At 51.7% G+C, this 42,407-nt stretch carries 36 protein-coding genes, 1 tRNA gene and 1 rRNA gene (1 of these 38 only partly in view); 22 read left to right on the top strand and 16 right to left on the bottom strand.

What is annotated here, in order from left to right; translation table 11 throughout:
- A protein-coding gene (gene yhcN / locus AC791_RS17195; protein ID WP_049841717.1) for a peroxide/acid stress response protein YhcN crosses the window boundary here: on the top strand, positions 1-43 show its final stretch. Its footprint begins 221 nt before the window's first position; the window shows 43 of its 264 coding nt (coding positions 222-264); its start codon lies beyond the left edge, outside the window; its stop codon occupies positions 41-43.
- A 53-nt stretch (positions 44-96) separates the two neighbouring features.
- Here yhcN and AC791_RS17200 read toward each other — a convergent pair whose 3' ends face one another.
- The 5 genes from AC791_RS17200 to aaeX form a co-directional block, all read right to left on the bottom strand.
- A complete protein-coding gene (locus tag AC791_RS17200; protein ID WP_049841718.1) occupies positions 97-369 on the bottom strand; it encodes a hypothetical protein in 273 nt (90 codons plus the stop codon).
- 43 nt (positions 370-412) lie between these two features.
- Positions 413-1,867, bottom strand: a complete 1,455-nt coding sequence (locus AC791_RS17205) for an NAD-dependent succinate-semialdehyde dehydrogenase (RefSeq protein WP_049841719.1) — start codon at positions 1,865-1,867, stop codon at positions 413-415.
- 93 nt (positions 1,868-1,960) lie between these two features.
- Positions 1,961-3,928, bottom strand: a complete 1,968-nt coding sequence (aaeB, locus tag AC791_RS17210) for a p-hydroxybenzoic acid efflux pump subunit AaeB (protein ID WP_049841720.1) — start codon at positions 3,926-3,928, stop codon at positions 1,961-1,963.
- A 4-nt stretch (positions 3,929-3,932) separates the two neighbouring features.
- Complete coding sequence (gene aaeA, locus AC791_RS17215) at positions 3,933-4,865, bottom strand: p-hydroxybenzoic acid efflux pump subunit AaeA (protein WP_049841750.1); 933 nt, start codon at positions 4,863-4,865, stop codon at positions 3,933-3,935.
- A gap of 7 nt (positions 4,866-4,872) precedes the next feature.
- A complete protein-coding gene (gene aaeX / locus AC791_RS17220) occupies positions 4,873-5,076 on the bottom strand; it encodes a p-hydroxybenzoic acid efflux pump operon protein AaeX (protein WP_049841721.1) in 204 nt (67 codons plus the stop codon).
- Between the two features lie 129 nt (positions 5,077-5,205).
- On the opposite strand from aaeX, the gene aaeR reads away from it, so the two are divergent.
- The gene (gene aaeR / locus AC791_RS17225) at positions 5,206-6,132 is read left to right on the top strand and encodes an HTH-type transcriptional activator AaeR (RefSeq protein ID WP_049841722.1); all 927 of its coding nucleotides are present in this window, start codon (positions 5,206-5,208) and stop codon (positions 6,130-6,132) included.
- A gap of 105 nt (positions 6,133-6,237) precedes the next feature.
- Here aaeR and tldD read toward each other — a convergent pair whose 3' ends face one another.
- The 8 genes from tldD to csrD form a co-directional block, all read right to left on the bottom strand.
- Positions 6,238-7,683, bottom strand: coding sequence for a metalloprotease TldD (tldD, locus tag AC791_RS17230; RefSeq protein WP_049841723.1), 1,446 nt, complete (start codon positions 7,681-7,683; stop codon positions 6,238-6,240).
- Positions 7,684-7,768: 85 nt separating this feature from the next.
- A complete protein-coding gene (gene yhdP, locus AC791_RS17235; RefSeq protein WP_049841724.1) occupies positions 7,769-11,572 on the bottom strand; it encodes an AsmA2 domain-containing protein YhdP in 3,804 nt (1,267 codons plus the stop codon).
- A gap of 39 nt (positions 11,573-11,611) precedes the next feature.
- On the bottom strand, positions 11,612-13,081 hold the full coding sequence (gene rng, locus AC791_RS17240) for a ribonuclease G (RefSeq protein WP_049841725.1): 1,470 nt from the start codon (positions 13,079-13,081) through the stop codon (positions 11,612-11,614).
- The gene (locus tag AC791_RS17245) at positions 13,071-13,664 is read right to left on the bottom strand and encodes a Maf family protein (protein ID WP_049841726.1); all 594 of its coding nucleotides are present in this window, start codon (positions 13,662-13,664) and stop codon (positions 13,071-13,073) included. Before AC791_RS17245 ends, rng begins: the two co-directional genes overlap by 11 nt.
- Positions 13,665-13,671: 7 nt before the next feature.
- Positions 13,672-14,160, bottom strand: coding sequence for a rod shape-determining protein MreD (mreD, locus tag AC791_RS17250; protein ID WP_049841727.1), 489 nt, complete (start codon positions 14,158-14,160; stop codon positions 13,672-13,674).
- Complete coding sequence (mreC, locus tag AC791_RS17255) at positions 14,160-15,158, bottom strand: rod shape-determining protein MreC (RefSeq protein WP_049841728.1); 999 nt, start codon at positions 15,156-15,158, stop codon at positions 14,160-14,162. The genes mreD and mreC overlap by 1 nt, the downstream gene beginning before the upstream one ends.
- A 67-nt stretch (positions 15,159-15,225) precedes the next feature.
- Positions 15,226-16,269, bottom strand: coding sequence for a rod shape-determining protein MreB (mreB, locus tag AC791_RS17260; RefSeq protein ID WP_000913396.1), 1,044 nt, complete (start codon positions 16,267-16,269; stop codon positions 15,226-15,228).
- Positions 16,270-16,581: 312 nt separating this feature from the next.
- Positions 16,582-18,522 (bottom strand): RNase E specificity factor CsrD, encoded by a 1,941-nt coding sequence (gene csrD / locus AC791_RS17265; RefSeq protein WP_049841729.1) that lies wholly within the window; start codon positions 18,520-18,522, stop codon positions 16,582-16,584.
- Positions 18,523-18,743: 221 nt separating this feature from the next.
- Here csrD and AC791_RS17270 point away from each other — a divergent pair, with 221 nt between their 5' ends.
- The 13 genes from AC791_RS17270 to AC791_RS17325 all read left to right on the top strand — a co-directional run bounded on the left by AC791_RS17270 (position 18,744) and on the right by AC791_RS17325 (position 31,592).
- Entirely contained in the window at positions 18,744-19,718 is a 975-nt protein-coding gene (locus AC791_RS17270; protein ID WP_049841730.1) for an MDR family oxidoreductase, read from the top strand.
- A 122-nt stretch (positions 19,719-19,840) separates the two neighbouring features.
- The gene (gene msrP / locus AC791_RS17275) at positions 19,841-20,845 is read left to right on the top strand and encodes a protein-methionine-sulfoxide reductase catalytic subunit MsrP (protein WP_049841731.1); all 1,005 of its coding nucleotides are present in this window, start codon (positions 19,841-19,843) and stop codon (positions 20,843-20,845) included.
- A gap of 1 nt (position 20,846) precedes the next feature.
- Positions 20,847-21,446 (top strand): protein-methionine-sulfoxide reductase heme-binding subunit MsrQ, encoded by a 600-nt coding sequence (msrQ, locus tag AC791_RS17280; protein ID WP_049841732.1) that lies wholly within the window; start codon positions 20,847-20,849, stop codon positions 21,444-21,446.
- 411 nt (positions 21,447-21,857) lie between these two features.
- Positions 21,858-22,328, top strand: coding sequence for an acetyl-CoA carboxylase biotin carboxyl carrier protein (gene accB, locus AC791_RS17285; RefSeq protein WP_049841733.1), 471 nt, complete (start codon positions 21,858-21,860; stop codon positions 22,326-22,328).
- A 10-nt stretch (positions 22,329-22,338) separates the two neighbouring features.
- A complete protein-coding gene (gene accC, locus AC791_RS17290) occupies positions 22,339-23,682 on the top strand; it encodes an acetyl-CoA carboxylase biotin carboxylase subunit (RefSeq protein WP_049841734.1) in 1,344 nt (447 codons plus the stop codon).
- Between the two features lie 214 nt (positions 23,683-23,896).
- Positions 23,897-24,139, top strand: a complete 243-nt coding sequence (locus AC791_RS17295; RefSeq protein WP_049841735.1) for a YhdT family protein — start codon at positions 23,897-23,899, stop codon at positions 24,137-24,139.
- Complete coding sequence (panF, locus tag AC791_RS17300; protein WP_049841736.1) at positions 24,129-25,580, top strand: sodium/pantothenate symporter; 1,452 nt, start codon at positions 24,129-24,131, stop codon at positions 25,578-25,580. The genes AC791_RS17295 and panF overlap by 11 nt, the downstream gene beginning before the upstream one ends.
- Before the next feature lie 11 nt (positions 25,581-25,591).
- Positions 25,592-26,473 carry a 50S ribosomal protein L11 methyltransferase gene (prmA, locus tag AC791_RS17305; protein WP_049841737.1) on the top strand — a complete coding sequence of 294 codons (882 nt, stop codon included), beginning with the start codon at positions 25,592-25,594 and terminating at the stop codon, positions 26,471-26,473.
- A gap of 163 nt (positions 26,474-26,636) precedes the next feature.
- Positions 26,637-27,377 (top strand): carbonic anhydrase, encoded by a 741-nt coding sequence (locus AC791_RS17310; protein WP_049841738.1) that lies wholly within the window; start codon positions 26,637-26,639, stop codon positions 27,375-27,377.
- Positions 27,378-27,743: 366 nt separating this feature from the next.
- The gene (gene dusB / locus AC791_RS17315; protein WP_049841739.1) at positions 27,744-28,709 is read left to right on the top strand and encodes a tRNA dihydrouridine synthase DusB; all 966 of its coding nucleotides are present in this window, start codon (positions 27,744-27,746) and stop codon (positions 28,707-28,709) included.
- A gap of 25 nt (positions 28,710-28,734) precedes the next feature.
- On the top strand, positions 28,735-29,031 hold the full coding sequence (fis, locus tag AC791_RS17320) for a DNA-binding transcriptional regulator Fis (RefSeq protein WP_000462905.1): 297 nt from the start codon (positions 28,735-28,737) through the stop codon (positions 29,029-29,031).
- A 185-nt stretch (positions 29,032-29,216) separates the two neighbouring features.
- Positions 29,217-29,378 carry a DUF2556 family protein gene (locus tag AC791_RS20030; RefSeq protein ID WP_072094400.1) on the top strand — a complete coding sequence of 54 codons (162 nt, stop codon included), beginning with the start codon at positions 29,217-29,219 and terminating at the stop codon, positions 29,376-29,378.
- Between the two features lie 147 nt (positions 29,379-29,525).
- Positions 29,526-31,592: a putative bifunctional diguanylate cyclase/phosphodiesterase gene (locus AC791_RS17325; protein WP_049841751.1), complete on the top strand. Its 2,067-nt coding sequence runs from the start codon at positions 29,526-29,528 to the stop codon at positions 31,590-31,592.
- 40 nt (positions 31,593-31,632) lie between these two features.
- On the opposite strand, the gene envR is transcribed toward AC791_RS17325, so the two are convergent.
- Positions 31,633-32,283 carry an acrEF/envCD operon transcriptional regulator gene (envR, locus tag AC791_RS17330; RefSeq protein WP_049841740.1) on the bottom strand — a complete coding sequence of 217 codons (651 nt, stop codon included), beginning with the start codon at positions 32,281-32,283 and terminating at the stop codon, positions 31,633-31,635.
- Between the two features lie 361 nt (positions 32,284-32,644).
- Here envR and AC791_RS17335 point away from each other — a divergent pair, with 361 nt between their 5' ends.
- From AC791_RS17335 to AC791_RS17365, 7 genes are all read left to right on the top strand, one after another.
- On the top strand, positions 32,645-33,787 hold the full coding sequence (locus AC791_RS17335) for an efflux RND transporter periplasmic adaptor subunit (protein WP_049841741.1): 1,143 nt from the start codon (positions 32,645-32,647) through the stop codon (positions 33,785-33,787).
- Between the two features lie 11 nt (positions 33,788-33,798).
- Complete coding sequence (locus tag AC791_RS17340) at positions 33,799-36,912, top strand: efflux RND transporter permease subunit (protein WP_049841742.1); 3,114 nt, start codon at positions 33,799-33,801, stop codon at positions 36,910-36,912.
- A gap of 234 nt (positions 36,913-37,146) precedes the next feature.
- The gene (locus AC791_RS17345; RefSeq protein WP_049841743.1) at positions 37,147-37,368 is read left to right on the top strand and encodes a lipoprotein; all 222 of its coding nucleotides are present in this window, start codon (positions 37,147-37,149) and stop codon (positions 37,366-37,368) included.
- Between the two features lie 355 nt (positions 37,369-37,723).
- Positions 37,724-38,749, top strand: coding sequence for an amino acid ABC transporter substrate-binding protein (locus tag AC791_RS17350; RefSeq protein WP_049841744.1), 1,026 nt, complete (start codon positions 37,724-37,726; stop codon positions 38,747-38,749).
- Between the two features lie 69 nt (positions 38,750-38,818).
- Positions 38,819-40,000, top strand: a complete 1,182-nt coding sequence (locus AC791_RS17355) for an amino acid ABC transporter permease (RefSeq protein ID WP_049841745.1) — start codon at positions 38,819-38,821, stop codon at positions 39,998-40,000.
- A gap of 9 nt (positions 40,001-40,009) precedes the next feature.
- Positions 40,010-41,113: an amino acid ABC transporter permease gene (locus tag AC791_RS17360; RefSeq protein ID WP_049841746.1), complete on the top strand. Its 1,104-nt coding sequence runs from the start codon at positions 40,010-40,012 to the stop codon at positions 41,111-41,113.
- A 7-nt stretch (positions 41,114-41,120) separates the two neighbouring features.
- Positions 41,121-41,879 carry an amino acid ABC transporter ATP-binding protein gene (locus AC791_RS17365; protein ID WP_049841747.1) on the top strand — a complete coding sequence of 253 codons (759 nt, stop codon included), beginning with the start codon at positions 41,121-41,123 and terminating at the stop codon, positions 41,877-41,879.
- A gap of 133 nt (positions 41,880-42,012) precedes the next feature.
- Here the strand turns inward: AC791_RS17365 and rrf are convergent.
- Together rrf and AC791_RS17375 are read right to left on the bottom strand one after the other, a co-directional pair.
- Positions 42,013-42,128, bottom strand: a 5S ribosomal RNA gene (gene rrf / locus AC791_RS17370).
- Between the two features lie 38 nt (positions 42,129-42,166).
- Positions 42,167-42,242, bottom strand: a tRNA-Thr gene (locus AC791_RS17375).
- Positions 42,243-42,407 lie beyond the last annotated feature (165 nt).

Raw genomic sequence — 42,407 nt, forward strand, 5'->3', positions numbered from 1 at the left:
TACCGGTGACCACTGGCACGCCACCGCAGAACTTTATAAGTAAACCCTCGTCGTCGAGACTGACGACTTGCCCCCGCTCGCCGGGGGCTTTTTTATTTACTGGCGTACATTAAAGCGTAACTGTCCTTCCAGCTCCTCTTCTGCCTCATCAAATAACAAAATCAGCGCGCCGTAACGTCGACGTCTTGCCTCATTAAGGTGGATGAAATTGATTTCCAGCGGTAGCGGCAATACATTGCCCATAACCCATTCCCACAGTGAATCCAGATCGTCCACTTGTCCCTCATTGAGAGCAAATACGCGCGTAAATTCACGGTAGAAGTCGTTTTGATTTTTTATTGTCGTAAAGTCAAAAGTATACGTTTTCATTGCCCGGTCCAGACCTGATGGGCGGTGTCACCCGCCCGGCTGCTTACAATCCGCCAATATGCAGAGTTTTTACTTCCAGAAACTCGTCCAGCCCCAGTACCGATCCTTCGCGCCCCAGTCCGGACTCTTTTACGCCGCCAAAAGGCGCGACTTCAGTCGAAACAGCACATTCGTTGATGCCAATCATGCCGCTCTCCAGCGCCTGGGAAACCCGGAAGACGCGCTGCAAATTTTGCGTATAAAAGTAGGCAGCAAGACCAAACGGCGTATTGTTGGCTCGCTGAATCACTTCTTCTTCGGAGGTAAAGCGAAAACAGGCAGCCAGCGGCCCAAACGTTTCTTCCTGTGCCAGTTTCATCCCATCGTTGCAGTCGCCAAGTACAGTAGGCTGCCAGAAGTTTCCTCCTGATGCGTGTGCCTGACCGCCGGTGAGCACTTTTGCGCCTTTATTAACGGCATCGTCAATATGCTCACGTACCTTCTCAACAGCAGAGGGTTCAATCAGGGGGCCGACAATAACGCCCTCTTCCATCCCGTTTCCGACTTTCAGCGCGCTAACAGCATCGCTAAGCTTGTGTACAAAGCTGTCGTAGATATTTTCCTGCACATAAAAACGGTTAACGCTGACGCACACCTGCCCGGCGTTACGGAACTTATTGGCCACCGCCCCCTGCACCGCCGCATCAATGTCTGCATCGTCGAAAACGATGTAAGGCGCATTGCCACCCAGTTCCATAGAGATTTTTTTCATCGTATCAGCGGAGTTACGTACCAGCGTTTTCCCGACTGCAGTCGAGCCGGTAAAGGTGATTTTACGTACCTCAGGGCTGGCCATAATGGCGTCGCTGATTTCAGACGTACTCCCGGCAACCGCATTCAGAACGCCATCCGGCACGCCGGCTTTTTTCGCCAGTTGCAGCAGTGCAAAAGCGCTCAGCGGCGTATTATTTGCAGGCTTAATGACGCCGGTACAACCTGCGGCCAGCGCCGGACCAAGTTTGCGGGTGAGCATGGCCATCGGGAAGTTCCACGGCGTGATCGCGGCAATCACGCCTACCGGTTCACGCGTTGCCAGAATACGTGAGCCAGGCTTCGCGGGCGGAATGATCTCTCCGTTAGCGCGTTTGGCCTGCTCAGCAAACCACTGAATGAAGCTGGCGGCATACTCTACTTCGCCTTCAGCTTCTTTGAGCGGTTTTCCCTGTTCGGTGGTCATCAGTTGTGCCAGCCAGCGTTTATTCTCAATAATCAGCTGGTACCAGCGATAGAGGATTTCTGAACGTTGTTTAGCCGTTTGTGCACGCCAGCCAGGGAAAGCTCTGCTGGCCGCAGCAATAGCATCTTCGGTCTCTTTTTTACCGGCTTTTGCCACACGGGCAATGGTTTCTCCGGTGGCCGGGTTGACGACATCAAAAGTGGCGTCAAGCGTTTTCCAGACTCCATCTACCAGATACCCTGTTTGAAAGAGTTCGTGTTCCTGAAGTGTCTGTGCTGCCATGGTCCCTCCCGATGTATTTCTTATAGAGCGTTAAGTATAGCCATAAAAAAACCGACGCTTCTGGCGTCGGTTTTTCCATTTTGTGCCACAAACTTAACGGCTGGTCAGGGCGTGTTGGTATTTATGCAGCATGGTAACCAGTCGATATACCGGTTCAGTGACCTGCGGCGACGCCTGCCAGTAGCGGAGTTTTTCCTGATAAACGTCAAGCTCCTGCAAAAGCTCAGCAAAGCGGGCGCAGCGTTTATCATCATTGCCGGCAGAAATTACCCGATCGGCAGTCTGTCTTAACTGGCGGTGAAAGGCTGAGAGATCGTCGTTAACCGGCACTGGCGCATCGCGCAGGCGCTGATGCGCGATAATCAACGTGAGCGCCAGACGAAACTTTGCCACGTCGCCAGGAAATTTGTTCAGCAGCAGAAAAAGTTGTTGGTACAGGGCTGGCAGATGGTTTTCTTTGCGCCGGGCCATATTGGTTGTCATCGCCGAAACAGCAGCAGACACAAACTGATTTAAAAGCACGCGCCCGGTTCGGGCCCGGGAGTTGTCCCGAACCAGCAGGATCACCATTAATGCCAGCGAGCAACCCACTATCTGTCCCAGCGCGTTATCAAGAAACTGGTTGAAGTGAAAGGTCATTGGGTTATCCAGCACAATAACGTTGATGGTACTTGCCAGCGCTCCCAGCGATCCGATCTGCCTTTTTTGTACTTCAATCCCGGCAAAAAACGCCAGTACCGCCAGACTGATGCACAGCAGTAACATACTTTGCTGAGTGGAAGGGATGATGACCAGAAAAAACAGTGCCCCCAGCGGGAGTGCCACCAGCGTGCCATAGAAAAAATCGATTGCCACCATGCGCGGGTTCGGCATTCTCATGGCCAGCGAGGTCACAACCGCAATCATCACCATCGCGCCGCTGCCGGATGTCCAGCCGGTCCACAGCCAGAATAGCGTGCCGAGAATACAGGATAGCGTGGTGCGCCAGAAGTTGACCATCGCATGATGACGCTCGGCAGAATCTGCCCGGACCACCACTTCCCCCTGCAGGATCTCCTCTTCTACCGCGCTAATTTTAGTATTGCTCACCACGCCTCGTTTCAGCAGCTGATAGCGCGTGGCGGCGGCAACCCAGCTATAAACGGTCACCGGCGTTTCGCGCTCGCCGGTCCAGACCAGCAAACGGCGAATACGCTTCAGTTGCCGGCGCACATCCTGCGCATCCGCGACCGGGGTGGAAAAGATGTCACGCCAGGTATCCGTGACCATTTCAGGCCGGGTACTTTGCATAATATAGCTTTCACACGCCTGCGTAATAAGGGTGAGCGAAACGGTATTCAGCGCTTTCAGGCGACGACTTGCGCGCGACCAGCGGGAAGACTCCATCTGCAGATTACTGCGCATCCCGTCCAGCGCTGCCGTACGGCGCAGCAGTGCACCCCATGCCCGGTCTACCTCTTCGCCATCACCGTACTGAATGCAAAGCTGCATCAGGCGATATTGCTCAACCAGCAGGTTATCCAGTTCAATGTCGATCACCTGCTTGATCGAGCGGGGTGAGAACAGGAGATCGGCAACAATCGCGCAGACAATACCAATAACAATTTCGCTACAGCGTTCGACGGCAAATTGAGGGGTGAGTAGCGGTGCCGTCTGGATCGTAATCACAATGATCAGCGCCGTATAGCCAGCCAGTCCCAGCGCATAGGAGTTTTCAACCCGCACCAGCGATGAAAGCCAGGTACAAAATCCGGCCCACACGCAGCACACCAGAACCATCAGTAGCGGTGCGCGGATCATCAGGATAATAATGGTCAGGGCAGCAATACAGCCGATAAAGGTGCCAATAATACGCAGCATCCCGCGATAGCGGATGGCTCCCGACCACGGTTCGCCGCCCGCAGCGAATGCCGGACCTGCCGCCACTATCGCCGCCGTCAAAACAGCCCAGCGCGGCGTTTCAAGCTGAAAATGAAAGCCGACAAACAGCGCCAGTACAATGGCGCAGGCCAGCTTAACGGCAAAGCGCAGATGTTGAGTGGCAATGGAAAAAATACCCATCTGGTTAGCCAAACTCGCGCAGACGCAGCGCCAGTTTCTGGAAGAATGTCATCTGCCCGACATCGCGATCCTGTTCGCCGGTGATGACCACGGTTGCGGTTGTTCCGGCCGGCCACAGGTTTTTACTCTGGCTATCGAGGCGAATGCGTACCGGCACGCGCTGTGCCAGGCGAACCCATTCCAGATTTGAGTCAATCGTCGCCATGCCTTTGGCATCGTTACTGCTGCTGGCATTGGTCACGCCAGCTGCGATGCTGTCGACAGTACCCTTGATCACGCGATTGCTGCCGAGCGGGGTAATTTCTGCCCGGTAGCCCGGGCGAACACCTTCCAGCTTGGTCTCTTCCATATAGGCCTGAATATAGAAGCTGTTTTTCTTCACCAGCGCCACGGCCGTAGAGCCGCGGGTAATAAATTCACCGCTGTAGACGTTCAGGTTAGTCACCCAACCGTCGGCAGGGGCACGAATAACGGTACGCTCCAGATCCAGTTTTGCCAGATCGCGCGTCGCCTCTGCCTTCGCCAACTGATGCAGCACGGTTTGCAGAATGTTATTGGCCTGGTCAATTTCTTCCCGCGACATGGCCTGGACACCTAACTGATTGCGTCGTCCGGCCTCGCGCCGTTTTTCAGCCGCCAGAGCGTTATAATAGGCAACGTCGGCTTCAGCTTCTTCGACCGCTTTTTGATAGCGAGGACGATCGATAGTGAACAATACCTGATCCTTGTTGACCAGTTGGTTATCTTTTACCTCGACCTGGGTGATAAGCCCGGCGACGTCCGGGGCAATCGCAACGACATCAGCGCTGAAACGCGCATCACGCGTCCACGGCGATTCCGTATAGTAGCGCCATGCGTGGAAGATGGCAGTAAAGGCCAGCAGAACCAGTATTACGGTAATCGCAATACGGGAAAATTTTCTTATTTGTGTTTTCACATCCACCTCAGACGAACAAACGCGATATCAAATACACCAGGCAGCAATACAACGCGGTATTAAAGAGTGCGGGATGCCAGACAAAATCGTAAATCCCGGTGGGGACCAGCACGCGATGTACCAGCCAAAAAAGGGGCAGAGACAATAGCAATTCAAAGAAGATCGGCGGAAAGGACAAGCCGAAAATCACAATGACAGGAAACAGACTCATGTTGACCTTGATTAGCGAGAATGCAGGAGAGTGCGATAAAATAGTTATGTGGCTAACAATATATTAGCGTAATCGTTCTGTGGTGATCTATATTATGTGATCTAAATCACTTTTAAGCCAGAGTGAACAATGGAACGTCTCAAACGCATGTCAGTTTTTGCCAAAGTCGTCGAACACGGCTCATTTACTGCTGCCGCACGCCAGCTGCAAATGAGCGTATCATCGCTCAGCCAGACGGTATCAAAGCTTGAGGATGAATTGCAGGTCAAACTGCTAAACCGCAGTACACGAAGTCTTGCGCTTACCGAAGCGGGTAAAATTTACTATCAGGGCTGCCGTCGAATGATGCATGAAGTGCAGGATGTTCATGAGCATCTATATGCGTTTAATAACACGCCCATTGGTACGTTACGCATTGGCTGTTCTTCAACTATGGCACAAAATGTCCTCGCTAAAATCACCGCAGAGATGCTGAAAAAGTATCCCGGACTGGCGGTAAACCTGGTGACCGGCATTCCGGCCCCGGATTTGATCGCCGACGGTCTGGATGTGGCTATTCGCGTTGGCGCATTGCAGGATTCGAGTCTGTTTTCCCGTCGACTGGGGGCGATGCCAATGGTGGTCTGTGCGGCACAATGTTATCTCCGGCAGGCCGGAATACCGGAAAAGCCCGCCGAGCTTGCCAGTCACTCATGGCTCCAGTACAGCGTGCGTCCGGATAATGAATTCGAGCTGATTGCCCCGGAGGGGATCTCAACGCGTCTGATCCCGGAGGGAAGATTCGTGACCAACGATCCAATGACTCTTACCCGATGGCTGGTCGCCGGAGCCGGGATCGCTTATGTCCCGTTAATGTGGGTGATCGATGAGATTAACCGTGGCGAACTGGAGATTGTGCTGCCGCGTTATCAGGCCGATCCGCGCCCGGTTTATGCGCTATATACGGAAAAAGATAAGCTGCCGCTGAAGGTGCAGGTCTGTATTAATGCGCTTACCGAGTATTTCGTAGAGGTCGCCCGCGTATATCAGGAAATGCGCGAACGCGGCAAAAAATAGCCTTAGCGATGTGCGACCTGCCCGTTGTCGCTGCGCTTACCGGGCAGGCTTAGCTAATAGATGCAGATAAGACCAGGCTAATACCCGGTAAATCATGTCAGAACGTTATGCGGTTCCGCCAACGGTCAGATTGTCAACTTTCAGCGTCGGCTGACCTACTCCGACAGGCAGACTTTGTCCCTCTTTACCACATACGCCGACGCCTTTATCCAGTTTCAGATCGTTGCCGACCATTGAAATCTGCTGCATGGCCTCAATTCCGGAGCCGATCAACGTGGCACCTTTCACCGGCGTGGTCACTTTACCGTTTTCGATGAGATAGGCTTCGGAGGTGGAGAAAACAAACTTACCGGAGGTGATATCGACCTGACCGCCGCCAAAGTTCGGGGCATAAATCCCGTATTCGACTGATTCAATGATTTCCTGCGGCGTGGATTTCCCCGCCAGCATATAGGTATTGGTCATACGCGGCATCGGCAGGTGAGCATAGGATTCACGACGACCGTTGCCGGTGGGGGCAACCCCCATCAGACGCGCATTGAGCTTGTCCTGCATATACCCTTTCAGCACGCCGTTTTCGATAAGTACATTGTACTGGCCCGGAACGCCTTCATCATCAATGGCGAGTGAACCACGGCGGTCGGCTATGGTGCCGTCATCCACTACGGTACACAGTTCAGATGCGACCAGCTCCCCGAGATGGCCGCTGAATACCGAGGTACCCCGACGGTTAAAGTCGCCTTCAAGACCATGACCGACCGCTTCATGAAGCAGCACGCCAGGCCAGCCCGCGCCTAATACCACCGGCATCGTCCCTGCGGGTGCTGCCACTGCTGAAAGGTTGACCAATGCCATTCGCACGGCTTCTTTCGCCCACGCGTCAGCCCGCACGTCACCGTCTTCATCGGCAAGAAAATAGTCATAGCCAAAACGACCGCCGCCACCGCTGGCACCGCGCTCGCGCTTGCCATCCTCTTCCACCTGAACGCTGACGGATAAGCGCACCAGCGGACGAACGTCGGCGGCCAGCGTCCCGTCAGTGGCGGCCACGAGGATCAGTTCATATACGCCGGTCAGGCTGGCAGAAACCTCCTGCACCCGTTTGTCGGCCGCGCGGGCTATATTGTCTACACGGCGCAGAATATCGAGTTTGTCTTCACGGCTCATGCTTTGCAGCGGATCAATACTGGTATACAGGGCACGATGTTCCACCGCGCCCAGCGTCTGCACGCGGCCATCACCTGCATCACGCACGATAGTGCGTGCCGCCAGTGCGCTCTGCTCCAGCGCCACTTTGCTTATTTGATCGGCGTAGGCAAAACCCGTTTTTTCGCCGCTGACTGCTCGTACACCGACGCCCTGGTCGATGTTATATGAGCCATCTTTAATAATGCGGTCTTCCAGGATCCAGGATTCGTGGTAGCTCGACTGAAAATAGAGATCGCCATAATCAAGGCGACGTTCGGTCAACTGGCCGAGAATGGCAAACAGATCCTGATGATTCAGGCCGTTTGCAGAAAGCAGGTGTTCACTTACCAGATTCAGACTCATTATTTGCTACTCTTTGGTTGCCAGCGTCGCTGGCGATAAAAAAACGTATCTATTGAGATTGAGGCAATTCATAGCTGTCGTCAAATCATTGCTTTTTGCCATCGCGCGTTTGACGCAGTACCTCGTTAATTTGCGGCTTATCGATTGGGCCGGTGATGCGATAGCGCAGGATAGAAACTTTATTCCACAATGGTCCCAGCACTTTGCTGGCCGCGAAAACGGCTGCACCGACAATCGGGTTGACGGCAAATGCCGCGGCAACGCCGACGGTTGCGGAAATTTCCGGAGCCACTACGGCTTCCATATTCAATTCACGGCGTACCAGATTAATAGAGCCCTGCATCGCGATGTCGGCCTCCAGCCCGTCGACCAGGGTATCGTCGGTATGCAGCGTGCCGTCTTTGATCCAGGCGGTACTGCGAATAGAGTCAAACCAGAAACCTTCGCTGAAGGTATCGCTGAAATCGAAACGCAGCTTGCGCAGCAGCGCATCCACACTGACCAGTCGCAATAACTGCCCTGCATGTCCGGTGCTGATATCGGTAAATTCGCCCTTGCCCAGACGGGCATGTAGAACGCCGTTCAATGACGACACATCAGGCTGCCACGGGGCATTACGCCAGTGAAGATCGTAATCAAGGTTGAAAGAGGAATCGCGGATTGGCGAGACCACGCCAAAGAATCCCAGTGCGGAGTCCAGTTTGCGGCCGTTAATTTTGCCTTTCAATGACGTTCGCTGTTGGCCCGGAGTATTTACCCATACGCCATTGGTGGTCAGACGACCAAAAGCGGTATCGACCAGTCCGTTAGCCAGCGTCAGCGTATCGCCCTTAATCTTCACATCTGCGTCAATGCGCCCATATTTTTGCCCCCAGAACCAGCACTCTGCGCAGCGCAACTGGGCGTCAGGCCAGCCGCGGAAATCAACACTACGGGACGTAAACGGTGCGTCAGAGCCAGCACCGCTGCCATTGCCACTCAGGGCTTTGGTATTCGGATTAAAGTAGAGATAGCGGATCGCCGCCAGCCACGGTGCGTCATCGCGCATCGTGAGCGAGGCATTAATTTCACGGCCCTGCGCGTCGACGCGCGTACCGCCCGCCACCGGCTGCGAGACAATACTCAGGTTATTCCACTGCTGGCCGCCGAGCGCCAGCGCAGGCGTTCGCAGCGTGATATTTTGCGGGAAACTCGCGGCGCTGCTGACGTTGCTTGCCGCGCCTTTCTGGAACAGCGCCAGCCATTGCGCGCCGTCCATAGGGGGTAAATTCAGTTCTATGCCTGACTGCGAGGGTAAGCGCGGCATCGTCCGGCTGTCGGTGGTCACGATTGCGCGATCGAGCGTGAGTTTTTTATCCAGTAACCAGCGGCTATTAAAATGGCTCTCTTTACCAACATTCCCCGTCAGATCGAAGTGATTCAGATCGCCTTTAGCCCTGACGTTCACCGACAGAGGCACGCCCGCAGATTTGCTGACAGGCTCAGGTAAGTGACTACTTACATTCTTCAGGTCGCCGGTCAGGTTTACGTTGTAATTGGTGCCGCCGCCGTAAGGCAGGTCGATATTAACTTTACCCTGCCACGGAACCGTGCCAGCGAGCGCATCGTTAACCTGTTTTGGCAGAATGCCCATACGCGCAGGCTGCCAGTTAGCATTCATATTGACAGCAACCTGAAAGGCTTTCTTGCCTTCGGTCGTGGAAAAATCCACTTTAAGCGGTTGATTAAACCAGTTTGCCTGCATCGGCCCACTTTGCAGATTACCATTTTCAAAATGAAACGCGCCGCTCAGATTTTTGAGCGTCGAGTCCAGCGGTTTTATGTACAGGCTGTTGTTTTTTAACGTGACATCACCCAGAGCAGTCACATTCTCGCCCTCCAGCGGGATATCAAGATGTAAGCGAGCATTCACATCGCCATCAAGCTGCAGCTGCTGTAACGTGGCACCCAGTGAATCATTCAGCGGCGTCTGTTCAAAATAAGGACCAACGTCTTTACCTGGCCCGTGCAGGTCAGCATCAATAAGCAGTTTGAGTTTGACGTAATCCGGAATAGCAACCCGAAGATTGCGCGCTTCCACCCCTCCGAGTCGGGCGCTGTCAGCGTTGATCCACATTCCGTCATTAATAAAGTCGAGGACCAGATCCTGTTTCGTGAGCGCAGGCCAGTCTGGCTGAAAAGCATAAGTAGCATTGCGAACCGCCGCCAGCACTTCAAACTGCCCTTCATTATGCTTATAGGGGAAAAGGTGCGGGTTCCCGCCAAAGACGATGGTTGCATTATCCGCTTGCCCGCCCTGAATGGCGCCGCTGAGATAATCCACCAGCTTTTTGCCCATCAGGTTTTCGGGAAAATAGCGCCATGCCTGCGAGGCATCGCTGGCATCGGCTCCGGCCAGAATACCCAGCCATGGCTCACCCTCTTTGGGCTGCAGATAACGGAAGTTACCTCCGGCGTGAACGCCTGTCGCCTTAACGTCAATATGCCGACCGTCGAGCATGAAACCGTGTTCGTTCTTGATCCAGTTTAGTGTGGCAACGCCCTTTTCGATTTCCAGCGGCGCACGGAAGACCAGGTCGTAAGGCATTTTGGCCCGATCCATATTAACCGTCATCGACGCATTTTCTACGCTGCCCACAATGTTCCCGGAAAAGTGCTCGGCACCGGGTAGCATCTTCCACTGTTTCCAGGCCAGATCCTGCCAGGTCGCATTAAAGCGGGTTTTATCCGTTGCTTTCAGCGGAATATCAAGCGCCAGCGAGTTAATGTTCCCGGAAGGCTCCGTGGCGCGCCAGATTTCACCCAGTTTCGGCGATATTTTATCGGCAATCGGGAGTAACCCTTCCAGGCCGCTTAGTTCAAGATGGCTGGCACGAATGCGAAACTCATCGCTCTGCACGCGATCTTGACCGCCAACGTCCTGTTCGGGGATCCATGCCAGCGCCAGCGCCCCACGCGGCCACGGCTTATTGTCGATAGTGATACGCGTATCAGGAATACGAAATTCCCAGCCGTCCTGGCCGCCTGAGATATGTGCTGTCAGGTTATCAACGGAGAGCCGATGCGTTTCATCATTGCCTTTCCAGCTCGCTCCCCCCTTTTTCAGCCAGATATCGCCGCCTGAAACATCGCCTTTGGTCAGATCGACCCAGCCTTCCAGACTGAATTGCGCCGTCTCAAGCGCCACGTTGTCCTGCATCCAGCGGCCCAGCCACGGCTTGACGTCAATATCATCAGCCTGTACCCAGATTTTACCGTCGTTCAGCAGGCCGTTATCGTCGCGCAGATCCATACGCACTTTCATGACGCCGTGCTGCCCGGTCAGGCTGGAGAGACTGACTTCACCTTCAGCGCGATGGCGGTTGCGGCCGTTAAGCCACGTCAACTGGGGAATAGTCAGTTCCGCACGCTGTCCGGAAGGCGTCAGAAAGCTGATATGACTGTCACGGAGATCGAAATGGTCGAACTGGCGCAGGAAAAGGTCGCTGATGCGGTCTGATTTAATGCCGTCATCACTGCTTTGCATTAGCGGCGTGTTGGTGCTGAAATTAAGCTGCCAGAAGGTGAGATCGCGAAACTGCCAGCGCAGGTGGAGCAGACTCTGCCAGACGTCGAGAGCCAGAGTAACGCGCTTTATCGACACCTTGTCGCCATCGTTAAGCCGGGCGCTGATATCACGCACGTCCACTACAGGGCCAAAATTTTCCCAGCTGGCATTAATCTTACTGGCGTCAACAGCAACGCCAGTAGAAGATTCAATTTTCGCCAGCAGTGTCGGACGCCATTTGTCGAGCTGTGGCAGAACGAGGCGCAAGCCGCTCACTGCCAGGGCAACGATGACAACCAGCATTGCACCTGTAAACAGTAAAATCCCCGGCAATCGCCTCACGCCTTTCTCCTTGTCAGCCGGCCACGGCAGACTGTTGTATTACATCATCACCACATCAAACTGCTCCTGATTATAGAGCGGTTCAATCTGGACTTTGACCTGCTTACCGACGAAGATTTCGACTTCAGCCAGCGCGTGAGACTCTTCACCTTTGAGGGTTTCCGCCACCGCAGGAGAAGCGTAGACCAGAAAACGGTCGGAGTCGTAGGCATGATGCACACGGACGATTTCACGCATGATTTCGTAACATACGCTTTCCACGGTTTTTACCGTGCCGCGACCGTGGCAGGTGGGGCATTCGTGACATAACACGTGTTCAACGCTTTCCCGCGTACGTTTGCGGGTCATTTCAACCAGGCCAAGCTGCGAAAAACCGTTAATGCTGGTTTTTACCCGATCCTTGCTTAGTGCCTGTTCAAGTGAATGTAGCACGCGACGGCGATGTTCATCGTTATTCATGTCGATAAAGTCGATGATAATAATGCCGCCGAGATTACGTAACCGAAGCTGCCGGGCAATGGCCTGCGTGGCTTCGGTATTAGTATTAAAAATGGTTTCGTCCAGATTACGGTGGCCGACAAATGCGCCGGTATTAATATCGACCGTCGTCATGGCTTCGGTCTGATCGATAATCAAATAACCGCCGGACTTCAGTTCAACCTTACGCTCCAGCGCACGCTGGATTTCATTCTCAACGTCGAACAGGTCAAATATCGGCTGACGTCCACTGTAATGTTCCAGCTTGCTGGTCATTTCAGGAATATATTCCGCGGTAAATTCCAGCAGCGCTTCAAACGTGAGCCGGGAATCCACACGGATACGGTCGAGATGGGCATCGGCAAAATCGCGCAGGACACGTTGTGCCAGCGCCAGTTCGCCGTATAGCTGATAGCGGGTCTGATGGCGCTTTTTACGCTCCATTACTTTGGTCCAGACGCGCTTAAGATAGGCAGCATCCGCCGCCAGATCGTTATCACAGACGCCTTCGGCGGCGGTACGGATGATAAATCCGCCCTGCTCGTCACAATATTCCGCGACGATTGTTTTCAGACGTTCGCGTTCTGCTTCGCTCTCAATACGCTGGGAAACGCCCACATGAGAGGCACCCGGCATAAAGACCAGGTAGCGTGAAGGCAGCGTAATATCGGTGGTAAGACGTGCGCCTTTAGTACCCAGCGGATCTTTAACCACCTGCACCATCAGATCCTGGCCCTGACGGACCAGCTCAGAAATGTCGCGAACGATAAACTGTTTTTGTTCTTCACCCGCCACGCATTCGGTATGCGGCATAATGTCGGAGGCATGAAGAAAAGCGGCTTTGTCGAGACCAATATCTACAAATGCTGCCTGCATACCGGGAAGAACACGGCTCACCCGGCCTTTGTAGATATTGCCTACGATCCCACGTCGGGCTTCGCGCTCTATGTGGATTTCCTGCAGAATACCGCCGTCAATATACGCCACCCGGGTTTCCGAGGGCGTTACGTTCACCAACAATTCAGCCGTCATGTTTATCTCTTTGCTCACGCAGTGAGTTAAAGTTACTCAGCAACTCATACGTTTCCACCAGCGGTAAGCCGACTACGGCGTGATAGCTGCCATTAATCTTCCTGACGAAGCAACCACCCAGCCCCTGAATACCGTATGCACCTGCTTTATCCTGAGGTTCACCGCTGGCCACATAGCCGGCGATGTCCTGTTCTGAGAGTACCCTGAAGGTCACCTCTGTCGCCACCAGACTTTCAAGAGCCAAATGCCGGTCAGCCAGTGCGACGGCGGTGAATACCTGATGGGTTTGCCCGGAAAGTTTGCGCAGCATTGCCGCAGCATCCGCGTCATCGCGTGGTTTTTCCAGCACTTCACCGTGCAGGACGACAATGGTGTCTGCTCCCAGTACTGGTCGATCGGCATCGGCCATCGCCACGCCAGCCTGAGCCTTTTCTTTCGCCAGACGCACAACATAATGTGTCGGGCTTTCATCTGGCTGACGCTGTTCTTCAATGCCAGGGACAAGGCGCTCAAACGATACGCCCAACTGATTCAATAGCTCCTGACGGCGAGGGGAACCTGAAGCGAGATAAAGCGCTATCATAAAAACCTTATTGCACCGCAAATTGCTGGCGGATCTTCCGCATCATTAGAAAGAGCCAGGGCCAGAGAATGCCGTTTACGACACTACTCCAGAATACCTCTGGCCGGAAAGAAACGTTGATCACTAAAAACTCGGCCCAGAACACAATGATATCCGTGGCAAGGGACAGCAGCATCACTACCAGCGCCTGTTGCCAGAGTGCCAGGTTGCGAAATAGCTGATATTTCAACGCCACCAGATAGGCAATAATGCTCAGCGCCAGCGCACGCACGCCAAGCGTCGAGCCCGTCACCAGATCCAGGATAGCACCGGTGAATAAACCGGTGCCCACATTGACCCGATGAGGCAGTGCCAGCGTCCAGTACAGCAGGATCAGTAATACCCAGTTAGGCCGGAAAACCAGAATGTTATCCGGCCAGGGCATGATCTGTAACAGAAGTGCGACCAGGAACGAGAGCCAGATAACCCATCGCCCCTGACTACGGTAGCTCGCCACTACTGCCCTCCCGAAGCGCGCGGTTGCGCTGCAGGCGCAATGCCGGTTGCTGGTGCAGGGATCGGTGCGGGCGGCCCCATGGCGTCAGGTGACGGAAGCACTTGTGGCATCATTTGCATCAGGCGTTCATTGGCGACACGATGGACATCTTCCGGCGTCATCGGGTTAGCCCCATTACGATCCGCCCCCCACAGCAGCAGCAAATAGCGAAGACGCTGTAAGCCGGCCGTCGGACGTGCCTGGATAACCGTATAGGCCCGCTGAGTGTCAAGCTTAACGGAGGAAACTACGCCTACCGGATAACCTTCCGGGAATCGTCCGCCAAGACCAGAGGTAACCAGCACATCGCCGACGCGAATATCGGTGTTGGCCGGCAGATGTTCAAGCTGTAGATCGTCAGTACAGCCATTACCTGCGGCAATTATCCGAATATCGTTGCGCAGTACCTGGATTGGCAGCGCATGGGTGGCATCGCAGATCAGCAGGACGCGGCTGGTCAGTTTTGCCACCGCAATGACCTGTCCGACGACGCCCTTATCGCTAATAATCGGCTGGCCTTCATAAACGCCGTTGTCGCTGCCTTTATCGATAACAACCTGATCGCTATACGGATCGTTAACCGTTGAGATCACCTGAGTGACCATTTTTTGTTCATCCTGACGCAGTGGGGAACCCAGCAGTTCGCGCAGACGCGCGTTTTCCTGCTTGTACTGCCCCAACATCAGCAGATCGCTGTTTTTTAACAGCAGCTCCTGCCGCAGCGCCCGGTTTTCAAGTTCGAGTTGTTCGCGCGAGGCCAGCGTCTGTGAAACGCTATCGAGCAATTCGCGAGGACCATTTGAGACAAAGTAGAAAGGACTGACGGCAGTGTCCATGTACGTTCGGATCTGGCTGAACGTACCAAGGCGGCTGTCGGCAATAATGATGCCAAGCGCCACCAGCACCGCCAGGATGAGGCGAATCTGTAGCGACGGGCCACGGCTAAAAATGGGCTTCATAGGCTATGCGTATTCTCGCGTCAGTTCAGGCCGGGACAACGCAACGCCGCCCCGGACCCGAAGCCGACTACTCTTCGCTAAACAAGTCGCCGCCGTGCATGTCGATCATTTCCAGTGCCTTGCCGCCGCCACGCGCTACACAGGTCAGCGGATCTTCAGCAACCACGACGGGAATACCGGTTTCTTCCATTAACAGACGGTCAAGATTACGCAGCAGCGCACCGCCGCCGGTCAGGACCATACCGCGCTCGGAGATATCAGACGCCAGTTCTGGCGGACACTGTTCCAGGGCAACCATCACCGCACTGACGATGCCGGTCAGCGGTTCCTGTAGTGCTTCGAGGATTTCGTTAGAATTAAGCGTAAAGCCACGTGGCACGCCTTCGGCAAGGTTACGACCGCGAACTTCGATTTCGCGGACTTCGTCACCCGGATAAGCCGAACCGATTTCATGCTTGATACGCTCTGCGGTCGCTTCACCAATCAGCGACCCGTAGTTACGGCGCACATAATTAATGATAGCTTCATCAAAACGGTCGCCGCCAATACGCACAGAAGAAGAATAGACCACGCCATTGAGAGAAATAACCGCAACTTCTGTTGTACCGCCGCCGATATCTACAACCATCGATCCGGTTGCCTCAGAAACCGGCAGGCCAGCACCGATGGCTGCCGCCATTGGCTCTTCAATCAGGAAGACTTCACGGGCACCAGCGCCCTGCGCGGATTCACGGATAGCACGGCGTTCAACCTGGGTAGCACCAACCGGAACACATACCAGAACACGCGGGCTTGGACGCATAAAACTGTTGCTGTGCACCTGCTTAATAAAGTGCTGAAGCATTTTTTCGGTCACGAAAAAGTCGGCGATGACACCGTCTTTCATCGGGCGGATCGCCGCGATGTTGCCTGGCGTACGGCCCAGCATCTGTTTCGCATCATGACCGACAGCGGCGACGCTTTTCGGTGAACCGGCACGATCCTGACGAATGGCGACTACAGAAGGCTCATTCAATACGATGCCTTGTCCTTTAACATAAATGAGGGTATTCGCAGTACCCAGGTCAATGGACAGGTCATTGGAAAACATGCCACGAAATTTTTTCAACATACTAAGGGATAATCCTGAAAGCTGGGGCGGAGTACAAAATCCGCTTACTTTACCAACCACACGCAGCAGCGACAAGGCGCAAAAATCATCTGCTACGGTGAAAATTAGTGCAGTTCGTCACCTTTGTTACAAACTGATGCCTGACTCCTTCAGATTTAAAATCATCAGCAGCGCTCCCTGCTTTCATTTGCACCTGTAAAAGGTCGTTAACGTGCGTTGTATATCGATGCTACAAAAGTCTGGCGGGCAGACAGGCACACCCCCAAAGATATAGCGCCCGTTATTCTACGTGAAAACATAGTAAACGGCAGGTCAAACCGAATATCTTTGCGAATATTTTTTAAGATTGGAGTCCAGCGGCTGGGAGGCGGCAAAAAAATCGCCCTGCCCGCCCGTTACACCACATTGAGCCAGAATTAGCCATTCGCTTTTTGTCCTAATTCCGGCGGCAAAAACTTGCGCTGATGTTCCTTTGCAAGCTTCGACCAGACTCTGCACCAGCAGCTGATTCTCACTGCGTTTTTCAAAGTTACGTACCAGACCAGGATGCAATTTAATTAATGCAACATCTAACTGCTTGATCCAGCTGGTACTCACCATTGTCAAACCCGCCTGCGTTACCGCAACCCTGACACCAAGGGCGTTAATCAATCGCACCACCGGTTGTAAACGACTGATGTGTAGACAAACATCCGCCTCAGCAAGTTCAAAAATAATGCGATTTCGTTGTGATTTTTCACATTGCATTAATGTATCGCGAAGCCAGCGCTGGAATCGTGGACGGATAAGCGCCTCAATTGAGACCTGTATCGCCAGGTTTTCCTGCGGCCAAAAGCCGAGAAAAGGCAGCACGCGGGCAATTTGCATCCGCTCATATTCTTCAGCCAGGCCAAATTGCAGAACAAATGGCATATACTCTGCCGCCAGAAGCTCTTCACTGCCGTCAAAGATGCGACACATTAATTCCCGATGGTGTACGCGGCCATCCGCCAGTACCGCCGGTTTTTGATAAAAACGCGGGCCACCGCGGCTTAACACCTGTTCAATGAGCGTGCGCCAGCGAACATTACCGCGTCCTTTTTCAGGAAGGGAATCATCATAAACCAGCCAGCTGTTCCCCCCCTGCAATACCGCATTGCGCGTAGCAATTTCCGCATGTTCCATAACTTGTTCGGTGGTTTGCCCGCTTCGCCAGGCGCAAATACCAATATGCATCATGTCTTCACGGTCGAGAATTTTGGTGGCGGGCAGCGCATCGACCGCTTTTAAAAGCTGCGAAGCAATGCCATCAGCCTCTTTGAGCGTGCGATGCGGCAGCAGTACCGCAAAATCACTGCGGTGATAGCGGGCCAGCAGGGCACCGGGGTAGCGCATAATAAAGGTGGAGATAAGATTGATTAGTGTAAAGGAGTGTTCTTGCGCGGCGCTGCGCCCCCAGTTATCACAAAGCAAATCAAAGTCCGGGAGGCGAATGACCATGACGATGCCATGCGTTCCGACTCTCTCCTGATCCTCCAGCAATGTTGCCAGTTGACTATCAAAGAACAGACGGTTATTCAGCCCTGTTTTGGTATCCTGTGCGGCATAGGATCGGATCAGCGTATCCATTCGACTGCGCTGTTCACTGGCAAAATGTATTTCTGAAAGCAGCATGTCCAGCGCACTGCTGGCGCGAGCTGGCCATTCATAGACCGTACCCCGTACGCCATGGCCACGCTCACCGTTAAGAATTCGCGTCGCGCGCATTTCCAGCAGTTCGCCTCCGGCCAGCTGACGCCGCATCCAGCGTACCGCGAGGAAAATAACGAACACCATAAAACCGATGCCCACGGTTAAGGGGGCGGTCGTGAGCAGTGAGTGAACGTAATTCGCCATCGGATCCTGATAGGTCAGTCGAATGGTCATACCGGGATGCTTAATCGATGGAACGTTGAGTTCACGGTACAAATCACTGCTGCCTAAAAGACGATAGCTCCCCTTCCTGACATGGCTATAAAGCGACTGTTTTCCCTGCAAAAAATCAACGCGCACAATATCAACGGGCACCATGATTTCATCCATCTGCAATTCCATCTGCGTGAAAGAACGGCTGACCAGGCGGGTATCCAGAATCGCGGCCACAGCGCGTACGCGACCATCAATTTTGTTTTGGATAGCCGTATAAAAACTGAGCGAGCATCCTATCAGCGTGACCAGAATGGTCAAACCAATAAGTAAGGTAATAAAAGCGGAAAACTTCGTCGTTAAACGCATCCCTGGGTTAACTCCGTCTTGTTATGAACAGCCCGGTTAATATAAGGCCTCACAGCCAACTGTACTTACTCAAAGTAAGTACTAACTTGCAGGCGAAGGGTGAATACTATCAAACCTGGCAGATCTGGCAATTTATTGCGTTAAGTCGGCATCGTTTTTCGATTAACGCGTATAGTCTTGCTCAGTAGTATTTCTAATCATTAGGCAAGTGAGGGCGAATAATGCAGGCTTTACTCTTAGAACAGCAGGAAGGAAAAACGCTCGCATCGGTGCAACGCATTGATGACAACCAGCTACCCGAGGGCAATGTCACCGTAGACATTCAGTGGTCCAGCCTGAACTATAAAGATGCGCTGGCCATCACCGGTAAAGGCAAAATCATCCGCAACTTTCCTATGGTACCCGGTATTGATTTTGCCGGAGTCGTTCATGCGAGCGACGATCCGCGTTTTCATCCTGGCCAGCAGGTCGTGCTGACCGGCTGGGGCGTGGGGGAAAATCACTGGGGCGGGCTTGCCGGGCGCGCGCGCGTAAACGGCGACTGGCTGGTTGCGCTTCCGGAAGGACTCGACGACCGGAAAGCAATGATCATTGGTACGGCAGGCTTTACCGCCATGCTGTGCGTCATGGCACTGGAAGACGCCGGTATTCGTCCTCACAGCGGCGAGATCCTGGTTACCGGCGCCAGCGGCGGCGTTGGCAGCACCGCCGTAGCACTGCTGCATAAACTGGGCTATCAGGTTGTCGCGGTTTCTGGTCGCGAAAGTACGCATGATTACCTGCGCGATTTAGGTGCCAGCCGTATTCTGGGACGCGATGAGTTTGCCGAAACGCGTCCGCTGGAAAAACAGCTTTGGGCGGGGGCTATTGATACGGTCGGCAACCACGTGCTGGCGAAAGTGCTGGCGCAGATGAACTATGGCGGCTGCGTGGCCGCCTGCGGCCTGGCGGGTGGTTTTGCCCTGCCGACGACGGTGATGCCGTTTATTCTGCGTAATGTGCGCTTACAGGGTGTGGACTCGGTGATGGCGCCTGCGGCACGTCGTATAGAAGCCTGGCGTCGTCTGGCCCAGGATCTGCCAGAAACGTTTTACACTCAGGCTACAACGCAAATCACTCTTGATGAAGCGCCGAAAGTGGCTGAAGCTATCATTAATAATCAGGTGCAAGGTCGTACCCTGGTTAAAGTGAATTAGGATTCTTCGCGCAGGAATTTACATTTAATTAAGTGATTTTCTCGCGCACTGACAGACTCCCTGCCATTATTGGATCAACGCCACTGCCGTTCTGCTGGTGGCGTTCTCGCCGGGAGTCCATCATGAAGAAATTACGTCGCTTAACCGAAGCCGATGTCACCGCCGAATCGGCTTTTTTTATGCAGCGCCGCCAGGTTCTGCAAGCGCTGGGGATCAGCGCCGCCACGCTCAGTGTACCAACCTTAGCCCGGGCGGATTTACTCGACTGGTTTAAAGGCCACGATCGCCCTCCGGCCCCTTCCGGCAAGCCGCTGGATTTTATCCGCCCTGCCGAGTGGCAAAGTACACTTCCTCTTACCCCGGAAGATAAAGTCACTGGCTATAACAACTTTTATGAATTTGGTCTGGATAAAGCCGATCCTGCCGCCAATGCGGGCACTCTGAAAACCGATCCGTGGACGTTAAAGATTGATGGTGAAGTGAATAAACCGCTCACGCTCGATCATGACGATTTGACCCGACGTTTCCCGCTCGAAGAGCGTATTTATCGGATGCGCTGTGTTGAGGCGTGGTCAATGGTGGTCCCCTGGATCGGCTTCCCGCTGCATAAGCTGCTGGCGCTGGTGGAACCTAACAGTCATGCAAAATATGTCGCTTTTAAGACCATTTATGCGCCAGAACAAATGCCAGGGCAGAAAGATCGCTTTATCGGTGGCGGCCTGAAATACCCGTATGTTGAAGGGTTGAGACTGGACGAGGCGATGAATCCTCTGACATTGCTTACAACCGGCGTATACGGCAAAGCGCTGCCGCCGCAAAACGGCGCGCCGGTGCGTCTGACGGTACCGTGGAAGTATGGCTTTAAGGGAATTAAATCGATTGTCAGTATTACTCTCACTCGTGAACGGCCCCCCACAACCTGGAATCTGTCTGCGCCGGGCGAGTACGGATTTTATGCCAATGTCAATCCGCATGTAGATCATCCGCGCTGGTCGCAGGCAACGGAGCGTTTTATCGGCTCCGGCGGCGTACTTGATGTAAAACGCCAACCAACGCTGCTGTTCAACGGCTATGCCGACCAGGTGGCGTCGCTGTATAAAGGTCTTAATTTACGGGAGAGTTTTTAAAGTGCGATTAACGGCAAAACAGATAACTGGGCTGAAAGTCGTTCTGCATCTTGCGGCTTTTCTGCCGCTGGTGTGGCTATTCTGGGCCGCCTCACAGGGCTATTTTAGCGCCGATCCGGCGAAAGATATTCAGCATTTTACCGGTAGGATGGCTCTGAAATTATTGCTGGCAACCTTGCTGGTGACGCCGTTAACACGTTACGCTAAGCAACCGCTCCTGATCCGTACTCGCCGTCTTTTAGGGCTCTGGTGTTTTGCCTGGGCGACCCTGCATTTAACCAGTTATACGCTACTGGAACTGGGTATTAACAATTTGTCATTGCTGGGTCAGGAGCTGGTAACGCGTCCCTATCTTACCTTAGGCGGCATTAGCTGGCTGATCCTGCTGGCGCTGGCAGTGACATCTCCCCAGGTTATGCAACGAAAGCTGGGGCGGCTCTGGCAAAAATTGCATAACTGCATCTATCTTGTCGCCATCTTCGTACCCATACACTATTTGTGGTCAGTGAAGATATTGTCACCGCAGCCTGTCATTTATGCCGTGCTGGCATTGCTGCTTTTGGCATGGCGTCATAAGAAGTTCCGTCAGTGGCTGCGTTAATGTTGATAATGTGCGGTTTACCGCAGTTCTTCCTTCTGACAACGGGCCAGAAACAATTGCAGTTGATAATCTTCCCTGATAAGGCCAGTATTTAGCTGCGAAATGCTACGAAATCGTTATAATGTGCGACTTCAATTTTCCTGACGAGGGATTTATCACTTCGGAAGGTGACAATCGTGCATTGAAGGTATATTTTGTTTTTTGCCGGACAATAGCCGAAGATGACGACACAATTGATGGCTGCTCAGGTATTTCGCTTTTGAAAGGTGAATAGCTGAAATGCCCGGTAGCCGGGCGGTGAAGCGGTTTTTAAACCCTGCTAACCGTTTAAAACCGGTTATTTTTATGCTTTACAGACGGCGATAACAAGCTTGTCACAATCACACTAAACAAAGAGTACGGAACCCACTCATGGATATTCGTAAGATTAAAAAACTGATCGAGCTGGTTGAAGAATCAGGCATCTCCGAACTGGAAATTTCTGAAGGCGAAGAGTCTGTACGCATCAGTCGTGCAGCGCCAAATGCAGGTTTTCCGATGATGCAACAGGCTTATGCTGCACCCGTTATGCAGCAGCCGGCTTTATCTAACGCTGTAGCTACAGCGGCAACGCCAGCGATGGAAGCGCCAGCAGCGGCAGAAATCAGTGGCCACATCGTACGTTCCCCGATGGTCGGTACATTCTACCGTACCCCGAGCCCGGACGCTAAAGCGTTCATTGAAGTGGGCCAAAAAGTCAATGTAGGCGACACCCTGTGCATCGTTGAAGCAATGAAAATGATGAACCAGATCGAAGCCGACAAATCGGGCGTGGTGAAAGCCATTCTGCTCGAAACAGGTCAACCGGTAGAATTTGACGAGCCGCTGGTCGTCATCGAGTAACGAGGCGAACATGCTGGATAAAATTGTCATTGCTAACCGTGGCGAGATCGCACTGCGTATCCTTCGTGCCTGTAAAGAGCTGGGCATTAAGACTGTCGCTGTACACTCCACTGCGGATCGCGATTTAAAACACGTATTGCTGGCGGATGAGACCGTGTGTATCGGTCCTGCTCCGTCTGTAAAAAGCTATCTGAACATCCCGGCAATCATCAGCGCCGCTGAAATCACCGGCGCGGTGGCAATCCATCCGGGTTATGGCTTCCTGTCTGAGAACGCCAACTTTGCTGAGCAGGTTGAACGCTCCGGCTTTATTTTCATCGGCCCGAAAGCCGACACCATTCGCCTGATGGGCGATAAAGTGTCCGCGATCACCGCCATGAAGAAAGCTGGCGTACCAACTGTACCTGGCTCCGACGGCCCTCTGGGCGACGATATGGATGCTAACCGCGCTCATGCTAAACGCATTGGCTATCCGGTTATCATTAAGGCGTCAGGCGGCGGCGGCGGTCGTGGTATGCGCGTAGTGCGCAGCGATGCCGAACTGGAGCAGTCCATTTCCATGACGAAGGCTGAAGCGAAAGCTGCTTTCAGCAACGACATGGTTTACATGGAAAAATACCTGGAAAACCCACGTCACATCGAAATTCAGGTGCTGGCTGACGGTCAGGGTAATGCAATCTATCTGGCTGAACGCGACTGCTCAATGCAGCGTCGTCACCAGAAAGTTGTTGAAGAAGCCCCTGCGCCAGGCATCACGCCGGAACTGCGTCGCTACATCGGTGAGCGCTGCTCAAAAGCGTGTGTTGATATCGGTTATCGCGGGGCGGGTACGTTTGAGTTCCTGTTTGAAAACGGCGAGTTCTATTTCATCGAAATGAATACCCGTATTCAGGTTGAGCATCCGGTTACCGAAATGATCACCGGCGTTGATCTGATCAAAGAGCAACTGCGCATCGCGGCGGGTCAACCGTTGTCCATCAAGCAGGATGAAGTTGTGGTGAGAGGCCATGCGGTAGAGTGCCGTATCAACGCTGAAGACCCGAACACCTTCCTGCCAAGCCCGGGTAAAATCACGCGTTTTCACGCGCCGGGCGGTTTTGGTGTACGTTGGGAGTCTCATATCTACGCAGGCTACACTGTGCCTCCGCACTATGATTCTATGATCGGCAAACTGATTTGCTACGGTGAAAACCGTGATGTGGCCATTTCTCGCATGAAAAATGCCCTGCAGGAATTAATCATCGACGGGATTAAAACCAACGTTGAGCTGCAAATGCGCATTATGAATGACGAGCATTTCCAGAATGGTGGAACCAACATCCACTATCTGGAGAAAAAACTCGGCCTGCAATAGACCTAAACCCGATAGCGCGTCTGATCAGCAGGCGCGCTCTTTTTCTACATCCCCCCCGCATACACATTTCAATTACCGACCTCGCTTTCGTATTCGCCCGAATAAAAATAAGTTGCTTCAGTTAAACTCAACGCATTGCGGAAAATCTTTGGGTAATGCCCTCTGTATCCGTACAATCACAGCCGTATAAAGTCATTTCTGATACTGGAAAACTATGAACACACGTTTTGCTCAGGCTCATAAAGAAGCGCGCTGGGCGCTGGGATTGACGCTTCTTTATCTCGCCGCATGGTTAGTGGCCGCTTACTTACCTGATTCAGCGCAGGGTATCACGGGTCTGCCGCACTGGTTCGAAATGGCCTGTCTGCTCGTTCCTCTGGTATTTACGTTGCTATGTTGGCTCATGGTGCGCTTTATCTTCCGCGATATCTCTCTGGAGAATAACGATGCAGTTTGAAGTTATTGCCGCGCTGGTGATTTATCTGCTGGCGGTGTTTGCGCTTTCTATTTATGCCATGCGCCAGCGGCAGACGGGCACTTTTCTAAGTGAATATTTTCTTGGTAGTCGTTCTATGGGCGGCTTTGTGCTGGCAATGACTCTGACAACGACCTATATCAGCGCCAGCTCGTTTATTGGCGGCCCGGGGGCGGCATACAAATATGGCCTTGGTTGGGTGCTACTGGCGATGATCCAGGTACCAACTATCTGGCTGTCGCTGGGCATATTGGGCAAGAAGTTCGCTATTCTCGCCCGCCGCTATAACGCCATTACCCTCAACGACATGCTGATGGCCCGCTACCAGAGTCGAACCGTGGTGTGGATTGCCAGTATCAGTTTACTGGTGGCCTTTGTCGGCGCGATCGCCGTCCAGTTTATTGGCGGTGCCCGGCTGCTCGAAACGGCTGTGGGAATCAACTATGAATCGGGCCTGCTAATTTTTGGCATTACGATTGCGTTATATACCGCATTCGGTGGCTTTCGGGCCAGCGTACTCAATGACACCATGCAGGGAATGGTTATGCTGGTTGGTACGCTGGTGCTACTGATTGGCGTTATTCACTCGGCAGGCGGACTGGATGTCGCCGTTGGTAAGCTGCAACATATCGATCCTCAACTTGTTTCGCCCGACGGCGCCGATCATATTTTAACGCCGACTTTTATGACATCCTTTTGGGTGCTGGTCTGCTTTGGCGTGATTGGTTTACCTCATACGGCGGTACGCTGTATCTCTTATAAAGACAGCAGGGCCGTGCATCGCGGGATCATCATTGGCACCATCGTGGTATCACTATTAATGCTGGGAATGCATCTGGCGGGCGCGCTCGGTCGTGCCATACTGCCGGACTTAACGGTGCCCGATCTGGTGATCCCAACGCTGATGTTACAGGTCCTGCCACCATGGGCGGCCGGGATTTTTCTGGCGGCACCTATGGCCGCGATCATGTCTAACGTTAACGCACATCTGCTCCAGGCCTCGGCAACCATTGTGAAAGATCTGTGGCTTAGCGCGCAGCCAACAAAAGTTCGTCATGAAAAGCAACTGAAGCGGATATCAATGGCCACGACCTTGATCCTCGGCGTGCTTATGATGCTGGCTGCCTGGCGTCCACCGGAAATGATCATCTGGCTGAATCTGCTGGCGTTTGGTGGGCTGGAAGCCGTCTTCTTGTGGCCGCTGGTGCTGGGTCTGTACTGGGAGAGAGCGAATGCTGCTGGCGCGCTGAGTGCGATGATCGTTGGTGGGGTGCTGTATACTGTCCTCGCGAGCTGGAATATTCAGTGGCTGGGCTTTCATCCCATCGTCCCTTCACTTTTGATAAGTTTGTTGGCTTTTCTGGTAGGCAACCGATTTGGTTCTGCCCCACCACAAGCTGCCGTTATTTCTACTGATAAATAAAGAGTTTTGCTATGCCATGGATCCAACTGAAACTGAATACAACCGGTGCCAATGCAGAAGAACTGAGTGATGCGCTGATGGAGACCGGTGCGGTTTCTATCACCTTCCAGGACACGCACGACACGCCGGTGTTTGAACCGTTGCCAGGTGAGACGCGCCTGTGGGGCGACACTGATGTCATCGCGCTGTTCGATGCTGAAACCGATATGAAAGAGATCGTGGCGATCCTTGAACAGCACCCGTTGCTCGGCGCGGGCTTTGTGCATAAGATCGAGCAGATCGAGGATAAAGACTGGGAACGTGAATGGATGGATAACTTCCATCCAATGCGTTTCGGTGAGCGTCTGTGGATCTGCCCAAGCTGGCGTGATGTCCCGGATGCTAATGCTGTAAATGTGATGCTCGATCCGGGCCTGGCTTTTGGTACCGGCACGCATCCTACAACGTCACTCTGTTTACAGTGGCTGGACGGTCTTGATCTTGCGGGCAAAACGGTTATCGATTTTGGCTGTGGTTCCGGCATTCTGGCTATCGCAGCGCTTAAATTAGGTGCAACAAAGGCTATCGGTATTGATATTGATCCGCAGGCTATTCAGGCCAGTCGGGCAAATGCTGAGCGAAATGGCGTTTCTGAACGTCTCGAACTGTATCTGCCACAGGATCAGCCGGATGTTATGAAGGCTGACGTCGTGGTCGCAAATATTCTTGCAGGCCCTTTACGCGAGCTGGCACCGCTTATTAGCGTTTTACCCGTTCAGGATGGTCTGCTGGGGCTGTCAGGCATTCTGGCAAGCCAGGCCGAGGGAGTATGTGAAGCCTATGCCGATCTCTTTACGCTCGACCCTGTGATGGAAAAAGAAGAATGGTGTCGGATCACCGGGTATAAACACTAAAGGCAGTCATTATTACGTGGTCCTCTGGCCACGTAATCTCATCATATTTTCTCACCGATATAAAAATTCTTATAATTCCCCCGATAAAAACAAGGTTTATACTGTATTAATAAATCGTTGATTTTATAAATGAATTAGATATTCATCAGGGAAATAATTAAACATGAAACGTTCACTCTGTTTTACCGCTATTTTATTGGCAAACCTGCTCCCGGGCATCGCCTCAGCATCCCAGTGGGGTTATGAAGGCGAAGGCTCACCCGAGCACTGGAGCGAAGTGAGTCCGGAAAATCAGCTCTGTCAGAAAGGGATGAACCAGTCTCCAATTAACATCGACAAAACGCTTAAAGCCCATATTAACCCGCTCAAAAATACCTACTCTCAAGGCCCGGTCAGTATTATCAATAACGGGCACACTGTTCAGGCCAACTTCGCTGAAAACAGCAAAAATAGCGTGGCCATTGATGGCGTGCCGTTTATGCTCCAGCAACTGCACTTCCATGCGCCGAGCGAAAATACGCTGCACGGTAAGCAATATCCTCTGGAAATGCATCTGGTACACAAGAATGCTGACGGTGAGGTGGCCGTCGTCGCGGTAATGTTTAATATCGGCGCGGCGAATAGCACACTCACCAAACTCTGGGCGGCAATGCCTGCTCAAACAGATAACGCACAGCCTTTAGCACCGGGAATAGATATCAACGGGCTGTTGCCGAAAGATAAGACCCACTACCGCTTTACTGGCTCTTTAACCACGCCACCATGTTCTGAAGGGGTCAGCTGGCTGGTGCTCAAGCATCCTGTTACGCTCTCCGAAGCTCAATTGAAGCAATTCACCGACGCCATGCATCATCACAATAATCGTCCAACGCAGCCGCTGCATGGCCGGGTTGTTGTTGAGTAATACTATGCCAGACGAAGGCCCGAGCCTCTGTCTGGCAGCACCTGCAATCTTTCAATTATGTTACTCAAAAATGAGAGGCAGCTCGCAGAAAAGTACTGAAATAGATTATTAATCCAGCATTTAATACGCTATTTTGCATATTAAAACGAATAAATGTTACTGAGCTTACGGAAAATACAAAAGAGCACCAATCAGCCAAACTCTCACAATCAACTGATTAATAAAGATTATTTTTATTTTTTTAATCTGGCGATCGAAATTCATTGATCCAGGACAGAGGATTGGTCAAAGTTTGGCCTTTCATCTCGTGCAAAAAATGCGTAATATACGCCGCCTTGCAGTCACAGAATGGTCATTTCTTAACTCATGCGTATCGGACACCACCAGCTCAGAAATCGTCTGATTGCAGCACCAATGGCTGGCATTACTGACAGACCATTCAGGACGCTGTGTTACGAGATGGGAGCAGGGCTAACCGTTTCCGAGATGATGTCCTCTAACCCACAGGTGTGGGAGAGCGATAAGTCCCGTTTACGGATGGTGCACGTTGATGAGCCAGGTATTCGCACCGTGCAAATCGCCGGAAGCGATCCTGAAGAGATGGCTGGAGCCGCACGTATTAATGTGGAAAGCGGTGCCCAAATTATTGATATCAATATGGGTTGCCCGGCTAAGAAGGTGAATCGTAAGCTTGCAGGTTCAGCCCTGCTGCAATATCCGGAGCTGGTGAAGTCTATCCTGCTCGGTGTTGTGAAAGCAGTGGATGTTCCGGTCACGCTGAAGATTCGTACCGGATGGGCTCCAGAGCACCGTAACTGCGTAGAAATTGCCCAACTGGCTGAAGACTGTGGCATTCAGGCTCTGACTATTCACGGACGCACACGCGCCTGTTTGTTTAACGGAGACGCTGAGTACGACAGTATTCGGGCAGTTAAGCAGAAAGTTTCCATTCCGATCATCGCGAATGGCGACATTACTGACCCGCTTAAGGCCAGAGCTGTTCTCGACTATACAGGGGCGGATGCCCTGATGATAGGCCGGGCGGCTCAGGGAAGACCCTGGATCTTTCGGGAAATCCAGTACTATCTGGACACTGGGAAGCTGCTGCCCCCTTTGCCTCTGGCAGAGATTAAGCGCTTACTTTGCACGCACGTTCGGGAACTGCATGACTTTTATGGCCAGGCAAAAGGGTACCGAATAGCACGCAAACACGTCTCCTGGTACCTTCAGGAGCACGCGCCAGATGACCAGTTTCGGCGCACATTCAACGCTATAGATGATGCCAGCGTACAGCTGGAGGCGTTGGAGGCATACTTCGAAAATCTTGCGTAAACAGAAATAAAGAGCTAACAGAACTATGTTCGAACAACGCGTAAATTCTGACGTACTGACCGTTTCTACCGTTAACTCCCAGGACCAGGTGACTCAAAAGCCCCTGCGTGACTCGGTTAAACAGGCACTGAAGAACTATTTTGCTCAACTGAATGGTCAGGATGTGAATGATCTCTATGAGCTGGTACTGGCTGAAGTAGAACAGCCCCTGTTGGACATGGTGATGCAATACACCCGTGGCAACCAGACCCGTGCTGCCCTGATGATGGGTATCAACCGTGGTACGCTGCGCAAAAAATTGAAAAAATACGGCATGAACTGATACTAATCAGTTAAGTGTTTGTTTTAAAAGGCGCTCTTCGGCATGGGGAAGCGCCTTTTTTATTGTTTGTATTCTACTTCGTCCCCTGTAATTTTAAGCCTACGTAAAGACCTGTTGTTCTTCTTTCTCTGCATTTTTTTTCGTGTATATTGCCTGCAACTCACTGATACCTGCAGGATAACGCAATGATCCGTAAATACGGATGGCTGGTTTTATTTGCCATTTTTGTCTTCATTTTCGATGCACTTCTTATCCAGTGGATTGAATGGTTTATCACCGAAAATGAGAAATGCCGGAACATGGATTCCATCAACCCATTGAAACTGGTGAACTGCAGCGATATTTAGTGCCAAACATGCCAAATGCCATCACGTTTTCCGTAGTAACAGCACGGTTTTAAATCCCTTTGCGCGATGTCCAGACAGTGGTAATGTCTTTGCCCCCTCGAAACAGGTATTGCCTGAACGTTCCACTGCGAATGAGTTTAAGACATGATGCCGGTTAACCATTACGACCAAATCCTCATTGTTGTCTCCTTTATCGTTGCCATTCTGGCCTCCTATACTGCGCTAAATATGGCAGGAAGAGTTGCCGTGACTACCGGTAAAACTGCCTGGATCTGGCTTGTTGGCGGCGGTTTCGCACTGGGCACCGGGATCTGGGCAATGCATTTCATCGGGATGCTGGCAATGGAGCTTGCCATGAGCCTGCACTATGACCCGGTACTGACTGCGCTATCGCTAGGTATTGCTATTGGCTCGTCTCTTTTCGCCCTCTGGTTAGTCAGCGTGGAGCGTTTGCGCTTACGCCGCCTGCTGCCAGGTGCGATGATTATGGGTACGGGTATTGTTACCATGCATTACACCGGCATGGCCGCCATTCAGGTTTCCGAACCTATTGTCTGGGATCTTTTCTGGATTGGCATATCGATACTGATTGCGCTGCTGGCCTCACTGGTTGCATTGTGGCTGACCTTTCGGCTACGCCGTGAAGCTGCGCAGGTCGCTGTTCTGCGTGCCGGGGCAGCGTTACTGATGGGTGTAGCAATTGCCGGAATGCATTATACCGGCATGATGGCAGCGAATTTTTCTACCCATATGCACGCCCTACACGAGGGTATGAATGGCAACTGGCTCGCCGTACTGGTCAGCGCCATGGCACTGGCTATTCTCGCCATTACGCTGATTGTTTCCATGCTGGATGCGCGTTTGCAGGCCCGCACCTCGTTGTTAGCAACCTCACTGGCACAAGCCAATCGTGAACTGGCAGAAATGGCGCTTCACGATACCCTGACCCGCCTGCCTAATCGGATTCTGTTACAGGATCGCCTGGAGCAGGCAATCAGTAAGGCCGATCGTGAAGGTTCCTCCTTTGCCTTGATGTTTATGGATCTTGATGGTTTTAAGAATGTTAATGATGGCTACGGACACGACATTGGCGACAAGTTGTTAATCGATGTCACTGCCCGCTTACATGCCATTCTGCAAGGGCAATATACCCTGGCGCGGATTGGTGGTGACGAATTTGTACTGTTGGCTGAGAGTAAAACCCCGGAAGAGGCCGCGTCTCTCGCCAGTGCGCTTGTCAGCGTTGTTGATCGCCCCTTTAATCTGGAACCTTACGAGATTATGGTCACGCTCAGTGTTGGGATTACGCTTTATCCTTACGATGGTAAAGACGAGCGTGAACTCATGTTCAATGCTGATGCAGCCATGTATCACACAAAGCATATGGGGCGTAACGGCTATCATTTTTTCCAGCCGTCGATGAATCAACTGGCACAGACCCAGCTTCAACTGATGAATGATTTGTGGCAGGCGATGGAGCGTAAGGAGCTACGGCTCTACTACCAACCTAAATTTCAGGCTCCTGCAGGACCCGTTATTGGCTTTGAAGCCCTGCTGCGATGGCAGCATCCTCATCAGGGTCTGTTAACGCCGGATATTTTTCTGCCCCTGGCAGAGAAAACGGGCCTTATTGTGCCGATTGGAAACTGGGTTATTGATGAAGCCTGTCGACAGCTACGTGAATGGCATTTACAAGGAAACACAGCCTGGTCAATTGCGGTCAATCTCTCGACATTACAGTTTGAGCAATCAACGCTGGTGGAAACGGTGATGGCGAGTCTCGAACGTCATGCCATACCGCCTGAGATGCTGATCCTGGAAGTCACCGAAACAACGGCTATGAGCCATCCGGACGAAAGTGTGCGCATACTAACCGCGCTCACAGCACGTGGCGTTAAAGCGTCAATAGATGACTTTGGAACAGGGTACTCCAGTTTGCTTTATCTTAAGCGGCTACCTGCCTGCGAGCTGAAAATTGATAAAGCATTTATTAACGATCTTAGCGGTGACGGTGAAGATGTCACCATCGTCTCCGCAATTGTTGCTCTGGCTAAAACGCTAAACCTTAAGGTCGTCGCGGAAGGCGTAGAGACTGAAATGCAACAGCAGTTTTTGACCGAGCTGGGATGTAATACGCTGCAAGGCTATTTACTGGGTAAGCCGGTAGCGGCTGATGCCGTCATGACATCCGTACGTGGATTACAACATACGTGACGGCTGCGAGCCGTCACCCATTTCTATTACATCTGCTCTTTTAAACAACAGGGCTTTCATCCTTAATAGTGCAGTCGGATATGGCGGTAACGGCCAGCATAATATTATCCACCAGCTGTGGCGCATGCTGATAAAGATTAAACTTACCCGGATCCATTAGCCAATTTTTTATTACACCACTCAAGAAACCATGCAACATAATTAACAGTAAATTAATATCTACGTTTTTTGAAAGTACGCCGGCGATGATGGCCTCGTTTAACACCTTTCGTACATGTTCATGGCTAAAGCCAATTTTGGTGCGAATATCCTCTTCCGGCATCATGTCATCAATAAATTCGCATCTATGATATAAAATTTGCATAAGTGCGCGTAACCGTGGGTCTACAGCAATAAATTGCAAGGCGATAACAAATTGATTACGTAAATGCATGAGTGGATTAGCATCAGCGTTTTCTTTTGTTTGATAATAAATAATATCCCGCAGCGGGGCCTGCTGTTCCCAAATCGCATTAAAGATGTCTGTTTTGCTGGTAAAGTGCCAGTAGACTGCACCACGCGTGACACCCGCCGCATCTGCAATATCCGTCAGCGTTGTGTTTCCCACCCCATTTAGTGCGAACTGCTCGATAGCAGAATCAATCAGCATTTGCCGGGTCTTAAGTGCTTCTGCTTTTGTTTTTTTTGCCATAGGATGACGCCCTCAGCACAACGAATACAATGCCTGCTGTAATAATATTATTATTTACGTATCAATACGTATTATTAACGATAACGGAAATAATTTTTACATAAAAACCAGCAGAGTAAAAATAATTACAGAGAATATATTTTAGGCTTATATTCATGTCGTGAATTAATCCTGCATTGCATTCTTTAACAGTAAAAAATCACCCCGCGTTTTTTGCCTTTACGTGCCGTGGGGACGCTCAACAAATAAGTATCACTTACATCCAGTGATGATTATTTGTAGGATAACCACCAGCTTTTATTAAATCTTTTCTTTCACCGATTTTCGGCGAATTCTGTTTTTCGGTTTTTAAGGAACAGTAATGACGATTCACGCCAGGACTACACTTCTTTCCAGCTTATTCATCTCTGCTGCTTTAATGGCGGGTTGTGATGATAAAGGCAACCAACAGCCGACACTGCCGGCTCCGCAGGTCACCGTTCATGTTGTGAAAAGTGCCCCCCTGACGGTGACGACTGAATTACCGGGCCGCACCTCCGCATTTCGTATTGCTGAAGTTCGCCCACAGGTAAACGGTATTATTTTGTCGCGTAATTTCACTGAAGGCAGCGATGTCAACGCTGGCCAGTCGCTGTATCAAATCGATCCGGCCACCTACCAGGCTGCGTGGGATAGTGCTAAAAGTGATTTGGCTAAAAGCGAAGCCGCCGCGAGCATCGCCCACCTGACGGTAAAACGCTACGTTCCGTTACTGGGAACTAAATATATCAGCCAGCAGGATTACGATCAGGCCGTTGCGAATGCACGTCAGGCCGATGCCACGGTACTGGCGGCGAAAGCAGCTGTGGAAACCGCACGCATTAATCTGGCTTACACCAAAGTGACCTCGCCGATTAGCGGACGCATCGGTAAATCCTTTGTCACTGAAGGAGCGCTGGTGACCAATGGTCAGGCAAATGCGATGGCAACCGTGCAGCAACTGGACCCTATTTATGTCGATGTCACACAATCCAGTAACGACTTTATGCGTCTTAAACAAGCCAGCCTGCAAAAAGGCAGCGCAGCCAGCAGCGTTCAGCTGTTGATGGAAAATGGCCAACCTTACGCTATGAAAGGTAGCCTGCAATTTTCGGACGTGACGGTCGATGAGAATACCGGCTCCATTATCCTGCGAGCAATTTTTCCGAATCCCCGGCATCAGCTTTTGCCCGGCATGTTTGTTCGCGCACGCATCGATGAAGGCATTCAGCCCAACGCTATTCTGGTTCCACAGCAGGGCATCACTCGTACTCCACGCGGTGACGCTACGGCACTGGTAGTCAACAACGAAAGTAAAGTTGAGCTACGCAACGTCATGGCTTCACAGGCGATTGGCGATAAATGGCTCATTACCGACGGTCTAAAAAATGGCGATAAGGTCATTATCAGCGGCTTACAAAAAGCAGCGCCTGGTGCCACCGTCAAAGCCGTAACCGATGTAACTGCGGCTACACTAGCACAATAAGGCGACCGCACATGGCTAACTTTTTTATCAGACGACCTATTTTTGCATGGGTACTGGCTATCATTTTGATGATGGCTGGCGTAATGGCAATCATGCAAATGCCTGTCGCACAATACCCAAGTATTGCGCCGCCTGCGGTTTCCGTTTCGGCAACCTATCCTGGCGCAGATGCACAAACGGTGCAGGACACCGTCACGCAGATTATCGAACAGAATATGAACGGTATTGATAATCTGATGTATATGTCCTCCACCAGCGACTCAGCCGGAGGCGTTACCATTACGCTGACCTTTAAATCCGGTACCGATCCCGATATCGCGCAAGTTCAGGTGCAGAACAAGCTTCAGCTGGCAATGCCTTTACTGCCACAGGAAGTTCAGCAGCAGGGAATTTCCGTTAAGAAATCCACCAGCAGCTTTCTGATGGTCGCGGGTTTCGTTTCTGACGATCCTAACGTTACGCAGGATGATATTGCCGACTACGTCGCATCAAATGTGAAAGATCCGCTCAGCCGTCTTAACGGCATCGGGGATGTTCAACTGTTCGGTGCGCAATATGCAATGCGTATCTGGCTGGACGCCAATCTGCTCAATAAGTATCAGTTAACGCCGGTCGATGTCATTAATCAGCTTAAAGTGCAGAACAATCAGATTGCTGCAGGCCAGCTTGGTGGCGCACCTTCGGTAAAAGGCCAGCAGTTGAATGCCTCAATCATTGCACAAACGCGACTTAAGGATCCTGATGAGTTCGGCAACGTCACTCTGCGGGTAAATGCCGACGGTTCCATTGTTCACCTGAAAAATGTGGCGCGAATTGAGCTTGGCGGTGAGAACTACAATACCATCGCCCGTATTAACGGCCGTCCGGCAACCGGTCTTGGTATTAAGCTTGCGACGGGTGCTAACGCTCTGGACGCAGCGGAAGCAGTTAAACGTAAGCTGGTTGAGCTGGAGCCTTTCTTCCCGCACGGCGTGAAGACGGTTTATCCCTATGACACCACGCCTTTCGTGCAAATCTCTATTCGTGAAGTTGTTAAAACGCTGTTTGAAGCGATCGTTTTAGTCTTCCTCGTTATGTATCTGTTCTTACAGAACATCCGGGCAACATTGATTCCGACAATTGCAGTTCCGGTGGTATTACTGGGCACATTTGCCATTCTTGATGCCTTTGGCTTCTCAATAAACACCCTGACCATGTTTGGTATGGTGCTGGCAATAGGGTTATTGGTCGATGATGCTATTGTGGTTGTGGAAAACGTCGAGCGCGTGATGCAAGAGGAGCATCTGCCGCCCAGAGAAGCGACCGAGAAATCCATGTCGCAAATTCAGGGTGCACTGGTGGGTATTGCCATGGTGCTGTCCGCCGTATTTGTGCCGATGGCATTTTCTGGCGGCTCAACTGGCGCTATCTATCGTCAGTTTTCGATTACGATCGTCTCGGCGATGGCGCTCTCCGTACTGGTGGCGATGATCCTCACGCCGGCCCTTTGTGCGACGCTCCTTAAGCCTGTATCAGCCGAAAAACACAGTAATAAAGGCGGTTTTTTTGGCTGGTTTAACCGGATGTTTGATGGCAGCGTAGAACACTATACCCATAGCGTTAGCGGTATTGTGCGTAAAACCGGTCGTTATTTGGTTATCTATCTGCTGATTGTTATTGGTCTGGCCGCGCTGTTTTTACGTTTGCCCACCTCTTTCCTGCCGAACGAAGATCAGGGTGTATTCCTGACAATGGTTCAGCTTCCGGCTGGCGCAACGCAAGAACGTACCCAGCAGGTGATGGACAAGGTCACGAATTATTTTCTGAATGATGAAAAAGCCAACGTTAATAGCGTATTTACCGTTAACGGCTTTAGCTTCAGCGGTCAGGGTCAAAATGCCGGCATGGCCTTTGTCAGTCTCAAACCGTGGGAGGAGCGCAACGGTAAAGAGAACAGTGCGCAGGCGGTTATTGGTCGCGCAATGAGAGCGCTCAGCAAGATAAGCGACGCCCGAGTGATTCCATTCAACATGCCGGCAATTACTGAACTGGGCACCGGAACTGGCTTTGACTTTGAGCTTATCGATCAGGCAGGGCTTGGTCATACGGCGTTAACACAGGCGCGTAATCAGTTATTGGGCATGGCGATGCAGCATCGGGATACGCTGATCAATATGCGTCCTAATGGCCTGGAAGATACGCCACAGTTCAAGCTGGATGTTGATCAGGAAAAAGCTCAGGCCCTCGGCGTTTCGCTCTCCGATATTAACGAGACGGTCTCTGCGGCGTTGGGTGGAAGTTATGTGAATGATTTTATCGATCGCGGACGTGTGAAAAAGGTATATGTTCAGGCCGATGCGAAGTTTCGTATGTTACCTGAAGATATTAATAATCTGTATGTCCGCAGCGCAAGCAATGAGATGGTGCCTTTCTCTGCGTTCAGCACATCTCACTGGAGCTACGGTTCACCGCGTCTGGAACGTTATAACGGCCTGCCATCAATGGAAATTATTGGTGAGCCTGCGCCAGGTAAAAGTTCTGGTGATGCGATGGCCCTGATGGAAAGCCTGGCTTCCAGATTGCCTGCCGGGATAGGTTATGACTGGACCGGACTGTCTTATCAGGAAAGACTCTCTGGCGATCAGGCTCCGGCGCTAATCGCAATCTCGATGGTTGTGGTCTTCCTGTGCCTGGCTGCGCTTTATGAGAGCTGGTCGATTCCCTTCTCCGTTATGCTGGTGGTACCGCTTGGGATTATTGGCGTGTTGTTAGCGGCGACCGTCTTCGATATGAGTAATGACGTGTACTTTAAAGTAGGACTGTTGACCACCATCGGTCTCTCGGCGAAGAACGCGATACTCATTGTAGAGTTTGCCAAAGAACTAATGGAAAAAGAACATAAAGGACTGATTGAAGCCACTATTGAATCGGCTCGTATGCGTTTGCGTCCTATCCTGATGACTTCTCTGGCCTTTATGCTTGGCGTATTACCACTGGCAAAAAGCAGCGGTGCCGGTAGCGGTGCACAAAATGCGGTCGGGATTGGCGTGATGGGCGGGATGATCTCCGCAACATTGCTGGCTATTTTCTTCGTCCCTGCCTTCTTCGTTGTGATCCGTGGCTGGACAATCGGCCGCGCGAAATAAGTGCAATAGCAGGGGGGCTACTGGCACCTCTGCTATTTTCTAATGCAGTACTTTTACCTTCATGATTTCTCCACACTCCCCGGTATTTAGCGCCCCTCTCTCCATAATGTTTACAGAGCTAATAATTTGAGAGTATTCACGCGTAACAAAACGTGTGCCGGGTGGTAAAATACCCTCAATGCCCGATGCCGCGACTCTTCGACGCGAAACGTGGCTTTATTTAGAGGTAACACCATGAAAAAATTCATCTCCGTTGCAATGCTGGCTGCCGTTCTGGCGGGCTGTGCACATGATTCTCCGTGCGTACCGGTCTATGACGATCAGGGTCGTCTGGTACACACCAATACCTGTATGAAAGGCACAACTCAGGATAACTGGGAAACAGCAGGCGCTATCGCCGGTGGGGCTGCCGCGCTGGCCGGTCTGACGCTGGGTATTGTTGCGTTAACTAAATAAGATCTCACGCAGTGCGAAACCGATCGCGCTGCGTTCCCTCCCCCACTTTTATTTCTTCACACATTCCATAGCGACGTTATATTCACGCACTTCATCACCTGATATCCGCCTCTCATTTATGAAAGTTTTTTGCTCCACTTTGTGGCATACGTTTCATTTTCGCACCATGCGGGGGCGCGAAATTTCTTTTCTTACCTCTACACTCATCCTGATGCGTTCGCGAAACTGAAATCTCAGTGCGCGCAAAACTGGCACTACCTTTGCTTTATAAAGTATGGCCACAGCCACAGCCCGGGTTCAACGTGGTCCCGGACGTCTCTCTATAACGATAAATTTTCGCTACACAGGATGCTTTATGAAAAAGATGATGTTAGCCAGTCTGGCCGCTGCCGGGGTGCTTCTCGCTGTTACGAGTCAGGCTCATGCAGGTACCACTTTTGATGCTGTGAAAAAGAAAGGTTTCGTACAGTGTGGGATCAGTGACGGATTGCCGGGCTTTTCGTACGCGGACGCTAACGGTAAGTTCACCGGTATTGATGTGGACATTTGTCGTGGCGTGGCTGCCGCCCTGTTTGGCGATGATAGTAAAGTGAAATATACCCCTCTCACGGCGAAAGAGCGTTTCACCGCGCTGCAATCAGGCGAAGTCGATATGTTATCCCGTAATACGACCTGGACCTCATCGCGCGATGCAGGTATGGGAATGACCTTTACCGGCGTAACGTATTATGACGGTATCGGTTTTCTTACCCACAATAAAGCCGGGCTAAAAAGCGCGAAAGAGCTTGATGGTGCAACAGTATGTATTCAGGCAGGAACTGATACCGAGCTGAACGTGGCCGATTACTTTAAATCCAACAATATGAAATATACCCCTGTCACTTTCGATCGCTCTGACGAATCTGCCAAAGCCCTGGAATCTGGCCGCTGCGATACTCTGGCCTCTGACCAGTCGCAACTTTATGCTCTGCGCATCAAGCTAAGTACCCCAGGCGAATGGATCGTCCTGCCTGAAGTCATTTCGAAAGAGCCGCTGGGTCCGGTTGTTCGCCGCGGTGATGATGAATGGTTTGCAGTTGTTCGCTGGACGCTGTTCGCCATGCTGAATGCGGAAGAAATGGGGATCACCTCGAAGAACGTCGATGAAAAAGCGGCAAACCCTGCCACGCCGGATATGGCGCACCTGTTAGGCAAAGAGGGTGATTATGGTAAGGATCTGAAGCTTGATAATAAGTGGGCTTATAACATTATCAAAAAAGTCGGTAATTATGCCGAAGTGTTCGAACGTAACGTCGGGTCTGAAAGCCCTCTGAAAATCAAACGCGGGCAGAACAATCTCTGGAATAACGGCGGTATTCAGTACGCTCCGCCGGTACGTTAATACAGCGCGATGTAACGGGCACCGCTCAGGCGGTGCCTTACCCAGAGTCATAGTAACAGAGGTTTGCTTATGTCACATCGCCGCCCAGCCGTAAAAGGATCGTGGTCCTTTTCCAACCCCGCGGTTCGTGCCTGGCTATTTCAAATTCTGGCGATAGCGGCTGTTGTCAGCGTCGCCGTATATTTGATTCATAACACCATAACTAATCTGAATAATCGTGGGATTACTTCTGGTTTTGCATTTCTCGATCGCAGCGCCGGATTTGGAATTGTTCAGCATCTGATTGATTATGAACAGGGCGATACCTATGGTCGTGTATTTCTTGTCGGATTATGTAACACCCTTTTGGTTTCGGCGCTGTGTATTGTTTTCGCCTCTTTCCTGGGCTTCTTTCTCGGTCTGGCTCGTCTTTCTGACAACTGGTTATTGCGCAAAATATCTACGGTTTATATCGAGACATTTCGTAATATTCCACCGCTATTGCAAATTTTCTTTTGGTATTTTGCCGTATTGCGTAATTTGCCCGGACCAAGGCAAGCAGTAGAGGCTTTTGAGTTGGTTTTTCTAAGCAATCGCGGCTTGTATATCCCTGCGCCACAGATGGGAGAAGGTATTACAGGCTTTATACTCGCGCTTCTGATTGCCATTGCCCTCTCAGTTGGTCTGTATCGGTACAATAAAGCACACCAGCTTAAAACCGGACAATTACGCCGATCCTGGCCCACCATTATCATCATGTTTATTGCGTTGCCGCTGATCGCTCACTGGATAGTCGGTCCTGCGCTGCACTGGGATATTCCGCAATTGCGGGGCTTTAACTTCCGCGGCGGCATGGTGCTTATTCCCGAACTGGCGGCATTAACACTGGCTCTATCGGTTTATACTTCGGCATTTATTGCTGAAATTATCCGGGCTGGCATTCAGGCTGTGCCTCACGGTCAGCATGAAGCCGCTCGTTCATTAGGTCTGCCGAATCCGGTCACTCTTCGCCAGGTTATTATCCCTCAGGCGCTGCGGGTCATTATTCCGCCGCTCACCAGCCAGTATCTGAATATCGTTAAAAACTCATCGCTGGCGGCGGCAATCGGTTATCCAGATATGGTTTCTCTTTTCGCGGGAACGGTGCTGAATCAGACCGGTCAGGCAATAGAGACTATTGCCATCACAATGTCAGTTTATTTGATTATTAGCCTCATCATTTCTCTGCTGATGAATATCTACAATCGACGCATTGCGCTGATTGAGCGTTAAGGATCGGGAATGACAAAAGCACTGCTGTCTCATCCTCCACGTCAGACCCGGGCCACATCGAGTCAGGCCATCGTCTGGATACGGAAAAACTTATTTTCAAGCTGGTCTAATAGTCTACTGACGATTGTCTGTATCTGGTTGATGTGGGAACTGATCCCGCCATTAGTTAACTGGGCGTTATTACAGGCAAACTGGGTGGGAACAACACGTTCTGACTGTACAAAAGCAGGTGCATGCTGGGTATTTATTCATCAGCGCTTTGGACAGTTTATGTATGGACTTTATCCGCACGATCAGCGCTGGCGCATTAATCTGGCTCTCATCATCGGTCTGATTTCTATTGCAGTAATGTTCTGGAAGGGTATGCCGCATCGCGGGCGTTATATTGCAACCTGGGCGATCGTTTATCCGCTGCTCGTCTGGTTTTTGTTGTATGGCGGATTTGCCGGACTGGAGCGCGTGGAAACCCGCGTCTGGGGTGGCCTGACGTTAACGCTTATCATCGCCTCAGTGGGTATCGCCGGAGCGTTACCATTAGGGATACTACTGGCGCTTGGGCGACGATCTACTATGCCGGTGGTGCGGATCTTATCCGTCATTTTTATTGAGTTCTGGCGCGGTGTGCCGCTGATCACGGTCCTCTTTATGTCATCAGTTATGTTGCCGCTGTTTATGGCAGAGGGCACCAGTATTGATAAGCTAATCCGTGCCCTGGTGGGGGTCATCTTGTTCCAGTCTGCCTATGTAGCAGAAGTCGTGCGCGGTGGTTTGCAGGCATTGCCGAAAGGGCAATATGAAGCTGCTGAATCGCTGGCGCTCGGCTACTGGAAAACGCAGGCGCTGGTCATTATGCCTCAGGCGCTAAAGCTGGTTATCCCGGGCCTCGTGAATACGATTATCGCACTGTTTAAGGATACCAGCCTGGTGATCATCATCGGTTTGTTCGATCTGTTTAGCAGCGTACAGCAGGCTACCGTCGATCCCGCCTGGCTGGGAATGTCGACAGAAGGGTATGTTTTTGCCGCCATGATCTATTGGATCTTTTGTTTCAGCATGTCGCGCTATAGCCAACATCTGGAGAAGCGCTTTAATACCGGGCGTACACCGCACTGAGGATTTTATGAATCAAATTACAATGCAACCTGCCGACGCGATGATCACGCTGGATAATGTCAACAAATGGTACGGTCAGTTTCACGTTTTAAAAGATATCAATTTGAAGGTGAAACAGGGAGAACGTATTGTCCTCTGTGGTCCTTCTGGATCAGGAAAATCAACAACGATTCGCTGTATCAACCACCTGGAGGAACATCAGCAGGGCAGGATTGTTGTCGATGGCATAGAGTTGAATGACGATATTCGTAATATCGAAAGAGTACGTCAGGAAGTCGGGATGGTATTTCAGCACTTTAATCTTTTCCCACACTTAACTGTGCTGCAAAACTGTACGCTGGCACCAATATGGGTACGTAAGATCCCTAAAAAAGAAGCGGAAGCCCTGGCTATGCATTATCTGGAGCGCGTGAGAATTGCCGAGCATGCGCATAAATTTCCTGGCCAAATCTCGGGTGGTCAGCAGCAGCGCGTGGCGATTGCGCGTTCTCTGTGTATGAAACCCAAGATAATGCTGTTTGATGAGCCGACATCTGCACTCGATCCTGAAATGGTTAAAGAGGTTCTCGATACCATGATTGGCCTGGCACAGTCAGGTATGACTATGCTGTGCGTAACGCATGAAATGGGCTTTGCACGTACTGTAGCGGATCGGGTGATTTTCATGGATCGCGGAGAAATTGTTGAGCAGGCAGCGCCAGATGAATTTTTTGCCCACCCTAAATCTGAGCGCACCCGCGCATTTTTATCGCAGGTTATTCATTAATTATGGTATCGCCCGGTATAACTTTCTTTACCGGGCTTGTTTAAACAGTTTTGCACTAAGAAAAGGCAGGCTATTTTGACTGATATAAACGCAAAAAGGCCATCCTTGCGGATGGCCTTTTCACTTAATTGATGTCTGGCAGTTCCCTACTCTCGCATGGGGAGACCCCACACTACCATCGGCGCTACGGCGTTTCACTTCTGAGTTCGGCATGGGGTCAGGTGGGACCGCCGCGCTATTGCCGCCAGACAAATTCTTTTCTGAGCGCCGAACGTTAATCTTAAAACTGGTGCTGATACCCAGAGTCGAACTGGGGACCTCACCCTTACCAAGGGTGCGCTCTACCAACTGAGCCATATCAGCACGCTTAATTTGATGCCTGGCAGTTTATGAATTACGTCGTAATTCACCCTTCGGGCCGTTGCTGCGCAACGTTCAAAAGCTTTCGCTTTTGTCCTACTCTCTGTCGAGTAGTGAACTGCCACAAAGGTCTGTGCCATACTGCTAATTTGATGCCTGGCAGTTCCC

The organism is Klebsiella sp. RIT-PI-d, assembly GCF_001187865.1.
In the GTDB taxonomy this organism is placed as follows: Bacteria; Pseudomonadota; Gammaproteobacteria; order Enterobacterales; family Enterobacteriaceae; genus Superficieibacter.

Coding starts and splice junctions, on each gene's coding strand:
- AC791_RS17205 (WP_049841719.1), bottom strand. CDS start 1,867: ATGGCAGCACAGACACTTCAGGAACACGAACTCTTTCAAACAGGGTAT.
- panF (WP_049841736.1), top strand. CDS start 24,129: ATGCAGTTTGAAGTTATTGCCGCGCTGGTGATTTATCTGCTGGCGGTG.
- AC791_RS17335 (WP_049841741.1), top strand. CDS start 32,645: ATGACGATTCACGCCAGGACTACACTTCTTTCCAGCTTATTCATCTCT.
- AC791_RS17325 (WP_049841751.1), top strand. CDS start 29,526: ATGCCGGTTAACCATTACGACCAAATCCTCATTGTTGTCTCCTTTATC.
- AC791_RS17310 (WP_049841738.1), top strand. CDS start 26,637: ATGAAACGTTCACTCTGTTTTACCGCTATTTTATTGGCAAACCTGCTC.
- accC (WP_049841734.1), top strand. CDS start 22,339: ATGCTGGATAAAATTGTCATTGCTAACCGTGGCGAGATCGCACTGCGT.
- rng (WP_049841725.1), bottom strand. CDS start 13,081: ATGACGGCTGAATTGTTGGTGAACGTAACGCCCTCGGAAACCCGGGTG.
- AC791_RS17350 (WP_049841744.1), top strand. CDS start 37,724: ATGAAAAAGATGATGTTAGCCAGTCTGGCCGCTGCCGGGGTGCTTCTC.
- AC791_RS17360 (WP_049841746.1), top strand. CDS start 40,010: ATGACAAAAGCACTGCTGTCTCATCCTCCACGTCAGACCCGGGCCACA.
- AC791_RS17295 (WP_049841735.1), top strand. CDS start 23,897: ATGAACACACGTTTTGCTCAGGCTCATAAAGAAGCGCGCTGGGCGCTG.
- AC791_RS17200 (WP_049841718.1), bottom strand. CDS start 369: ATGAAAACGTATACTTTTGACTTTACGACAATAAAAAATCAAAACGAC.
- AC791_RS17365 (WP_049841747.1), top strand. CDS start 41,121: ATGAATCAAATTACAATGCAACCTGCCGACGCGATGATCACGCTGGAT.
- prmA (WP_049841737.1), top strand. CDS start 25,592: ATGCCATGGATCCAACTGAAACTGAATACAACCGGTGCCAATGCAGAA.
- AC791_RS17340 (WP_049841742.1), top strand. CDS start 33,799: ATGGCTAACTTTTTTATCAGACGACCTATTTTTGCATGGGTACTGGCT.
- aaeB (WP_049841720.1), bottom strand. CDS start 3,928: ATGGGTATTTTTTCCATTGCCACTCAACATCTGCGCTTTGCCGTTAAG.
- accB (WP_049841733.1), top strand. CDS start 21,858: ATGGATATTCGTAAGATTAAAAAACTGATCGAGCTGGTTGAAGAATCA.
- mreB (WP_000913396.1), bottom strand. CDS start 16,269: ATGTTGAAAAAATTTCGTGGCATGTTTTCCAATGACCTGTCCATTGAC.
- aaeX (WP_049841721.1), bottom strand. CDS start 5,076: ATGAGTCTGTTTCCTGTCATTGTGATTTTCGGCTTGTCCTTTCCGCCG.
- AC791_RS20030 (WP_072094400.1), top strand. CDS start 29,217: ATGATCCGTAAATACGGATGGCTGGTTTTATTTGCCATTTTTGTCTTC.
- csrD (WP_049841729.1), bottom strand. CDS start 18,522: ATGCGTTTAACGACGAAGTTTTCCGCTTTTATTACCTTACTTATTGGT.
- mreC (WP_049841728.1), bottom strand. CDS start 15,158: ATGAAGCCCATTTTTAGCCGTGGCCCGTCGCTACAGATTCGCCTCATC.
- dusB (WP_049841739.1), top strand. CDS start 27,744: ATGCGTATCGGACACCACCAGCTCAGAAATCGTCTGATTGCAGCACCA.
- msrP (WP_049841731.1), top strand. CDS start 19,841: ATGAAGAAATTACGTCGCTTAACCGAAGCCGATGTCACCGCCGAATCG.
- tldD (WP_049841723.1), bottom strand. CDS start 7,683: ATGAGTCTGAATCTGGTAAGTGAACACCTGCTTTCTGCAAACGGCCTG.
- envR (WP_049841740.1), bottom strand. CDS start 32,283: ATGGCAAAAAAAACAAAAGCAGAAGCACTTAAGACCCGGCAAATGCTG.
- aaeR (WP_049841722.1), top strand. CDS start 5,206: ATGGAACGTCTCAAACGCATGTCAGTTTTTGCCAAAGTCGTCGAACAC.
- AC791_RS17270 (WP_049841730.1), top strand. CDS start 18,744: ATGCAGGCTTTACTCTTAGAACAGCAGGAAGGAAAAACGCTCGCATCG.
- AC791_RS17245 (WP_049841726.1), bottom strand. CDS start 13,664: ATGATAGCGCTTTATCTCGCTTCAGGTTCCCCTCGCCGTCAGGAGCTA.
- AC791_RS17345 (WP_049841743.1), top strand. CDS start 37,147: ATGAAAAAATTCATCTCCGTTGCAATGCTGGCTGCCGTTCTGGCGGGC.
- fis (WP_000462905.1), top strand. CDS start 28,735: ATGTTCGAACAACGCGTAAATTCTGACGTACTGACCGTTTCTACCGTT.
- AC791_RS17355 (WP_049841745.1), top strand. CDS start 38,819: ATGTCACATCGCCGCCCAGCCGTAAAAGGATCGTGGTCCTTTTCCAAC.